The organism is Bacillus sp. FSL K6-3431 (assembly GCF_038002605.1).
GTDB lineage: Bacteria > Bacillota > Bacilli > Bacillales > Bacillaceae_C > Lederbergia.
On record NZ_JBBOCT010000001.1, the window covers coordinates 3,515,486 to 3,573,156 of the forward strand.

Here is a 57,671-nt window from a genome sequence, read left to right on the forward strand (position 1 = left end):
ACTCTTTTTGCTCAATATCGTACATTACTTCGATTTCCTTCGAAAATAATAATTCCTCTTTTTTTAGTAGCTCAGCAAGGGGAGATTGTTGCTTTGGATGTAGTAGCTCCTCATCCTGAGAGAGAACCTGTTTTAATCCATTCACGTAGTAATCTAGTGATCTAGCCCCGACTATTTTGACACCTTTATTATCTTGATTGACCATGATAATAGATGGAAAACCACGTACACCAAGACTTCTAGCAAGCGTAAAGTCTTCATTCAATAACTGATGACCTTTTTCAAGATGTGCTTCTTTAACAATATCTGCACCGTTGAGACCAAGTTGATTAATCACATCAATCATTTGCTGATCTTCCGCAATGTTTTTGTTAAAAGCAAAGAGAGATTCTCGAATCCGACGGAGGAATACCGTTGCTAATTTATCATCTTGCTTTTGAATGATTTTATAGACACGAGAAGGAGGGAAGGATGATTGGATCGGATTTTCGAACCAAACTGTTCCATCAATCGGCATGCGGGATTGTTCACCAACTTCTTGCCAATGGCCAGCAACATCGGCAGTTCCTGAAATACCATTACTTACATCGGCAAAACCATCCCAATTCTCCAATAATCCTCCCATGACTGTTTGAATATTGAAATGGTGACCATACTGCTCTTCGAACTTACGAAGCACAGGCTCAAGTGCCCAACAGTGTGAACAGATTGGGTCAGTAACATAATAAAGTGTAATGGTTTTCTTAGGTTTATTTAGGTCGATGAATTCCATTTCTCCATTTCCAGCTTCCCCGCAAATACCCGTCTCTAAGTCGCATATCATATTATTTTTCATTAATAGCCACTCCTTGTTTATTTATTTTGTAATTTGTTGATATTGCTGCGCCCATTCTTGAATGGGCTTAAGTGCCTGTGCAAGTGATTGCCCTTTTATTGTTAATTCATAAGAGATGATAACAGGGGATAATCCAATCACCTTTTTGTCAACCAAGCCGTGCTCACTAAGTTCAGATAACTTCATAGAGAGTGCCCTTGGTGTAATGTCTGTAAGATCTCTTTTGATATCAGAAAAGTGAGCTGTACTATCCTTGCAAAGGGATAAATAATGGATGATAAGCCCATTCCACTTTCTCCCGAGAATTTGAAAGGAGGACTCTAAATAGGGACAAATGTTAATATTAATCACCTCTTTGTATAATAATTATATCAGATATAAAAAGTATATCAAATAAGCGGATTATTTTTTGTTATTTCACGCTTTAGTTTATCTGTAATTAAATTGGGTAACATATATTAGAGACTTCTTAAGGAGGTAATTTTCAATGAATCCAACGTATGAGTCATGTTTAAAAGCTTGTCTGGATTGTCTAGAAGCTTGCAATCATTGCTATGATGCCTGTTTGAAGGAAGATAATGTTAAGATGATGGAACAATGTATTAGGATGGACAGAGATTGTGCAGATATGTGTGTATTTGCTGCCAGAGTAATGCAGACAAATAGCCCGTTCGTAAAAGAAATTTGCCAATTATGTTCTGATATTTGTGAGGCATGTGGTAATGAATGTAAGAAGCATGACCATGACCACTGTCAACGATGTGCTGATGCGTGCTTTATATGTGCAGAAGCATGTAGGAACATGGTGGCGTAAAAAGTACGGTCGAAATGAATGATATAATTCTCCGATGGACAATCCTATATGTAAAATAAAACTACTTGTTCTCCACTCATAAGGGAGCGGAAAACAAGTAGTTTTATTTATAATATGAACATTTATTCTAAATTAGCGTGTCTACCGTACATCTTCTTTGAATTTAATTCTTTCTTTTCCATGAACCTTAAAATAATGGAATCGTAGAAAAGTAAGAGACTTTGTTCAAAGAGGGTGCCCATTGGTTGGATAGACTTGGCCCCGGAGTTTTCCCCCGATTTTGTTTGAGCGGGGATTTCAATAATGATGTCCGCCAATTGTCCAATCAATGATGTGGGATTAATCGTTACAGCAACAATCATAGCGCCAATGCTTTTTGCTTTTTCTGCCATGGAAACAAGACTTTTCGTTTCACCAGAACCAGAACCGACGATGAAAATATCGTCTTGTTCTAGATTCGGTGTGACTGTCTCACCAACGACATATGGTTCTAGTCCAACATGCATCATACGCATAGCAAATGACTTCGCCATAAAACCTGAACGACCTGCTCCAGCGACAAATACCTTTTTCGCTTTCAAAATACCATCAACGAGCTGTTCCGCTTCGGAATCATTAATCAGTTCGGCTGTACGTTGGAGTTCTTTTAAAATTTCTTTTGTAAACTGAGTAGTCTTCATGGTTATACGGTAGCAGCCGCTTCTTTAATGAGCTGTTGTATTTCCGCCGCTGCGGCTTTTTTATCATCTTTGCTTGTAATGCCACCGCCAACAATAACTAAATCTGGCTGCGCTGTAAGCACTTCTGGCAAAGTTTCTAATTTAATCCCTCCGGCAATAGCCGTTTTCGCATTTTTGACAACGCTTTTAATTGCACGCAAGTCTTCAAGTGAGTCTTGACCAACAGCTTGTAAATCATAGCCAGTATGTACGCAAATATAATCAACACCTAGTGCATCCAATTCTTGAGCGCGACCTTTGATATCTTTCACTGCAATTAAATCTGCTAGGATTTCTTTTCCTTGTTTTTTCGCCTCTTCTACTGCACCTTTGATAGATTCGTCTTCTGCTGCACCAAGGATTGTAACGATATCAGCACCAGCTGCAGATGCTTTCATCACTTCATATCCTGCCGCATCCATAATTTTCACATCAGCAAGGACAGTTAAATGTGGAAATGCTTCTTTTAATTCCTTTACTGCTCTATGACCTTCACTATTAATAATAGGTGTGCCGATTTCGACAACATCGATATATGCTTGAACCTCATTCACTAATTCTATTGCCTCTGGAATATTTACTAGATCTAATGCTAATTGTAATTTCATAACTTAGTTAGCTCCCTTACTAGTTTTTTTAATACCTATATTCAGTCTAATGCTTCATATGTAATAAAGTAAGTACGCACATTAATCTCACATAGTGTGGAAAAGTATACTGTCTGAGGTGAAGGTAACTCGTTTCAGGAAGCCGAGATATTTAGGAATCAGAAGGCTTAAATCCTAAAGAAGAATCGAGATAAAAAACCATGCGCGATGTTTCAACGCATGGATTAGTGGTTTAGTTGGTAGATCCAGTGAATGTAGCCACATCATCAATTTTTTCTTCGGTAAAAGTTTTATAGTTTTTGCCCCAGCTATACATCGATTCAAGAATGGGCATTAATGTTTGTCCTTGTTCAGTCAATGAATATTCAACTTTTGGAGGCACAACAGGGTAAACCTCTCGGTGAATGATAAAATCCGATTCAAGTTCGCGCAATTGATTTACAAGCATTCTCTGAGTAATTCCCGGGATGAGTTTTTTTAATTCATTAAACCGTTTCGTGCCTTCTTTACCTAAATACCATAGAATAAGCATCTTCCATTTACCGCCTATAACAGCAAGTGTTAGCTCTTTTTCACAGTTGAACTCTTTAGCGCAAATACGACCCATTTTTTCTCCTCCTTGGGATATCAAAATATATTTTTTAGACAATAAATATATATAATAGAGCCTCTTATTTTAGTGTACTACACAATCGGTACTGGTTATTGATTAGGGAACTCTTTATTAGTATTATTCTATAAAAGTAAAACACCTTTTGTCGAATGGATCCATCCGACAGAAGGTGTTTTTAACTAAGTTGGTGAAGTTTGCTCGCTTGAGCTGTATAGAAGCGATATAGAACAAGAGCAATTAAGGATAAAATAATCCCCGAGATATAAGGTAGTCCAGCTGCGATTGAGAAGAGCCAGCCACCTAATGGCGGACCGATTATTCTTCCGAGCGAGTCGACGGAAGATAATAATCCAGTGGTACTACCATGTCCAGACGTCGAAGTTTTCGTTAATAATGCGGAAACGCTTGGACGAATAACGCCATTTCCAATTCCGAAGATCGTTAAAAAAATTGCAGCAGTTGTAAAGTTATTGACGAATAAGATAAGTCCGAAGCCGATAGCAGAAACGATAATTCCAATTTGAATGACAAATCCCTCACCAAACTTTTTGGTCATCCTCCCAACTAATCCACCTTGAACAAAGGCTCCAGCTAATCCCATAATCATAAAGATATAGCCAAGTTTAACTGTTCCTAATCCGGCCTTTTTAGCGGCATAATAAGCGAAAGTTGCTTCTAAGCCTGATAAGGATAAGGAAATAAATAATTGTAGCATGAATAAAACGGATAACGATCCACTCATTGCCTGCCATAATGATGTTTTTTTAGAATTTTGCTGACCTCTACTTTCTTGTGGCAAAGATTCCTTAAGAAAAAACCACACAAGGAAAAAAGTGAGAAGGGATGAGGCTCCAGCGATATAAAAAGGCGTGCTTAAACTTACTTTTGAAAATATCCCGCCAATAGCTGGACCAAATACAAAACCTAGCCCAACAGCCGCGCCTACAATCCCCATTCCTTTGCCGCGGTCTTCAGGGGTTGTAATATCAGCTACATAAGCCATCACCGTTGGCATATTAGCGGAAGATAAAAATCCGCCGATGATTCTAGCTGCAAATAGCATCCAAAGGGATGATGATGCTCCCATCAAGAAAAATGAAAGGGCAAGTCCAGAAATTCCAATCATAATCACCGGTTTTCGGCCAATTCGGTCAGAAACACGTCCCCACATGGGCGCGAATAAAAGCTGCATGAGCGAATAAACAGCCATGAGCATGCCTAATTGTGTTGGAGAAGCACCTATATTTTCAGCATAAAAGGGTAGTACTGGGATAATAATACCAAAACCAACCATGACGAAAAACATGACGGCAAATAAGATTGGTAAGGCTCTTTTTGTTTCTAACATAATGGTCACTCCATTTCTCGATGGTTACTTGCTTGCTAGTGTTTGAATTGTTTCAGTTAAGAAAGATAGCTCAGCTTCCAACATTTTTTGCTTATGACGAATCGCAATGTTAACGCCGTTACTATGATCATGAATAGGCAATTGCATTAATACATGGTATTTATCCTGTAATTCTTGATGCCTTTTATGTAAAGACTTAATTGTTTGATCTACTGGTAGATGGTCGAGAAACATCAAGCCAATGTCTCCTTCATAAAAAACAGTTTCGGCAGATGACAGGTTTTCAGATAATAAATCATAGAAATGTCCTATTCCATTCTCATTAATAGAATAAACTTTCCGTGGCGGGCGGTTGCCATCATATTCGATAGAAACGTCTATATAACCCTCCTTACTCAATTTATCGAGCAAAGAATAGGCTGTTGCTTTTTTCATATTCGTAATGAAAGTAAGGTTTCTTTCAATAAAGTCATGAATTTGATAACCGTGTTGGCTCTGTGTCATGAGTAATCCTAAAAGAAGTAAAGAACGATGCTCCATAGTAATCCTCCTTAAATGCTTTATTGAACTGAGATAATTATAATTATTAGATACATGAATAGTCAACTTCTAACTATGCCGAGATTATACTTCGAAGTCCTAGAAATAGTTTTCATAAAAAGTTGATTACTTATTTTTCTATCATATTTTACCGATAGAGTATCGCTACTTCAATCATATGAAGGGCGTAGCCTATGATAGTGGGGAATTTTGGTTTTGCAAGAGGCTTTGCCTTTAATATGATCAGTCTAATAAGTGATAAAGTTCGGTGTACGTGTGAAATTAGAAAGTATTTTAGAATACCGTACAAAAGTGATAGATGACGATGTATCCGAACGTCCAAAGAGATGTTCATCTCTCTGGGGAAGAAATATCACATTTCACTTATAAATTGAAATCATGATAACACAACCCAGAACAGAATTATTCTAAGCTCACTAATGTTTACAAAAGTAAAAGTTCTCTTCAATTCAAGAAAGAGTTCCCGAAAATCAGACAAAAACTTTAAAAAGGGTCTTTTTGGTCAAGAAGTTTTTGTTTGCTAACAACAGGAGGAAAGAGTTACGATTGGTAAGGTTATCAGAAAAAATGCTGTGAAGGTGGCTCATTTTCAAATCATATCTGATATGTGATTTATTAGCATTTGGGACTGGGGGAAGAGTAAGGACTGCCCTAGACAGGATCATTTTTATTTTTTAGCTTTTAATGTAATAAACAAATAAATCATCAAATAACTGGTTAAAAATAATAGAGCAATAACTAATGAGTATTTAAAGAACTTAGCTGTTGAATTTTCTCCCACGTAGATAAAATATAAAAAAGAAACCTATCACTGAAAGGATTTTTTGAGCTTCTATCAAAGTTATATCTCCTATTTTCCAATTTGTTTTTCCATGCCTTCGTCTGTTCCTTGTTAATGGAAATATATTTTACATAAGCTATGACTCCATTTTCTTCGCTGTCATATCCGGAATCAGAGATTAGATTTTTGCATGTTGTTAGGTTGTAATGCTCTATTACTTTAACGTGTGAAATAAGACAACCTGGGTCTCCGGCTCGATAAGGTGGTTTAAACCAAGAAAATATAGAAGACAAGGATAAACAAATTGAAGCGAATATAGGGAATAGGTAGAAAAAAGGGGGAATTATTGGTATTGTCGAAGTATAGACAAAAGAAAAACCAAAAAGTTTGGACGACTGGGAGCATTGATAAAAGAATAAGGAATTAATCTTTTGTATAGTTTTAATTTAACATAAAGAGGTTAATTCCTGCTACCAAAAGGGGGAGAAAAAGTAATGGGAATAAAAAACTACTAGATAAGATTTCAACACACATCATCAAAAGCCACGATTGAATAGCTATATGCTCAAAAACCGCAGTCCTGCTAAAGCTATCAGTGAAGTGGAATGGTCACAGTTCCGCAAAATACTTGAAATAAAAGCCGAATGGTTTGGGAAACAAGCTATAGCGGTGAATCCCCCACGTTCAACGAACGCGGAGAGTAAATGGGGGTAATTCAACTGTAAAGAGTTAAAAGGAAAGAAAAGTTCCATCGCAGAAAAAGTGTGAATTGAAATTCCTAAGCGTTATCCGTCAGAATAAATCCATCATGTGTTTCGTGCAAAAAGGGGAGTAAGGACTTGAATTTTGATCAACAGTTGTCGGTTATGATTAAAGATATATCTAATAAAAATAAAAAAGGATTGCCTTTTATTTTGGCATCCTGTGTGATTTGGACTTTAATTACTGTTGCAATGTTATTGCCTATTGAAGAATATAAGATTATCAATCTCATTATTCTTTGTTGCGCTTCATTGGTGATGCCGCTAGGCTATTTATTTACAAAAATGTTAAAATTGGAATTCTCTGTGAAGAATAATCCACTCTCTAAGGTCATCTTGATATTTACATTAAATCAAATGATATATTTATTAATTGTCATTTGGGCCTTCAATGGAGCGCCTGAAAAAATGGTTATGATATATGCAATTATATATGGTGCCCATCTTTTTCCATATCATTGGGTATATCAGTCACCTATATATAAATATATGGCGTTTATTATCCCTGTTATTTCTTTTGTTTTAGGATATATATTAAGTGGAACAACAATGTTTTTATTACCTGGATTTGTTTTACTTTGCGAAATCATATTTGCTGTAAAGTTATATGCGGAATTTAAAGAGAGAAACGAATAAATATTTCAAAATGACAGCCCCACCGAGCTATACCTGGTCACTGCGGAGGGGCCTATTTTTATTCTGTTCTTTAAGACCCCCACCTGATTCCCCGATATTTCAGCTTACTGAAACGGGTTCACTATTTTCTTTCTTCCTCGATTGTAGATACATATCTCCACAGCTCAAAAGCAAGTTCTCGCGCTTCTAGTTCATGGGATGTTTTTGAGAAAGCTTCCCTAAATGAACGAAGAATCGTTTCGATTAAGAAAATCTTTGGTTGTTCTACCTGTAATTCATCAATTAAAAATTGTAAATACTGTATACCTTTTGGATTTGCATTATCCTCTAGGGTTTGCTTAAAAGCTACAAGGTCTACAAGTAATTGTTGCTTCGTTTGTACGTCCACATCTACATTTTCAATGGATATGAAAAATGCACTATCCCCAAGCAATACATCTTTTGTACTAATCATATTAGCAATAATTACATCCATCTGGCGAAAGATGAAATGAACGAGTTTGGCAGTATCGATATCATTATCCTCTTTCGAACCTGCCTTCCATACATGCATCATATGCTGAATCATCCCAAGTGTCAGAACTGCGCAGTCAAAAGAGTAAGCCATAGCATCTTTCCCGTATATATCTATGAGTCTCCTAGAAAGCCATGAAAGTTCTATAAGGTGGTTTTTTTTGACGAAAGCCCTTAAATCGGAATCTCCTGAATGAAAAATTGTCTCAAAAAGTGGAATCAGATTCTGTTCGCGGTTTACTTGCATACGTACTAAAATTTGTTCAATGAGAACATCTTTGCTTGAGATATCCCCACCTATTAGCAATTCTTGGCGTCTAACAGTTGCTTCATTATGTGCATGCTCTAATATCGCAATTAGGCATTCGTTTTTCGACGAAAAGTAATTATAGAATGTCCCTTTTGAGATGCCAGACTCGTCTAAAATGTCCTGTACGGACGTAGTGGCAAACCCTTTATTCACAAAAATACGCTGCGCCGTTAATAAAACATGTTGTTTACGATCATTCATATAATCACCTTTATACTAGTAGTCTAATAATATTCTAACTCGTATAGCTTTAATTATCAATATAGTATTATTTTTTCGGACTATACTCTTGCATTATTTGGACTGTGGGTATAAAATGTGAAAAGTGATAAACTGACGGACTGTTTATATTTTATATTATATATATGAGTGGAGGAAAAATAGATGGATATAAAAGAAATGCATGAAAAACCGCCATATGGCATGATAGCAATTCTATTTATTGGTGCGTTTGTTGCATTGTTGAATAATACATTATTAAACGTGGCATTACCGACGATTATGACAGAATTTGACGTGAAAGCGTCTGTTGTTCAATGGCTTACTACCGGATATATGTTGGTCAACGGGATCTTAATCCCAGCGAGTGCATTTTTCATCCAAAAATTCACGAATCGAAAATTATTTTTAACTGCGATGATCTTATTCTCATCTGGTACTCTGCTTGCAATGGTTGCACCCGCGTTCGGGGTGCTCGTTGCTGCACGGATGATACAGGCATGTGGATCTGCGATTATGATGCCACTTTTAATGAATGTTATGCTCACTGCATTCCCAGTTGAGCGACGAGGAACAGCGATGGGAGTTTTTGGGCTTGTCATGATTACAGCACCAGCGATTGGTCCGACATTGTCAGGCTGGGTGGTTGAACATTACACATGGCGCACACTATTCGGCATTGTTCTCCCGTTCGCACTTTTGACCCTAGTTTTTGCATTCATTAAATTGCGTAACATTACACCGAATCGGGATATGAAGCTAGATTTCATTTCACTTATCCTGTCAAGTATTGGTTTTGGTGGTCTACTTTACGGTTTTAGTACAGCTGGGGATAAAGGCTGGGATGCGCCGATCGTTTATGGAACGATTACGATTGGTGCAATTTCGCTTATCATATTCATTTGGCGTCAGCTACGAATGGATGACCCATTGTTGGAATTCAAAATTTATAAATATCCAATGTTTGCTTTATCTTCTGGAATATCTGTCGTATTGTCGGTGGCGATGTTTTCCGCGATGATCCTTACGCCGCTCTATGTCCAGACAGTGCGAGGGATTTCGCCGTTCCATTCGGGCTTGCTTATGCTACCAGGGGCAATTGTGATGGGGCTAATGTCACCAATCACGGGGAAATTATTTGACAAGTATGGTGCGCGTATCTTAGCGGTCACCGGTCTAACAATTACTGTAATTACTACATTCTTATTGAGCAGACTTAGTATGGAGTCTGGTTATTATTACATTATGGTCATTTATACATTTCGAATGTTTGGGATTTCAATGGTAATGATGCCTGTTATGACGAATGGTTTGAACCAATTGCCGATGTCTGCAAATCCACATGGAACAGCGATAAATAATACATTGCAACAAGTATCTGGTGCAATTGGCTCAGCGCTTCTTTTAACGATTATGGATAAGCGAATCGCGAAGACAGGTGCCGATTTAGCTGCTGATGTTGCCGCATCCGGTCAAGCACCAACTAGCGCCGAGGGACTTGCAGCTATGAAGGTAGAATTGGCAAACAAAGCAATGCTCGATGGCATCAATTACGCATTTTTCGTATCGACTATCGTTGCAGTTGTGGCCTTGCTATTAACATTCTTTATAAAGCGCGTCACACCGCCAAAATATGAAAGTCCACTTACTGAAGAGGAACCAGCTTCCTAAAAATGAAAAAGCGATTCATCTCCCATTTGAATGAGGAATGAATCGCTTTTTCATTTTAATTAATTTCTTCCGTCAAAGTAATCAGTTCATCAACTAATTCGCCAATGTAAGCAATCGTATCTCGTAGTGGTTGTTCTGTGGTGATATCCACACCAGCCATCTTAGAGAGCTCGGCTGGGGATTTTGTTCCACCGGCCTTTAACACATTCATCCAGTCATCAACTGCAGGCTGACCTTCTGCTAAAATTCGTTTGGATACCTGTGTAGAAATCGTTAGGCCCGCACTGTAGGTGTAAGGATATAAGCCCATATAATAATGTGGTTGCCGCATCCATGTAAGTTCTGCACCCGGCGTTATTTCAACATCATCACCCCAGAATTCTTCTAAAACACTTCTTTTTATTTCGTTTAAAATCCCAGCATTCACACTTAATCCTTGATCAATGCGCTCATACACTTTTCTTTGATAAGCAGCTTCTAATAAATGCGTAACAAAGTTATGATAATACGTTCTTGCGACTATCGACGAAATGACCCAGCGTTTGAATTTTGGATCCTTTGAATTTTCTAAAAGGTGATTCGCCATCAGCATTTCGTTCATCGTAGAGGGTGCCTCGATGAAATATAAGGATGGACGGGAATTGAACACATTTTGTTCGCGATGCGTATTGTAAAAATGACCAGCATGTCCAAGTTCATGCGCTAATACAAATACTTCGTTCATTCGGCTTGACCAAGAAATCAATATATATGGGTGATTGCCATATGGACTTGAACAAAAAGCGCCTGTAGTTTTTCCTTTGTTTTGAACAAAATCGATCCAGCGCTCTTTAAAAGCACGATCCACCATTTCCAAGTAATCGGAACCGAGAATTCCGAGTGCATCATTCATGTATTTTTTTGACTCTTCTATCGTTATCTCTGGCTCATATGTTGGATCTAATGAAATTTTTAAATCAGCAAAAGTCATTTTATCTAAACCATGAACTTTTTGCAGCAATTTTGCATATTTGCGCATATGTGGTGCGAGCTCTTTCATAATTAAATCAATTTGTCTGTTATAAAGTGTGCGATCCACCTCTTGATTAAATAGTAAATAATCAAAAATAGTATCGTACCCACGGGTGTCGGATGTAGTTTTTTCGATTTGTAGCTGCATATCATATGTTTTTGCTGTTGTATGTTGATAATCCTTTAATTGATTTGAAAAAGCTTCAAAAGCAGCGCGTCTTATTTCCGTATTCGGTTCGCTTTCCCAATCGCCTTCAAAAGATACATAGCTTAATGGATAGCTTTTCCCATTCACTTCAAAGTCATCAAACGATAAATCGACCATTTTTGTCGTATTATAAAGATCATAAGGTCCATCAAAAGTAGAAGAAAAAGCAGCTAATGTTTTTTCAACTTCAGGATGTAATTGATACTGTTTTTTACGAATTACTTTTTCGAGATAGTTTTGATACTCAGTTGATTTTTCCATCGCTTTTTCTAATGTTTCTACTGGTAATTCAGATAGTTCACTATTGACGAATGATAAGGAACTAGAGATTTTTGCGGATACGGAGCCAAATCTACTTGCCCGCATTTGTGCTTCGTCATTTGTTTGATCTGTACTTAATGCCAAGTTTGCATAAGTTCCAATAGGAATCATTTTTTCATAAACAGATGCATAGCTTTCTAATGCTGCATTCACTGTATTGGCATCAATGATTTTTCCTTTGTATTGACCATGGAACATAGCTACCTCTTTTTCAAGCTCAGCTATTGCTACATTGTAATCTTCTTCAGAAGTAAATAAATCCTGTAAATTCCACGTTTCTTCCACTTTTACTTCTGACCTTGAAGGTAACCCTTTAATCATGAGTATCTCTCCTTGTATTCCAATTTACTGAATAATTACAATTATACCATTACTGCTTATGTCTCATCCATCTTTGATCTTTAATAAGTTTGGATGGGAGTATACTTTCACTATATCATTAGAAATAATTCTATAAAACCAGTGTAAAAGCAGGATATAGAAATTAAGAATCGAATTTAAATAAAGAAGATTAAAAAATGGAGGCGAAAGTATGATTTCAACTATTGAAGAATTTTTGATCAATTGGGGCCAAGAAAGTGAATCGACACAAAAAATAATGGATGCGTTGACAGATGAGTCACTTGCACAGGAAGTTTCTCCTCAGGATCGGACACTTGGCAGGATTGCATGGCATATCGTTGCATCGCTTGATGAAATGATAAGTCCTACAGGGCTCAAATTTGAGGGGACTGCACATGATGCTCCAGTTCCAAGTTCAGCTAGTGCAATTGCTGAAGCATATCGTTCATCAAACGCGGCGATGGTTGCGGCAATTCGTGAGCAATGGGATGATCAAGCTCTACAGGAAGAGAACAATATGTACGGTGAAATGTGGTCGGTCGCCACCACACTTGAAATTTTAACTGCGCATCAAACACATCACCGTGGTCAAATGACTGTGCTGATGCGTCAAGCCGGTCTAATTATTCCAGGAGTATATGGGCCATCTAGAGAAGAGTGGGCAGCATTTGGTGAGCAAGCTCCGGAATTATGATTGTGAAAAGTCCACTTTGCGAATAGAGTTTGTTCAAATATAAAAGCCAATTATGAAAATGTATAATTGGCTTTTATTATCCTCTTTGCAGACAAATCGCTATCATTGCACTCTCTCCGTCTTAAGTCGGAGATTGATTTCATTCCACGGTCTGTTTTACTCCCTGCGATATCAAACTAAGCTATAAGAAGTGACGATCTAAGGACACCACCCCTCCCGTATCTTACGAAAAACTCTCCAGTTTGCACGATATTTAACATCGGCGTTTGCGCATTAAGGGGAAAGTAACTATTTTAAATGAAAGCATTAATTAATAAGCGTTTAATTAGATGTAATTGCAGGATATAATTTATTTTTTTACAGTACCTTGTAATGAACGGTACTATATGATATATTATATTTCTATTAGGTAGTGTTCAATGAATAGTAGCGAGCAAACTTCGAAAGAATGAGGTGTGATTTAAAAGTGAATGTACAATTTAAAAAAGGTGTGTTAGAACTATGTGTTTTGGCATTGTTAGATAATCAAGATCGCTACGGATATGAACTTGTCCAGAAGATCTCTAACCAGATTGCCATTTCAGAAGGCTCCGTTTATCCATTATTAAGACGTTTAACGAAAGAAGGGTATTTTACAACTTATTTACAAGAATCTTCAGAGGGTCCTTCGCGTAAATATTACAAGTTAACGGAAACTGGAAGAGAGTATTTATACAAACTAGTCGAAGAGTGGAAAGATTTTTCAAAAGGAGTAGACCAATTAATCAAAGAAGGTGTGAATAATGAATAAATATCAATTTTTAAAAATATTGGATTCATCTTTAAATAAACTCTCTGCTGCTGACCGTTTAGATATTTTGCAAGACTTTGAGGAGCATTTCGCGATGGGGATGGAAGAGGGAAAAAGCGAAGAAGAAATTGCGGATTCGCTTGGATCACCGCAGCACATTGCAAAAGAATTGGTGGCCTCACATCATCTTGAAAAAGTAGAAGCAATTGCTACAGCAGGGAATATCTTGCGTGCCGTGTGGGCTGTTATTGGATTAGGATTCTTTAACTTAGTGATTGTGCTCGCTCCATTTCTCGCACTGATAGCAGTAGTTATTGCTGGCTGGACAGCGGCAGCTGGATTTATTGTATCTCCGCTGCTAGTACTAATAAGTGCAGTCATCTTCCAAGGGGCATTTGAGTTTTTTGATTTATTTGCTTCCCTTGCATTTGCTGGATTAGGATTATTTATTGCCATTGGAATGTTCTTTGCAACTCGTGTCCTAACCCAAGGATTTGTACGTTATTTACAATTCAATGTGAAACTCATAAAAGGTGGTTTGAAACATGATTAATATTAAAAATATATCTATTATTGCTTTGATTATTTTGCTTATTGGCATTGTAGGATCAATCTTTACATTTAAGTTTATGAGTAAAGCAGAACAAATTTCGGAAGAAAAAGTAATCGATGATGACCGGTTTACGAATATCAATATTATTACGGGTAACGCTAAGGTAGAGATTGTGCCTACAAAAGATTCGACAACGACAGTAGAACTTTCAGGGAAGGCCAAAAAGTATACATTTGAAGCGAATGTAGAAGGAAATACACTTGATATTATTTTAAAGGAAAAACAATGGAAACTTGTTCACTTTGACTTTTTTTCAACCTCATTATCTTTAAAAGTATTTGTCCCTGAAAAACAGTATGACGCGATCCAAATAGAAAATAATAATGGTCGTGTTCAGGCGGAAAATTTAGAAGCAAAAGAAATGGACGTAGAGACGGATAATGGACGAATTGAGCTAAAAAATATTGAAAGTTCTACAGTTAAAGCGGAAGCAAATAATGGGCGTATAGAATTAAAAAGTATAAAGGCTTTATCTGTTGCAGTTAAAGCTGATAATGGAAAAATCATTCTAGAAGATGTAGATGGTAAGCTTTCTGGTAGAACAAACAATGGAAGTATCTCATTAGTTACCAATAATTTAAAGCGCCAAATTGATTTTGCGACAGATAATGGATCTATTAAAATTGAAACGGATAAAGAGCCGGAAAATGCTACTATTGATGCAAAAGTGGATAATGGAAAAGTAAATATCTTTGGCAATTCTGATAAAAGTGCTATATTTGGTAACGGTGAACATACGATTAAATTAAAAACAAATAATGGTAGTATTACTGTAACGAAGTAATGAGTAATCATTATCTAAACACAGATAAATGTAGGATCAAATATCTGCATTTACTTGTGTTTTTTGTTGTTTAAAATATGTATCTAGTGCAATTTCTTTTTAGAAAACAAAATAGAAAGGAGTTTCTAGTGGAATGAAAGCATCATCAATATGCCTTCACTTTATTTATTGCTTTCATTAGTTCTCTTCTTGCATGCTGCTCATTTTGGTCGTTTTCATTTAATTCCCTATAATGACCTTCAATAATGATTAGTAATACATTGTATATGTTATAAAGGTGTAACAAACATTGCTCATTAGATGAAAATGAGTGACTTCTTCCATATCCGTTTTTAAATCCAATATTATCCTCAGCAAAGCCAAAGACAAAGTCCATCAGTGGATCACCAAAAAGTGATCTTTCGTAATCTGTGATACCATATATAATTCCAAACATCTCGTTTCGTCCCATTTTCTACTTTTCCATATACTTTATTTATGACGTCTATCCCAACATCTAAGACTTGAGTTAGTGTAAACCGAACAATAATGTATATTATATTATAAATGTACGTGTTTCTGGTTGACGACATTATTTTTAATTGATAAAATTATAATTATCAATTAAAAACCATACAATCTATCAAATATCAGTGGAGGTGTACGATGTCCTCAGTAGTAGTAGTTGGAACACAATGGGGCGATGAAGGGAAAGGGAAAATTACTGACTTTCTATCGCAGAATGGAGAAGTTGTTGCTCGTTATCAAGGTGGTAACAATGCGGGTCATACGATTAAATTTGATGATGAGGTGTAATCGAAGCAATCATTTATTTCTTCTTGGGTTAACTTTGTCCTGATTTCCTCATCTGCCTCCACAAGCTGTTTAAAATGTGTTTCTGTTTCCCACGCATGCATTGCTTTTGACTGTACAATGTCATAGGCAACTTCACGAGCCATACCTCTTTCAATTAATTTTAGTAAAACACGTTGCGAGAGTATAACGCCATGGTTTTTATCAATATTACGTTTCATGTTTTAGGGAATACCGTTAAATTTTTAACAATGTTTCCAAATCGATTAAGCATATAGTTCAATGCGATCGTTGCATCTGGTAAAATAATACGCTCTGCGGATGAATGAGAGATATCTCTTTCATGCAATAAGGATACATTTTCATAGGCTGTCATCATATAGCCACGGATAACACGTGCCATACCTGTCATGTTCTCAGAGCCAATTGGATTTCGTTTATGTGGCATGGCAGATGACCCTTTTTGCCCTTTTGCAAAACGTTCTTCCACTTCACGAGTTTCGGTAGCGAATTTTTCAATCGATGTAGCAATTAGCGCTAATGTTGAAACATATGCTGCATGGCGATCACGCTGCAATGTTTGTGTTGACACTGGAGCAGGCGTGAGGCCAAGCTTCTCACATACATAGTTTTCCACGAATGGGTCAATATTTGCATAGGTTCCAACCGCACCAGAGAGCTTTCCAAATTCGACATTTTCAGCAGCTAGCTCGAAACGCTCCAAATTACGTTTCATTTCTTCATACCATAATGCAAGCTTCAACCCGAAAGTAGTTGGCTCAGCATGAACACCATGTGTACGTCCCATTTGAACAGTATGTTTATGTTCAATTGCTTTATTTTTCAAAATTTCAATGAAGTTGTGCATGTCACGACGAATAATTTCATTTGCTTGTTTAATCTGGTAGGAAAGTGCTGTATCCACAACATCCGTGGAGGTTAATCCATAATGAACCCATTTTCGTTCCTCGCCGAGCGTTTCAGATACAGCACGAGTAAAGGCTACAACATCATGGCGTGTTTCCTGCTCAATTTCATAAATTCGATTGATATCAAAGGATGCATTTCCCCGAAGCATTTTCACATCTTCGGCAGGTATAACTCCTAGCTCACTCCATGCATCACATGCAAGGATTTCAATCTCAAGCCATGCCTTAAATTTATTTTCCTCCGTCCAGATGCTTCCCATTTCTTCTCTCGTATAACGTTCGATCATTGTTTTGCCTCCTCGAATCTCTCTCGTGCTGATTTTGCATAGGTAAAGATATCATCCGGCGTACGATGTACTGAAATTACATCCTTTTCGTACGGAATTTTGAGTTCATCAAGTACGTTACACGTATGCTGCAGTGTCTCCCAATCTGAAATACTTCCCATTATTACTCTGACTTGAGCCCGAAAACCTTGTACCATCTGACTCGGTGAATGCCGAGAGTCTATCCCAATATGAGGAGGGTCCTACTATGAGGGTGATAAAAGGGCAAACCTCATTTCAAATATATTTGATTATGTTGAAACAGGTAATATTTTCTTTGAACAAAATTGCGATCAGCAAGGTTTTGCCATTAGGCCATCTCTTAATAACTCAATCTATTATTATACTGATTTTCACGTCGCACTTGTAAAATTGCCGCTCTTTCAAATTCATTCAGATTATGAGCGTGATTTTATTTTTGCCGAAAATGATCAGAGTCTCTTAGCGTTTTTGGCGTATGTGTATGAACGGCAAAAGGAGATTATGAAAAATTGCGTTAGTGTATTTACGGATACAGAGGATGGAGTGGAAAGGACAAAAGAGCGGATTACACAGCAAGTAAGCAGGGATGATGTATTATTGGAGGATGGATTGAAGCGTGAGATTTATCGATCCATCGATGAATTTTTCAATGAAAGCCGGGGTTTCTTCAAGACGTATAATATTCCCTATAAGCGCGGGGTCCTGCTGTATGGACCACCGGGAAATGGGAAAACCACTTTAGTTAAGTCAATTGCTGGGAGTATTTCTGCTCCTGGTGCCTATTGGCAAATTACGGAATACACAACAAGTTACTCCATTAAAGAGGTATTTTCCATTGTAGCGAAAATGGCACCAATGGTTTTGGTGATTGAAGATATTGACTCCATGCCTGAATCCTCTCGTTCCGTCTTCTTAAATGCCTTAGATGGTGCAACATCAAAAGAAGGGATATTTCTAATAGGAACGACGAATTATCCTGAAAGAATCGATCCAGCTTTGATCAATCTTGCAGGTCGGTTTGATCGAGCCTATGAGATAAAGAGTCCGAATTTTGAATTGAGGCTACAATACCTGCTCAATAAAAAAATGGATCAATTCATGGATCAAGCGCGAGTAACTTATGTTGCAAAACAGACAGAGAAGTTTTCCATTGCGCAATTAAATGAGCTATACACCTCTGCAGCCCTTCAATGGCATTACGACCGTGAGACTGATATAGATAGCCTCATTCAAAATCTCAAAACAGCGAATGAAAAAGCTCGTTCACGGGAATGGCAAAAAGATGAATCCTCCAGATTAGGATTTGATGTATAAGGGATTATAATTCTTTTTTCTATCATTATAAATTGAGAAGGTTTCTCGTATTACCAATGACTGAGGGGATTTTATGGATATCGGAAAAGTTTATGACCCATAAATCCACCTCGGTTTTTTATCTTGTTATATTAGATTTTGATGACATTGAGTCGACCCTGATGTCCAAGCTGTTTATTTTTATTGTTATATTGTACGTGAAAGAAGTCTAAAAAATAGCTATATGGCTATATTGTAAGTTTTCACATATAGATAACATTAACGACATATATACAAAAAATGATATGCCGGCTACATTTATACATGTGATGTATGTATTACAAGGGGGGATGGGCTGATAGAAGTTTGAGTGTTTTATAATGTAAGTGCATTCATTTATTTTTAAAATGATGTGCTGACGTTAATCAATGGCTTGATTTGTTGCTATATGAAGAACATATCAGGTAAGAAAGGAGGATAAATTAGTGTCAGAAGAGTTGCCAACAGTAATTACCGAGAAGAAATTGAATCCATTAAAATCACGTAGAAATTCTTTAAAAAAAGTATTTACAAATAACTGGAGACTTTATGTTATGGTTCTTCCGGTTATTATTTATTTTATTGTTTTCCACTATATACCAATGTACGGGATACAGATAGCATTTAAAGACTTTATTGCTTCTAAAGGAATAACAGATAGCCCTTGGGTTGGTTTTAAACATTTTATAAGATTTTTCGATAGCTATTATTTTTGGCGATTAATTAAGAATACGTTAGGAATTGGCGTATATGAATTATTAATTGGATTTCCTATTCCAATTATTCTTGCATTGATGATCAATGAAGTAAGAATGAAATTCTTTAAAAGGACGGTTCAGACCGTCACATATGCACCACACTTTTTATCCACTGTTGTTTTAGTAGGAATTATTATTATATTTTTGTCGCCAGAAAACGGAATGATTAATCAGTTTATTCGGCTATTCGGCGGCAAAGAAATATCATTTATGACTGAACCTCAATGGTTTAAGAGTATTTATGTATTTTCAGGTATTTGGCAACAAATGGGATGGAGTTCTATTATTTACTTGGCCGCTCTAGCAGGAGTTGACCCGCAATTGCATGAATCAGCACGTGTGGATGGTGCTACTAGATTACAGCGTATATGGCATATTAATATCCCGGGAATTATGCCTACTATTGTAATTCTACTTATATTAACTACGGGGTCTATCGTTAGTGTTGGTTTTGAAAAGGTTTTCTTAATGCAAAATGAACTCAATTTAGAGAGTTCTGATGTGTTTGCGACTTATGTTTATCGAAGTGGTATTTTAGATGCCCAATTTAGTTTTGCTTCGGCTATTGGCCTATTTAGCAATATTATTAACTTTATTTTACTTGTGACAGTAAATTATATAGCTCGCAGAGTAGGTGATAGTAGCCTATGGTAATGAGCGGAGGTGAACTTTATGGAAAATCAAACATTCGGAGATAAAATGTTTGGCATTATTAACGGTTTAATTTTATTTTTATTACTAGTAATTATTTTATATCCCCTGATTTTTATAATAAGTGCATCAGTGAGTAATCCATTTATTGTTGCAAGGGGAGAATTATGGTTATTCCCTAAAGAATTTACGTTAATCGCTTATGAAAAGGTTTTCCAAAACAAAGATATAATACAAGGTTATTTAAATACATTGTTTTATACAAGTTTAGGTACTTTAATTAACTTATCTCTAACAACGTTAGGAGCTTACCCACTTTCAAGAAGAGATTTCTTCGGTAGAAATACCATTATGTTCTTTTTTGTTTTCACTATGTTCTTTAGCGGTGGATTAATTCCTACGTATCTAGTGATTAAAAACTTAGATATGCTCAATACATTTTGGGCCCTTGTTATTCCCAATGCGGTGGCAGTATTTAATTTAATTATTATGCGTACATTTTTTCAGCAAAGTATACCGCTAGAAGTAGAAGAGGCAGCTAAAATAGATGGTTGTACAGACTTTCAAATATTGTTCCGCATTGTTTTGCCATTATCGACACCAATAATAGCTGTGATGGTACTTTTCTATAGTGTTGGGCACTGGAATGCATATTTTGATGCACTTATTTATTTAACCGATCGAGAGAAGTTTCCTCTTCAATTAATCTTAAGGGAAATTCTTATTCAGAATTCTATGGATGATATGGCCGGAAGTGCCGAATCGATGGCCGATCAAATGATGTATGCTCAGTCCATAAAATATGCAGTAGTTATCGTGGCAAACTTGCCTGTATTATTGCTTTACCCGTTCTTACAAAAGTATTTTGTTCAAGGAATTATGATTGGAGCCGTTAAAGGTTAAGTACTTCAAATATTGGGGGTATGGAAATTGAGGAAATATTGGTTGTTTGCTTTGCTAATTGTTTTAAGTAGTATCTTAATCGCTTGTAACAACAAAGAGGTTAAAGGGGATGAGGGAGCCGAAAAAGGTAATTTAGAGAATAATTTTAATAAAGAAGCTATGCCCATTGTAAAGGAACCAATTGAAATTAAAATGTTCGCTCCTAAGCGATTTTCCGCACAAGATTTTAACGATATACTGCTTTGGAATGAATATGAAAAAATGACAAATGTGAAGGTGAAATGGGAAACGGTTGACCGAGATAATTTAGCAGAAAAGCGTAATATTATTCTAGCCGGTGGTGATTATCCGGATGCATTCTTTGGTAGTTCATTATCAGAGGTCGAATTAATTAATCATGGAGGACAAGGTGACTTTTTAGCGCTGAATGATTTGATAGATAAGTATGCACCAAATTTCAGAAAGTTGATGGACGAGTATCCAGAGATTGGAAAAGCAGTTACCATGCCTGATGGTAATATTTATTCATTTCCTATAGTTACAGATCCTGAATTTTTATCTATGACGATGGGTCCAATGCTATGGTACAAGCAAGACTGGCTTGATGAACTAGGCTTTGATATTCCTGAAACGACAGATGAACTCTATCAATTACTTATAGCAATAAAAGAGAATTATCCTGATGCATATCCTCTGGGGGGTGGACCAGGAATTGAAGCATATCTCATTCCTTTCTTTAAAGGTGCTTGGGGCCTTGGGAATAGAGGAAGTTCGCATCAATATGTAGATGTGGATCCTAAAACTTATGAGCTAAGATTTATTCCAACGGATTCAAACTTTAAGGAGATGTTGCAATACTTAAATAAAGTTTATAGTGAAGGATTAATTGATGAAGAATTTTTCACTGGTAGTGCTGATCAGGTCATTGCAAAAGGTTCCCAAGGGCTTTATGGTGTTCTGCCAGACTATAATCCAGAAGCTGTATATAGTAATTTAAAAGGATATGTGGGTGGGGAAGCGCTAGAAGGTCCTAATGGAGATCGACTTTACTCACATATAGGATCCCCGATAGGTGGAGTTGGACAATTCGTCATTACAAAAAACAACCCACATCCAGAAGCAACAGTACGCTGGGCCGATTATTTCTTCAGTGATGAAGGTAGTAAAATGTTCTTTATGGGCTTTAAGGATAAAACATATATTGAAACAGCGGATGGCTCTATAGAATATACGGATGAAATAAGAAACCATCCTGACGGTTTGACTCAAGACCAAGCGGTAGGTGAGTATCTGATATGGCCGGGTACAGGTTATTTGGGCTTAAGAAAACAAGAATATTTTAAAGGGGCTGAAGGTATGCCTAGTACTCTTGAAACGGCAGAAAAATTATCGCCTTATATTGTTAAGGAAATTTGGCCGCCATTTAATTACACTGTGGAAGAAATTGATGAAATGAATGTATTAAGAAATGATATAGAAACGTATATTGGTGAGATGCAGGCCAAGTTTATTACAGGAAGAACACCATTTGAAGATTGGGATAATTATGTAAAGACTTTTGATAAGATGGGTCTAGATAAATATATGAAAATATATAATGATGCTTATGAAAGATATTCCAGTAAATAACCATTTTAAGAAATATAAATAAAAGGGTTAAATCAATTGAATAGAAAACACAGGGCATTCCGACCACTAAAAATCCACTTCATTTTTCTTTTGGAATGCCCTTTGTTTGTAGACTAGATATGAGCCCTTTTTGGATAATTATAATTTATTCATTTGAGAATCTATTAAATCAATGTATATTCATGCCCGGAGGTGTTATAGTGATGGTCAATAAAGGTCAGACTAGCTGTAGTGAAAGTCCTTTGTTGGAGTTTTTTGTTATTAGTGATTATCAATTAAGTGTTAACAATGAAAAAGCACTTAGAAAGTTGAAATTAGCATTGAAAGATTTAAAGAAAATAAATCCACAACCAGATGCCCTTGTTGTAAATGGGGATATCACTGTTGATGGGAAGAATGAAAGTTATAAATTAGCAAAAGAAATTATGCAAGAATATTTTTATCCTGAGAATACAATGTTCACAATCGGAAATCATGAGTTTTTTAATAGTGATGGAAATGGTCCATCGATTGAAAGGTTTTTGAATTTTGCGCAACGAGATTTTGTATATGGGGAAAGAGTGGTAGGCGGCTATCCATTCATCTTATTGGGAAGTGAAAGCTGGGGGCCGATTGATTCTCCAATTAAAGATTCGGCTGTTTTAAGTGACTCTCAATTAATTTGGCTAGAGGAAACGATACAAAAATATAAAAGTGAGAATAAACCCATATTTGTGTTTTTGCATCAACCACTTCCTAATTCTGTTGCTGGAACCGATTTGCCATATTATCGAAATGGTGTTGTTCAAGATAGAGAAATAAATAAACTGCTGATTGAATACCCTAATGTAATATTATTTTCTGGACATAGTCACTGGGATTTACATTTACCTGGCCAGTTTGTTCAAAAGCCTTTTGGCATGGTAAACTCAGGGGCTATCTATGATACGTATGGTACGGATGGTAAGGGGCATGAAATTGTGATTGATCCAGAGGGAAGTCAGGGGTTATTAGTCCAAGTTTATCATGAAAAGGTAATAATCAAACCGAGGGATATTGCTAAACAGAGATGGATTAATCAAACCTTTGAGGTGAAACTGAAGTAATAGATTGTGTTCATTGCACGCACACTTCCTAATCGAAGATGTTGAGTGAGTGATCGCCTCAATGATCCTTATAGTAGGATGGAGGTCTTTCTTTCACACATATAAATTTTGAATCATTTATTCATAAAAATAATTTGTCAAAACCGGAGAGCTACAGTGGACTATACGTTAGGATAATGGAAAAAGGTGCAATTGCTGGCATCGTACAGTCAATCAAAATGGGAATGGATCCTTTTCTAGCGCTTTTTAATATTGGACTTTATCGGGTTACTGCATCAATATTACTGTCAACTTTGGGATTCTGGTTAGTGGAAGTGTTGTAGCATGAGAGTATAGGAACATGATATAAACGGGTAATTTCACAACAATATATGATGAGTTGCAGGTAGTCACAAACGTGTAATATAGATCATAATACGTTTGTGGCTTTGATGAATTTGTATATGCAAACAAACAGAATTAATGTACATACAGCGACATGCGATATTTATGATTAAGGAGCCGCGCTATACTGACATATTTAATTTTTTTATAATTCCGAATTCATTTGGCGATGAACTATTTGTATGATGGCAATAATTATGTATAAACAAACTATTGTATAAAGGATGAGTTTTAGAAAATAGGATTGGGTGATCGGTAATGGTAATGTTTGGAAAACAGAATTTATTTTACAAGTACTTATTATCATATTTTATTATTTTCCTAATCCCCTACTTAACAATTAGCATTATCTTCTATCAAATGTCAGTAAGTAGTTTGCAGAAAGAAATTACACAATCGAATTTGTCTAAATTGGAGCAAATTAAAGATTTAACTGATTCTCGCATGGAAGAACTGAAAAATATAGCTACTAGAATATCAAGCGACCACCGTTTAACATCATTTAAAGTAAGACAGTCATATTCAAATATAGAAGCCATACAAGAGCTGGGTAAATATCATGTAAATAGTGCTATAATTGATGGTTTATATTTATTTTATAATAATGCTGATTTTATATACTCTTCAAAAGGGTCGAGCAGTATCGATACAGTCACTACATACGACTATAAAATAATAGAAAAGGAAAGGGAAAAATTTGAAGAACTCCTGTACACCTCTTCCCTACCTATCGTTCATCCTTTAAATCTTATATCTAATAATGAAAATGAGGAAAGAAAAGTAATTGCGTTTTTTTATCCCCTTCCTATTAATAGTTCAAAACCGTATGGAAAAGTGCTTTTTTTCGTGAGGGAGGAAACGCTAACAAACATGATTCATCATATACTTTCCGATTTTGAAGGGAATATATTTGTTATTAATAGGGATAAGGAAATACTTTCGTCCATTCACGAAGGAAAAGAACTTAAATCAGAGATTGTGTATGATCTTTCTAACCAAGAATTTAACGTCGTAAATAAAAAAATTAATAATGAAAAATATTCTCTGGTAAAGGTTCATTCAGATCTTAGTGGCTGGACATTTATGACAGCTATGCCAACAGTGCAATTTTATAGTAAATTATCTTCATTAAAAAAGTTGATTATTACACTATTTTTAATCATCGCAATACTAGGTTTTTGCTTAGCCTATTTATTATCATTAAAACAATATCGACCAATTAAAAATCTAGCACGACATATGAAATCTAACGATGAAGCTGGGTTTGTTAAGGGGCAGCATAAAGATGAATTAGAGATAATTAGAGATTCAATTGATTTAATGGTTTACAATAGTCAGAAATTAGAGAGGCGTGTGATTGAACAAAAGCCATTTGTAAGAGCTCAAATTTTATTAGAAATGCTGAAAGGTAATACGAAAGATGGTATAAACGGTATCTCCAAAGAAGGATATCTTTTGTTTAATGGTACCCACTTTTTTGTCATGCTGATTTCCTATAATGAAAGTAGTAAAGGTCTTTCTTTTTATGAAAGAGAAGGATTGATAGGGTCCTTATCACATGTCGCATACAGCGGATGTGTTGGTTATGGATTTGAACTTTTCCGTGAAAATGTGATCGCATTAATAGTAAGTATAGATGAAGAAAGGTATTCACCTAATTATGAGCGAGAACACTTTATTTATCATGTGGAGGATTTGATCAGTCATATTGGTGATAACATATCAAAAATTGGTGTAGGAAATGTCCATCATGGTGTTAAGCATGTCAAGCGCTCATATATAGAAGCACTTGCTTCTATTGAATATAATTTGGTTAATAATAGTAGTAGTATCGTGTTTTTTGATGATATTACAATAAAAATGGAAAGACAAATTTGGTATCCGACGGAATATCAAGTTAAATTCACTCAGAGTTTAAAACAAGGCGATTTTCAATTAGCAAAAGAAAATTTAGATGCCATTTTCCAATATTTCCAAAATGAGAAAGTATCGATATCAATTGTAAAGTGCATGTGTTTCGACATTAGTAATACAGTGTTAAAGTATTTGGCTGAATTGGAAATGATTCATAAGGCTCAAAATATTAATGACATCGTTAATTTCCATAGTTTGGAACAGTTAAAAACAAGCCTTATAATATTGATTCAAATGGCATGTGAAGAGGTTGATAGTAGGAAAGAAAGCAATAATATTCAATTGAGAGATGAAATTCTGGACTATATTCAATCTGAATATAAATCAAATCATTTAACTCTAGATTTATTAGCTACCTCTTTTAATTTATCGACTTCATATATGAGTAGGTTTTTCAAAGAACAGGTGGGTTTCACTTTTACACAATATGTTTGGGAACTACGGTTGAAAGAATTTAAGCGATTATTAATAGTAACAGACCTTCCGATTCGAGAAATTGTGCAAGACATTGGATATGTGGATGTTGCAAATTTCACAAGGAAATTCAGAAAGGAGGAAGGTTTAACACCGGGACAATATAGGCAGAGTTTGAAATTGGGTGACGTGAATATGTAAGAATAAACTTTCTGTAGCTGCTATGAAAGAAAGGAAAGAAAGGGCCTGTCCCCCAGTGTAATAAAGCATCACCGTACTGGGGGGGCAGACACCTAATTTTTAGGAGGAAAGATAGAAGAAAGTGAGTCACCAGCCAAACTACGAAAATTTCGGTTGTTTTAATCCTCGGCTCTCTTGCAGCTCTTGGTCCACTATCTATAGATATGTATTTGCCAGGATTACCGGACTTAACAAATGAATTACAAACAAATTACAAACAAATACATCAGTTGCACAATTAAGCTTAACTGCTTGTTTAATCGGTCTTGCGCTCGGTCAACTGTTGGTAGGTTCATTAGTGATATGAGGGGATTCCATTTGGCTAATGAAGGTTAGGTTATTATCGTTTTCACTAGATAATGATACACATGATGATTAATCATGATTGTTTCCTTATAGGAAAAACCAAGTCGTTCATACAGTCTACGTGCCTTATCGTTCGTTTCTTCCACATTTAATGAAACAGTAGGATAACCCTGAACTTTCGCATAATTGGTCATTGATTGTAAAAGCTCGGTTCCAAACCCTCGCCCACCAAATTTTGGGTTCACACTTAGTGTATCCACATAGAAATCCGTTACATCCGCTTCCTGATTTAAAAATGGTTCTTTACCCGTACTCTTCCTTACATGTGTACGAATAGGCGCATCAAGATTCTGTGCATCTCTTCCATGATAGGCAATAATAATGCCTACTGGACCATGATCAACAGTCTTGACTAGGCAATTATGGTAGCTTAGGCGATTCCCCTCTTGATAAAAATATCGTTCCAACTGTTCAAGTACCTTTTCCTTATCGTGTTCCCCTGTCAATGCATTTGCTATATCATGGATTGCATTATATATGAGTACTGCTGCCTGTTTATAATCTTGTTTTTCTGCCTTTCTAATCATCATGTTGCACTCCTTTTTGTCAACTTGAATATTCACTGTTAATAGATTATCACTCATATGCTAAAAGAACCAGAAGGAGAATGGATGGAGTTTCAAGAAATAGTAGTTGAAAGATAATTTGAAAGAGTGTGCATTTTGAGTGTTAAGAGCGCTGTTATCGCTGAAATCAATGGTCCCAACTTTTTAGGAGATATACCAGTCAATGAGTTAACATTAAATTATAGAGTTAATGTATAAAAGGATGGTAAATTACTGATTGATTTTTTTGCTTGAAAATAATGTGAAAGGGGTGTACATTTTGAAGGTTAAATATCCTATTGATGATCACGTAATTATAAATAATCTTAATAATGAATACGGGATGCAAGTGGATAGTATTACTTTTTTGCCAGTTGGTGATTCAGCTTATTCCTATAAAGTGTATGATTATAATGGTGAGCGATATTTTCTGAAGTTATTTGATCATCTACATGATAGACAAAGGCAGAGTATTGAACGACTTGAATACTACTTACTATTAACTTGGAAAATGTATCATCAAGGAATTTTTAAAAATATTACCTATCCAATAAAAAATCAGAATAGTGAATATAAGACAACCTTCAATAATATCACTATCGTGTTGTTTAACTTCATTGAAGGGGAGACATTGGCAGAAGCATACCCTTTTTCAAAAGAGATTGTTAAAAAGGTTGTAAAATCAATGGCTGCCATTCATCAAATCATAGATTACATAGATCCTGCCCATCCTTTAATAGAGACCTTTGATATCTCCTTTCAATTTCAGCTTAAGAAGTGCATTACGCTGCTTGAAAATACCGTAACAACAGAAAACCATATAAAGTTAGTTTTACAAGAACGAGTTTTAGCAGAGAAAGAGCAAATACATTCCTTACTAAATCTCATTCGTGAACTTCAAAATGTTGTCGCAAAGGATAATAAAAACAATGTATTATGTCACGGTGATCTTTGGGGAGGAAATCTGATTTGTCATGAAAATGAACTGTATGTTATTGATTGGGAATCAGCCATTATGGCACCTCCCGAATATGATCTATTTAACTTTATAGGGAAGAGTTTCGAGATTTTCTTTGCTGCTTACCAAAAACAAATGGGCGAAACTGTAACGTTAAATGCAAATCTATTGAGGTTTTACTCCTATCGCCATCATCTTCGAAATCTAACTAATTGGTTAATGAATATTCTCTATCGAAACACTGAAGAAGCCCAGAACGAAAATGATTTAGACATGATTCTGAATCATTGTATGAATCGTTGGGATAGTATTGAGGAAAATGTTAGGGCTGTTCATTCTATAATGAAATGAAGAAAAGACAGTGGGAGAAGAGATATTAATAAGGGAAAACTTCCGCACTCACACTAGTTTGGATGGAGATTAATAAACATTATGTTCGGAGGTTATAAGGATGACAATGCCAACAAATGTAGTAGCAGTAGGTAGAATCGTAGAAGATGAACAAGGAAATATCCTTTCAGTAAGGAAGTGTGATGGAGCTTGGGTATACCCTGGAGGATAGGTGAAAAAGGACAAAAGAATAGGAAGTTAGATGAAAGCTTAGCAGAAATTAAAAATGGAAATGTACTTAATTATGCTGCTAAAGAAAAGTTTGAATTTTAATTTTTTTAGAATGGAGTTGCGTCTATGAAAAGATTAGTGATTATCACAGTTGGTAAAACACATAGCGGGAAAACGACATTTGCTAAAACGTTAGAACAGCAGTTACCGAACTCAATTGTCATTGACCAAGATAACCATGCTGCATTCATCAATACCTTCTACAAAATCTTATTACCAAATCAAGGACCCAATACGCTCAAGTACACTATCACTCAAACCATTGTTGATTATGCTGTTAACCAGACTGATAATCATCTCATTCTTTGCAATTCAAATCGCTCTCGCAAGGGTCGTTTAGACCTGCTTGAAAGTTTTCATAATAAAGGATTTATCACCATCCTTGTTAATTTTGATATTTCAGATCATATTCTTCGAGAGCGAGTTGGTAATAGCCAGCGTAGTAAAACTATACTTAGGAGTGCTTCTTCTTTTGAGGAAGTGCTTACTCGCCAACAGGCTGAGTCTCATAAAGGCGACTTGACAGCACCAACAGCGGACGAGGCAGATCATGTATTTGTAATCAAAAACACATATGAAGTTCCGTCAGTTACTCGAAGAATTGTCAATATTGCTCAGAGTTTATCGCAGATTAACGGGCAGTAAAACCCCGATTGGTTCAACTAACCATCAGTGGGGGATGAACAAAACCCCGACTGATGGAAGTTTCACTTTATGAGTAATGCGAAGTTTAGTCAATTTCCTAGTATTACAATTATTTACTTTATTGTATACTGTCGGAAATACTTTTAAATGGTTATAGGGGGTGATTTCAATGAAAATATTAGAAAATGAAATGGTTACATTAATACCGGTGGAATTGGAGCATATTGATGGAATCCATGCTGCTGCGCAAAACATTTGCATTTGGGATCATATGTCCGTTGACTTAAGATCTAAAGAAGCATGTATAAATTATGTTGAGAATGCCGTTAAGAAACGTGAGAATGGTACAGATTTCGCATTTGTAATTTTTCATAATGAAACAAAGCAAATTATTGGATGCACTTGGTTTTTAGACATTCACCCAGCCCATAAACGATTAGAAATTGGTTCAACATGGCTTAACCCAAATTTCTGGCGCACAACTGTTAATACAAACTCTAAATGGTTACTGTTACAATACTGCTTTGAAGAACTTAATTACAATCGTGTACAAATTAAAACAGGCCATCGTAATATACGTTCTCAAAAAGCTATCGAACGCATTGGTGGCGTAAAGGAAGGTATTTTGCGAAATCATATGATCCAACGAAATGGCGACATTCGTCACACTGTTATGTATAGTATTACGCAAGACGATTGGTCAAAAATAAAAATACTATTTCTGAGTCAACTATTATAAATAAAAGAAGGCACATCTATAAAAGCAATTTATATTAAAGGTTAAAAGTCGTACTTAATATCGATCGGTTGAAATCCCAAGTTCATAAAGAGAAGGGATTAATTTGACAGGAATAAAGCGGAAAAAAATAACGCATTTATTTATCGACGGGAGAATAATTATATGGAACAAAAGATACTTGAATTACTTAACGAAATATATCCAGTGGACATTAGTAAAGTTGAATCAGTAACAAGTGAAATGTATCGGTGTACCGCAGAACAAGGTAACTTCTTCGCTAGGATAACGAATTATAAAACATATGATGAACAGGTAGAAGAAGTTAATTACACAAACTTTTTATATAATGAAGGATTTGGTGTCTCGCCAACAATATCCTCTTTAAATGGTAAATTAGTGGAAAAGATAACACTTGATAGGGAAGTTTTAACTGTTTTATATAAAGCAGCTTACGGTGTGCACTTACCAAGAAGTCAATGGAATGCCAGTATATTAAAAGAATTGGGTCGGCAAATTGGTAGATTACATCGTTTATCAAAGAAATTTGAAAATATAGAGCCGATTAAATATATCAACGATTGGCATGTTAATGAAGAATATGATTTTCTTAAATACATCCCCAAAGAAGAAAGCACTATTAGAGAAATTGCACATGAGGTATTATCTACAATAAAAAACATGCCAAAAAGTCAAACAACTTATGGTTTGCTACACGGTGATTTATGGTTAGAAAATATACTGGTAGATAGCGATTCGAAATTAACAATGGTTGACTTTCAAGATTGTGAGAGACATTTTTATATATTTGATTTAGCTGTTCCCATCTATAGTGCGGTGGAATATTCTTTTGTAGGGAATGGCAACATAGTTGACTATGGACGTTCTATTACAAAGGCAGTAATCGATGGATATAAGGAGGAAAATGATATATCTCCGGATATGTTAGATAAACTCCCTTTATTTATTAAATTAAAGGAAATATTTGAATACAGCTTAATGCATATGTACTGGAATAAAGAAAATTTAACTGAAGAACAAATACGAATAATGAACCATTTTAGAATAAGGATTGAACATAATCATTCCATTTTTAATGCTTAACAAATTGTTTTGTTAAATGAACGGATGTATTCTTGAAGAATGTGAAGTGCTATTTTTTAAAAAGAGGAAAGAATCTCACATGAAGGTCTACTATTTCAGTAAGAAATTGCAACCCTGTACGGAAGCGGCCAATGCAATTATAAAATTTGGATTTGAACAAATGAAGTTAATTTGAATTCAAGTATGTAAAAGGTACCTATCATAATTTAAAGCTATTTTCTATTTGAAAGAAGAGTCATAACGAGCATGGGGATATCCCACGCTTTGTTCTTTTCTCTAGGTTTCTCCCCTAAGGACAAATTGAGAATCCCTTATCACTTTTATTGGTCCCATCAACTCAGTGTGAATGGAAATATAATATAAAAATAAGCTTTTTGTTGGCTGTGTTAAAGGTCATTGGTGATTTTTTAATACGGGTTGATCGGAAGGCGAAGGCCTGGAGCGTAAATCAACAACCTAGTTGTACATACCTAAAGTGAGTGCCTGACCCCCAGTCTCAGTATAGTATCAACGTAGTGAGGACAGGCACCTATTTCAAATGTTGTTTTTCAGTGGATGGGTAGAGAGGGGAAAAGTGGAAATAACCTATTCTCCTTCTCTTTGTGGGAATATAGCGGTTAAATCAATTGTAAGATCTTCCAATACATAAACTGGAATAGAATCTTCCCTGTTATATACATCGTGAAGTTCTAATGAATGGCTTTCGAGTATGTAAACTTCAACAATCTGATTAGCAGTGTCAATAATCCAATATTCTTATTATGAACCATTAGATAAAAGCTCATACACAAAAGGATTATGATCACTTTATTCAGTTGGTTGCAAGGGAAGTAGAAAATTCATTAAATCTGTATTTAAGGTTTTAATTAAGAACCATTTTAGAGGCGTTTTCCGATAGATAAGACTAGAAACGCTTCTTGTATGTGCTTGACAGCGCCATTAGCCTTACAGAAGATCAATCTTTTATCGCAAAGAGCTTCCCAATCTTTTCGGAGGAGACTTTATGACGGTAGATAAAGCGATTGAAGAAATAACGAGGAAATTTGAAGATATATATGGAGTCACCGGAGTAGTTTTAGGTGGATCAAGAGCAAAGGGCAATCATAGACCAACATCTGAAGTTGATATTGGTATTTACTATGATGAAGGAGCAGGTTTTGATGTATAGGAGATTGGAAAGATAGCTACTGAACTTGATGACGAGCACAGAACCGATTTAGATACATAAAGAGAGGACAAGAGGGGGGATAGGTATGCTTCGAGAACTTGTTTCTGAAACGGAGAAATTATCTCAATTGTAAGGTGTCAGAGCCTGTTACATGAAATCTTAATGTGGCTCTGACATTTTTTTAAGCCAATTGTTGTTCAGCAAATTCGCGATATAACGAATGCGACTCCGTCAATTCTTGATGGGTTCCAATACCTGTTACTTGTCCTTTTTCGATGAAAACAATTTTGTCGGCATCAACGATCGTTGATAAGCGATGGGCAATCACGAATGTTGTGCGCCCTTCCATTAACCGTGTTAATGCTTGTTGGACGACACTTTCTGATTGACTGTCTAAACTTGCGGTTGCTTCGTCCATCATCAGAATTTTAGGATCACGTAGAAAAGCACGTGCGATCGCAATTCGCTGTCTTTGACCACCTGATAGTTTCACACCACGTTCACCAACTTCTGTATCCAAACCATTCGCAAATGATTGAATGAATTCATCGGCATATGCCATTTTGGCTACTTCCCAAAGGCGTTCATCAGATACCCCTACTAAATTATCTAAGCCATAACATAAGTTCTCGCGAATTGTTCCGGCCATCATTGCGCTTTCCTGTGATACATAACCAATTTGACTGCGCCATGAGACAAGGGATAAGTCGTTAATAGGTGTGTGACCGATTTGTATTTCTCCAGCTGTTGGTTCGTAAAATCGCTCAAGCAATCCGAACATAGTCGTTTTACCACCGCCACTTGGTCCAGCAAAAGCTATCATTTCACCTGGCTGTGCATTAAATGAAACCTCCTTAAGCACGGGCTCATCCTCACTATAAGCAAATGACACATTCAAGACATGAATAGGTTCATTAGTAATATCTAAATCTAAACCAGCTTGCCCTGATTCTAACGGTAATTCTAAAATATCAATAATCCGTTCTGTTGCTCCTTTTGCCTTTTGTAATTGTGTAAAAAACATTGCAAATGACGTGATCGGCATAATAATTTGGAAAAGATAGAGTAAAAAGGCAACGAGTGACCCCGTTGACATTGTTCCATTTGCAACTCGCATGCCACCATAACCAATAATCATCACGATTACAACCATAATAACGAGGTACATAATCGGGGCGATTAACGCATAGATTCGAGCCTCTCTTAATCCGAATCCCAGTAATTTTCCAATTCCAGATAAGCCTTTTGCTTCTTCATTTTCCTCCGCGTTTGATGCTTTCATTAAACGGATCTCGGCAAGTGTCTGTTGAATATGTCCTGTAAATACTGCTGTTTCATCCTGTAAACCGCGAGAAATTTTTTGCATTTTACTGCCGAGTGGAATCATAACTGCTACCGTAATTGGAACGGAAATTAACATAAGTAGCGTCATTTTCCAATCCATAATGAGTAAAATAGTAATCGAGCCGATAATCGAGATAATTCCAGTAATGAATTGTGGAAAATGATCAGAAATCAATTCTCTTACCACACTTGTATCATTAACGACCCGACTCACTGATTGACCACTTGAGGTTTTATCAAAATAGCTGACAGGTAAACGGATGAGCTTCATCCACATGTTTTCGCGTAACCTAGCGACTATTTTTTGACCAACAGAACTTAATAAATAAATAGATATTCCACTAATCACCGCCTGGAGGATAAACGCAACTCCAATACTAATAATGAGCGGTACACTTAATGATGCGACTGAAAAACCATTTACCAACTCTTTCGTTAGTAACGGTACAACTAGGCCTGCAAGAGTTGTAAGCACACTTGCTGTTAAACCAATAAATAACGCGACCTTGGGAATTTTCGTTGATAAAATAAGAGAGAAAAAGGGCTTTAGACTGCCATTTGGTTTGTTCATAGTGTAATGCTCCCATCGATAGAAAAATTTACTTGCTTATTTCACTTCTTGGTTTTACTACTCGCCAATATTGCCGTGTTTCCTCGTCGCGAACAACGAAGCCCAGTTTATCTATCTCGTGAAGCAAATCTTTGGTGTCATCTACTTCTTTTTTCTGCAAAGCAATTTCGCGTGCTTTCATTAGTGCGTTGGCTGCGGGTGGGAGGTCTGGAGTGTCCAATACCCAGCGACGGTACTGATCTTTATAAGGGTCACCCTCTTGTGACCAAGAATAATCATGCTTTATAAATGCATTGGCGAAAAGTTTAGGTGATTCATCTAGCTTTTCTCGTGAAAGCTCATGTCCTGATATTCCTAGATAACCAGTTGTTTCCCATCAAGGAAAATAATATCAATATCTTTCCGTGGAATAGTCTTCGAATGACCATCTTTGTCCAATTGAACCTTTTCATCAGTGATCGTTGCAATGAGGCTCTCCTTTATAGCTATATAGGCGACCGACACGCCAGCGGACAAGCCAAGAAGCGTCGTGATAATTCTCAGCCAAGACCCATTAAAAGAATGGATGAGTTTAATGGGTCCCTGAAACGGCACCCAAGGGAGAGTTAAAGCCCAAGCGGCGGAAGTAACCAAGTGTAATGCCGATTACTGAAAATCCTCCGTACAAAATAATTCCTGTTTTTGTTGAAAAACAAGCAACGGTGTGATGTTGGCACTTCGTTTACCTACCTTATGTATGATTGATGTCAATAACACTTTTTACAGCTTCTATCCATATATCTTTATAATTCAATTCGAATCCCATTAACATGAAATTGCTAATACTATCGACTAATAATGCTAACATATGGGCTTTTGCCTCGGTCTTTTCTTTGGATATGACGCCCAACTCCGTACCCTTTTTTAAGAGAGTAGAAAAGCCGTTCAAGAAATCCTCTTGCATAGCAATTAATCTCTGTGAGTATTTTTCGTTTCTACCTACGGTCAAAATAAATTCATTAAGCACACGCAAGATAGTTTGCTCTTCATCTAGTTCAGGCAGCATGCGTAGCCCATCTGCGAGGAGTGTTTCTGCAAAGTTATATTTCGTGTATTCATCTAAGGAAAAGTAATTTGAAAAATAATAGTCAGCAAAAATTTCATCAAAAAGAAAGTCCATCAATGCCTCTTTAGAAGGAAAGTAATAATATATTGCTGCCTTCGTAATACCAACTTCCTTCGCAATCATTGACAGGCTTGTCTTCTCAATCCCATGTGTTGCAAATAATCTATAAGTTGCATCAATAATGCTTTGAGAGGTGTTATTTTTCGATATCATTATGAAACTCCTTTTACTTACTTGACGGTCGGTAAGTGAATTATACTTTTTAATTAATTGTTGTGCAAGGTTGTCTAGCAGAATTATTTTTTTATAGATTAAATGTAGTAAGAAGTGATTCTATGACTAGTGCCAGCTTCTAATTGCCTTTAGTATGCTGTCCTCGTTTCGACTACATAAGTCGAAAACGAGGGACTATACAATGTAGGTTATTTCGATGTTCCATTATGCATATACAGCGATGAGCAAGGGAGCGTGCCCTATTCTTCTAATGTACGAGAATAAATAGATTTGTAATGTATATCTATTAATCAATTCTAATTTTGTAGAATATTGTCGAAAAAGATTCCGCGATATATTGCATTTTGCTAATAAGCATAGTAATATAAAGTTTACCGATATATTGCATATATCGTAGATTAAAGTCAGAATTTTTTGATTCGAAAAATAAAACTTCACATCTTAAGGAGCAAAACTTATGAAGAACAAACTATCATTTTCATCTTATTCCGTCATTGGAGTTATGTTGTTTGCATTATTTTTCGGTGCCGGTAATCTGATTTTTCCAGCAACACTCGGTCAAAGTGCTGGGACGAGTATATTACCTGCAGTAGTAGGCTTTTTAATCACAGGAATTGGATTGCCGTTTCTTGGAATCTTAGCAATAGGTTTTTCAGGTAGTCGCAATCTCCAGGAACTTGCAAGTCGAATTCACCCAGTATATGCAGTTATTTTTACTGCCCTGCTTTATTTAACAATTGGACCATTTTTTGCGACACCACGGACAGGGGCTGTTGCTTATGATATTGGAATTGCTCCCTTTGTAAGTGATGGCTATGCGCAGATTGGATTGTTCATTTTTACCTTGTTATTTTTCGTTATTACAATGTTACTTTCATTAAATCCGGCGAAGCTTGTTGATCGAGTGGGCAAGATTTTATCACCAGGTATTATTATTTTGCTGCTGGTATTACTAGTAATGGTCATTGTAAAACCGATGGGGTCGATTGAATCTCCACAAGGTGATTATGTAAGTGGGGCATTCATGAAAGGATTTACAGAAGGTTATAACACTATGGACGCACTTGCTTCCCTTGTTTTTGGGATTATTGTCATCAATGCTATCCGTGCGATGGGTGTAACATCGACACGTGGTGTGCTAGCAGCAACAGTAAAATCAGGGTTTGTTGCGACTGCATTACTCGGCATTATTTATGTAGGTATTGCGTATTTGGGTGCAACAAGTACACAGATGTTTGGTCTTTTCGAAACAGGCGGGCCTGTTCTTGGCAGCGCGACGTCATATTATTTCGGAACCTTTGGAACAATCATGTTGTCCATAATTATTATATTGGCCTGCTTGACGACTAGTATTGGATTGATCTCAGCTTGCGGCGAATACTTTCACACATTATTACCAAGAGTAAGTTATAAAATGTTTGTTGGATTCTTTTCGCTATTATCATTTACTATTGCAAACTTTGGGTTATCGAATATTATTAATTATTCGATTCCAGTCTTAATGTTCCTTTATCCGCTTGCAATCGTCTTAATGTTTTTGACGTTCTTATCACCGTTGTTTAATCATTCTCGTATTGTATATGTTGCCGCTACTATCGTAACATTCATGATTAGTGTTATTGACGGACTTAAGAAATTCTGTGATTTATTAAAAATCCCATATTTCGAATGGATGTCACCAATCATTTCACTTTATAAAGAGACATTGCCCCTTTATAGTGAAGGGCTCGGTTGGTTAGTCCCTGTCTTGATTGTTATCCTAATTACAGGAGCAATTGGACGTATCAAAAATTTATCCACCTCACATGCATAATGGAAACCGGTCTTCTCCATGGGAGAGAGACCGGTTTTTAGGTAAATGAAATAGAATGCACTTTTCGGAATTGTAATGATGTAATCAGGTCGGGTAGAATCCCTACCTAATTCCCCGATGTTTCAGCTTGCTAATACGAGTTCATTATTTAGATTCTAATGAATGGAATTCGTCAATCGCACGTAGCCAATTTTCACGCATGATCGCTGAAACGTTTGTGGCATCTCGTTTTATCAGCAATTTGATAATTTTATTATGCTCTTCTATTGATTCCTCTGTTAAAACAACCGAGTTGTGGAAAAATAATCGTCTCACATGTGTCTGTAGAAAGGCAATAGGAGCTAGTATATAAGGATTATTAGCGGTATCAACAATGATTTGATGAAACTCTTCATCGGTTTTTAGTGCGGAAAAGTAGTTTTCCGAACGAACTGCTTTGGCAAATCTCCCATTTACATCTTCTAGCAATGAAATGACTTCATCTGTTATATAAGGAATAGCTAGCTCTGCCGATAGCGCCTGTAAAGCTGCTAAAGGCGGAAGAAGATCTGTAATAGATTCCTTTTTCACTTCCGTCACTTGAGTTGCCTTACCTGGATACATTTTTACGAAGCCTTGCATTTCAAGGAGTTGTAATGATTCTCGGACCGGTGTTCTACTAACACCTAATGCTTTTGCAAGTTCGGTATCATTCAATTTTTCCCCCGGTTGCAAAGTTCCATCTATAATCCATTGTTGAATTTGATTGAACGCACTTTCCTTTGCGGTAGTGCGGATAGGTTTCGAATGATTAATAGGTATCGGCAATAGATTCACCCCATGCAAATTTTGTATAAAGTATCTAAATAGTGCTTGTTCAAAAAGTGCCAAATTTGAAACAAGAAGTTCAAACCGAGCAACGAAGAAATTTACCGTTGAACATATGATTGCTTTTTGAACATCCTTTAACAAAGAGTATACAGGATAATCGATTACAATCATATATACAATATATCAGTCGGAAAAATGACGTACGTAAATGTAATATTGTATTGTATGAAGTTGATACAACAGCGATTATTATAAGCTATACTTATCCTTGTAAAATCATATTGATAGCTAGCGCAGGTTTCATTATTATGAGAAGATCAACTTGAATAAGGAAGGAGTAGATCATATGAAGAATAATTATATTGATGTGAAACCTGAAGTTGTTGCCTATCTTGAACGAATTGGATACAGTGGTCCACTTGACGTAAGCCTAAATACACTTTCTAAGCTTCAGGAGTGTCATCTTCATACAGTACCTTACGAGAACTTCGATATTTTAAAACGGATTCCATTGTCGCTAAAAGTCCCAGATTTATTTGATAAAATTGTTGTCCGGCACCGCGGGGGTTATTGTTTTGAATTGAATGCACTATTTAGCTGGCTATTACGAGAACTAGGCTATCCGGTTATCGATTATTTTTCCCGGTTTTGGCGTGATGAGCCGAACACGCCGCCTAAACGTCGACACCATGTGTTGCAAGTGGAGGCAGAGGGGGAGTTGTATTTATGTGATGTCGGTGTAGGTGGTATTGTACCGCGTAAACCAATTCAGATGGTTGAGAACCTGGTACATGAACAAGGTGATGAATACTATCAATTGGAACGTGATGCTTATTACGGCTGGATGCTATATGAAAAAAAGCGAGGTCAATGGAGTAAAATATACTCATTCACCGAGGAGCCTCAGCTACCAAAAGATTATATTATGGCTTCTTATTGGTGTGAGAATGCACCAGAATCGATATTCATAAATGAAGCCATGGTCGCGATTCGTACAGCAGAGGGACGCAATTCGATTGCAGGTAAGGAGTTTCGTATTTTTACAGCGGATGGTGTGCAGGCTTTTACACCACAGACGCAAGAGGAATACGATGAAGCGTTAAAAACATATTTTGGGATCGTAATTAGATAAAGGTGTCTGACCCTTATGATGTTAGCGCTTTACTAATCTGAGGGCTAGCATTTTTTTCAGAAGAAGTAATTTGCTGGAGGGATGGAAGTGGAGATAACATCTAATTGGCTAACAATGAATGACCAAGTAGAAATACATGTAAAAAAATGGGTATCAAAAGATGTTCATCCACAAGCAATTCTGCAACTTTCTCATGGTATGGCAGAGCATATTGAACGATATGATGAATTTGCACAGTATTTAGTCCAAAAGGGAGTATTTGTGTTCGGTAATGATCATAGAGGCCATGGAAAAACAGCTGAAAAGGCAGGATTATATGGATTTTTTGCGGAAGAAGATGGATTTGAATTTGTTGTTAATGATCTTTACCATGTAAACCAATGGATTCAAAAGGAATTTCCCGATATCCCAATATATTTAATGGGCCATAGTATGGGCTCCTTTTTAGCGAGACGATATATACAAAAATATTCCGCTTCTATTAAAGGCGTTATTATATCGGGAACAGCTGGCAGCCCTGGGGTAGCGGGCAAGCTTGGTAAACAAATAGCAAAACGTGAAATACGAAAAAAAGGAGCAAAGACACCAAGTCCTTTACTTGATCGCCTTTCGTTTGGATCATTTAATAAAGGCATGGCCAATTCAAGAACAAAGTTTGACTGGCTCACTAGCGATCATCATGAGGTGGAAAAATATATCAATGATCCACTTTGCGGCTTCCTTTGTAGTGCTGGATACTTTTATGATCTTTTTACAGGCTTGGAAAAAATCCATAATAATGAATTGATTCAACATATACCGAATCAATTACCTATGTTTATTTTTAGCGGTGATAAAGATCCTGTTGGTGGGATGGGCAAAGGTGTGCAGAAGGTGATTAAGCAATATGAACAAAATGGCTTACAAAACATTGAATCTAAGTTTTTTCATAATGGTAGACATGAGATGCTGAATGAAACGAATAAGGAAGATGTCTATCAAGAGGTCTACCAGTGGTTAAAGAAGCGACTAAAAAACGATTGATGATCATTTCACAGATTAACCAGTAAGTATTAATCAAATGTTTGATTAATAGCGCAGAGGGGAGAAATGTACTGAAAGCAAAAGATTCATGATATATTCCCTTTTGCTAAGTGACGTAAAAAGATGAATTAGTTCAAGAAGATTTGCGTTCGGATGACTTTAAAAATTTTACCTTTTTTGAAAAAACATCTAGACATAATATAAAGTATGCGATACAATCCAATTAATCTCATAAAACACAGTTGAATACTGAGGTATGGAAACTGTATATGGTTAATTGCTGATCAGACAAATGAAGGCTCTAGGTAATCCACATTTTAACATGTAGATTACTCAGAGCCTTTTTGTGTATTATCCTAATTAAAAATTAAAATTGGAGGGGAGAAAAGATGACAAAAGTATAAATGGAGTTCACCGAAAAGATCGGAAAAACATCGGAGGAAATTATCATTCATAGATCAATCGTAATTGACGTAGATTTATCGACTTATTTTACATTAGGAATATAAGGGAAAGGGGATCAAAAGTATGTATATAAAGAAAAGGCAAGCAAGGATCTTATTGGTCTTTACAGCGATAGCAGTAATTCTAACCGGTTGCGGTAATTCAGAGAAGAGTGGGCAGCAAACTGCTAATAAAAAGAAGGTTGAACTTTTAAACGTATCATACGACCCAACGCGTGAACTATATGAAGAATTTAATGAGAAATTTGCAGCGCAATGGAAGGAAGAAACTGGTGTTGATGTGACCATCCAGCAGTCTCATGGTGGGTCGGGAAAACAAGGTCGTGCAGTTATCGATGGTTTAGAAGCAGATGTTGTCACACTCGCACTTGCTTATGATATTGATGAAGTGGCCGCCTCTCGCGATTTAATTGCGGAGGACTGGCAAACAAGACTGGTGGATAATTCAACTCCGTACACATCAACGATTGTCTTCCTTGTCCGCAAGGGAAATCCAAAGGAAATTAAAGATTGGGATGACTTAATTAAAAAAGATATATCTGTTATTACACCAAATCCCAAAACATCTGGCGGTGCACGTTGGAATTATTTAGCTGCGTGGGCCTATGCGGATAAGCAATTTAATAAAGATGAAAAGAAAGTGAAAGAGTTTGTACGTAATCTATATAAAAATGTAGAAGTTCTTGATTCGGGTGCCCGTGGTTCAACGACGACATTTGTGGAACGAGGCATTGGTGATATATTGCTAGCTTGGGAAAATGAAGCATTCTTAACATTAAATGAGTTAGGAAAAGACGAATTCGAAATTGTCGTTCCATCACTTAGTATTTTAGCTGAGCCACCTGTAGCAGTAGTCGATAAAATTGTGAAGAAAAAAGGGACAGAGAAAGTTGCGCAGGCGTATCTTGAATATCTGTATACAGAACAAGGTCAAGAAATAGCTGCGAAGAACTATTATCGCCCACGAAGTGAAGAAGTGTTGAAAAAATACGCCGATCAATTCCCGAAGATTAATCTTGTCACAGTTGACGACGATTTCGGTGGCTGGAAAAAGGCACAGGAAACACATTTTAATGACGGTGGCACATTCGATGAAATTTATCAGCCATAGAATGCTTCATAAAGAAATGAATCAGCTGTTTTGCTCATACGGCTTGTAGTCAAGCAATGTTTATTTGAAGAAGTGAAGGAGATGTCATGGCGAAAAAATCGAGATTTAAAAAACATAGTATTTTACCGGGTTTCGGGTTATCACTTGGTTTCACGATGTTGTATCTCAGTTTGCTTGTATTATTGCCGCTGTCGTTGATTTTTATAAATACGGCATCGATGGGCTGGTTGGGTTTTTGGGAAACCGTGACAGAGGCGCGCGTTGTTGCTTCATACAAACTAAGTTTTGGTGCCGCTTTTGTAGCTGCCGGTATTAATGTAATATTCGGTGTGCTTATTTCGTGGGTACTTGTTCGATATTCATTTCCGGGGAAGCGGATCATTGACGGTTTGGTAGATTTGCCGTTTGCGCTTCCTACGGCTGTAGCCGGCATTGCATTAACAACATTATTTACGGAAAATGGATGGATTGGTCAGTTTCTATCATTTAAAGTAGCGTTTACTCCACTCGGTATAACGATTGCGTTAACGTTCATCGGCTTGCCATTCGTAGTGCGGATGGTACAACCGATTCTTCAAAATCTTGATCAGGAAATGGAAGAAGCATCTGCAATCTTAGGTGCGAATCGCATTCAAACGTTTGTTAGGGTAATTATTCCGGAAATTTTGCCTGCTATGCTAACTGGTTTTGCTCTTGCATTTGCGCGTGCGATCGGTGAATACGGCTCTGTCGTTTTTATTGCTGGCAACATGCCAATGAAAACGGAAATAACACCACTTATTATTATGACAAAGCTTGAACAATATGATTACGCTGGTGCGACAGCGATTGGAGCAGTCATGTTAATCATTTCATTCGTCATACTCTTGTTCATCAATGGCATGCAGTGGTGGATGAATCGAAGGTATGCTCATACTTAATAATGAAGGAGGAATTTCATGGCAAAGCAGCGTAGCGGAAAAATAGCCGGTAAGCGTACAGCAGAAGAACCAATCTGGATTCGAATGCTACTGATCGCACTCGCACTCGGTTTTTTATTTTTATTTCTTGTTTTGCCGCTTCTTGCAATTTTTATAAAAGCATTCGAACAAGGTGTGGGTGTCTATCTTGCTTCAATTACAGATCCAGATGCATTATCAGCAATCAAATTAACCTTGCTCGTCGTCTTGATTACAGTTCCACTTAACGCAATTTTCGGTATTACCGCTGCGTGGGCGATTACAAAATTTGATTTTAAAGGTAAAAGCCTTTTAATTACGCTCATTGATTTACCGTTTGCGATTTCACCAGTGATTGCAGGCCTTGTGTTCGTTTTACTATTTAGTGCACATGGTTTGTTCGGTGAATTTCTATTTGCAAATGACATTAAAATTATTTTTGCCGTACCGGGCATTGTAATCGCCACATTGTTTGTCACATTTCCATTTGTCGCACGTGAGTTGATCCCACTAATGCTGGCGCAAGGATCTGCGGAAGAAGAGGCATCATTAACACTAGGGGCAGGAGGGTTCAAAACCTTCTTTCTCATTACCTTGCCAAATATTAAATGGGGATTATTATATGGTGTTATTCTTTGTAATGCGCGAGCGATTGGTGAATTCGGTGCTGTTTCAATTGTGTCAGGACATATTCGCGGTCTCACGAATACGATGCCTCTTCACATAGAAATTTTATATAATGAATATCAATTCTCAGCGGCGTTTGCTGTCGCATCACTCATGTCCATCTTGGCGATCATCACGCTCGTTTTGAAAAATTTTATTGAGTGGAAATCGAGTCAGCAAGGATAGAACAGGAGGTATTTACTTGGGTATTCAAATAAAAGAAGTGTCAAAAACATTCGGTTCGTTTAATGCGCTGAATGATATTACGATTGATATTAAAACGGGGGAACTAGTGGCACTACTTGGCCCATCTGGATCAGGAAAGACGTCGTTGCTTCGCATTATCGCTGGGCTAGAGGAAGCAGATAAAGGTGTCATATTATTCGGTAATGAAGACATGACTCAAATTCACACGACTGAGCGCAAAGTTGGTTTCGTTTTTCAGCATTATGCACTGTTTAAACATATGACGGTGTTTGATAATATTGCGTACGGGTTGAAAGTACGTCCCAAAAAAGAGCGTCCATCTAAAAAAGATATTGTGATAAAGGTAAATGAATTAATCGGACTAGTGAAGCTAGATGCTTTTTCCGATCGTTATCCATTCCAGCTCTCAGGAGGGCAGAGGCAGCGTGTCGCACTGGCGCGAGCACTTGCAGTTGAACCGAAAGTACTTTTGTTAGATGAACCGTTTGGTGCACTTGATGCAAAGGTTCGGAAAGATTTGCGGCGCTGGCTACGAAGACTGCATGATGATTTTCACATTACGAGTATTTTTGTGACACATGATCAGGAGGAAGCGCTGGATGTGGCGGATCGTATCGTTGTTATGAATGAAGGAAAGATCGAACAAATTGGCAGCCCTGAAGAAGTATACGATCATCCAAACAGCCCTTTTGTGTATGATTTCTTAGGGAATGTAAACTTATTTCATGGGCGTTTGCAAAATGGAAAGCTGCATTATGGGAATATTCAAATGGATGTGCCCGGATTTGAAAATGCGAAGAACAAGCAAGCTGTTGGATATGTCCGTCCACATGATGTGACGATTGAGCGAGAAGGCACAGATGCAGAAGCGATTCAAGCGAAAATTGTCCATATTCATGTGGTAGGGCGAACAGTTCAAGTTGAGTTGAAACGAGAAGACAATGATCATTTTTTGGAAGCAGAGATAACGAAAGAGCGATATCGGGAGCTGAATTTGAGCATGGGTGACCATGTTTTTATTAAACCAAACCAGCTCCGTGTTTTCATTCCGGAAGACTACTCGATATAAAATGCTGATCAGTTAACTGAAGGCTGCTTGTCTTTTAAAAGACAAGTGGCTTTTTGTCTTATCTCGTTAAACTGAAAATCAAGTAAACAATCGATCGATTTAAGGGTTGTCCTATCAGGTTTATCCGAACGTGCGCAAACCTGGTCTTCTGTACTATCTGGTGGACAGAAAAAAAGAGTGGTACTTGCTAGAACACTTATCCATGAACCTCAACTGCTTTTATTCGATGAACCATTAGGGGCTTTAGATGCTTTAACAAGGCTTGAAATGCATGAATTAATTGAAGAACTCTATGGAGAGAAAAGCAATTAATCGCAATTCTTGTCACACACGATGTGTGGGAAGCGGTTGCTTTAGCAAATAGAGTGCTTCTAATGAAGATGGGTGAAATTACGATGGTTCTTTCTATTCATTTACCTTACCCACGACAAAGAGATCATCCTCTATTCGCTAAATTAGATTCAAATATTGAATAGAATAAAGGGGAATAAGAGCAAGTCCGTGATCCGGTTTTACACACATAAATCTGCAAGCAAGGATGCTTAGTATTAAGTGTAAGGAATTGTTTAGTAAGAAGATTACAATAGTAGTAATCTTTTTTTTTGAACATTTATTAATAGACTCCTAGAATTAAGAAGGTAATCGGCAATATACTAAACGCTATGTTAACAATGAAATGACAAACGATTAGTGGAAACAATCTTTTTTGTTTGTAATAGATAAATCCGCTGCCAATTCCCCAAAGAAAAAATGCTGATGCATAAACAATTGCGCTTTGCCAACTAACGGCTAACATCATATGTTGCAAAGCGAAGCCAATAGATGGGATCACAATACCAACCCAAACCTTTTTATAACGCTTGATAAATAATGGCTGTGCATATCCCCGATACATTAATTCCTCAATTGGTGCATTTAAAAAAGGGAAAATCAGGGATACGCATGCTGCTGACCATGTAAGCCAACGTGGGCGTGCAAAATTGATATCTTCTAAGTCGCCAGCAAAAATGGTTTGGAAATGTTGAAATAAATCCGTTCCATACATGATAAACATTGTCCCCATAACAGCAATAACAAATGGAATATATAAAACAAATAGCCATAAGAAACCGAATAAAACATCTTTACCAAATTGATCAGAGCGAAAGCCGAGTAATTCTTTTAGTGTACGACCTTCTTTTTTGAGCATGTAATGCAAGAGAAAAAAGCAAAGAATATTTACGACAGTAAAGTATATAGCCGAGAAATCTGGTAAGAAGGGAAAGTGAAAGTCTAAACCGAATAATTTAAATATTAAAAAGAAAATGAATAATGTAATGATCAACATAGGAAAACGGATAAATGATACAAGCCATGCATTATTCAGCATTGGATCCCCCATTTTTACAATGACGTTACTTTTTCGTTTATTTATTTTATTCATTCGGATCAGTAATAGACATGATATATGTTTGATGGTCGATTAACCTGTGTATAGTATAAATACTGTAGAATTGAAAAACAATAGGTTTGTCTTTTTAACTACGACAAAGATAGCTTTCTTCTTTATTGAATGCAGTGGATATGTACTTTAACATTGATTAGTAAACATTAAATCATGAAAGGGAGAGAGCATATGGCTCAATCTAATATAAAGGTAGCTGTACAAAAGTTCGGTAACTTTCTAAGTTCGATGGTTATGCCGAATATTTCAGCTTTCATAGCGTGGGGGTTAATTACGGCACTATTTATTCCTACTGGTTTTATTCCGAGTGAAAACCTTGCCAAAATGGTGGATCCAATGGTTACCTATTTACTACCACTCCTTATAGGATTTACTGGCGGTAAGATTATATATGACCAGCGCGGAGGCGTAGTAGGTGCGATTGCAACAATGGGAGTCATTGTAGGATCAGATATTCCAATGTTCCTTGGAGCGATGATGATGGGACCGCTCGGAGGATATGTGATTAAAAAGTTTGATCAGCTGATTGAAGGAAAAGTTAAAGCTGGTTTTGAAATGCTTGTGAATAACTTCTCGGCAGGAATACTTGGTGGTTTGCTAACTATCCTATCCTTTTTAGGGGTAGGCCCAGCCGTTGATGTATTTTCGGGCTGGCTTATGTCCGGTGTTGATTGGCTAGTTGGACTAGGGCTATTGCCTTTGACAAGTATTTTAATCGAACCTGGAAAAATACTGTTTTTAAATAATGCAATCAATCATGGAATCCTTACGCCAATAGGATTAGAGCAGGTAAAACAGACTGGTCAATCCGTTCTGTTAATGCTTGAAGCAAATCCAGGTCCTGGTCTTGGTGTCTTGCTTGCTTTTAGTATTTTTGGAAAAGGAACTGCTAAAAGATCGGCACCAGGAGCTGCGATTATTCAATTTTTGGGAGGAATTCATGAAATTTACTTCCCTTATATACTTATGCGTCCGATGTTGTTCTTTGCGGTTATCCTAGGTGGGGTTAGTGGTGTATTTACACTCGTTCTTTTAGGCGGAGGTTTATTTGCTCCCGCTTCCCCGGGAAGTATCCTAGCCATTGCTGCGGTAACTCCGCATCAGCCAAGCGCATTTATTGCTAACTTTGCAGGTATACTTGTAGCTGCAGCTGTTTCTTTTGTCGTTTCAGCTTTCGTTTTAAAAACAGGAAAGCAAGAAGGGGAAGATATTGAAGAGGCAGCAAGAAAAATGCAAGAAATGAAAGGGAAGAAAAGCTCTGTAGCAGGTGCATTCACTGCAAATGCAGGAGATATGCCTGCTGATGTAAATAAAATTTATTTTGCTTGTGATGCCGGAATGGGATCAAGTGCGATGGGAGCTTCTCTTCTTCGGAAAAAAGTGAAAGAAGCGGGGTTGAACATTGCTGTAACAAATACAGCGATCAGTAATCTTCCTTCCGACGCTCAAATAGTGATTACCCAGGATGAATTAACACCGAGAGCGCAAAATAAGGTACCGAAAGCTTATCATGTATCGGTGGATAATTTCTTGTCCAGTCCTGAATACGATAAATTAATCGATCAGTTACAAAATCCGGCCAATGAAGAACTTGATGAAATAGTTGAAGATGCTGAAGAAAATGTATCCAATGCAAATAATGATGATTTACTTCTTGAGGAAAATGTATTTATAAATCAGGCATTTGACAATAAGGAGGATGCCATTCGGTTCGCAGGTAGAGCTTTAGTTAAAGCGGGATACGTGGAAGAAAGCTATATTGAAGCAATGATTGCTCGTGATGAAATGACATCTACTTATATGGGGAATGATGTGGCAATTCCACATGGTACCGAGGAAGCGAAGCAGGCTGTCCTTAAATCAGGGTTTACCGTTTTACAGGTTCCTAACGGAGTTGATTTTGATGGTCATAAAGTCCGTTTGATTTTCGGTATTGCAGGAAAAGATGGTACACATCTTGAGATATTATCCGGAATAGCAGTAACATGCTCAGATATGGATAATATTGAAAAGATGGTCGAAGCAAAAACAGCCCGTGAAATCATGGATATGATAAACATCGAAAATAAATAGTTGTTTTAATGAATAGAAAAGCGTATTTTATTGCTTTTCTATTCATTGTTTTCTACAGTTCTACGCCGTTTAAGAGGTTATAATACCACCAAATATCTGCACGACGTAGGTCACACAGATATTGCCATACTTTGTGACGTTCATAACCAGTGTTTCTTTTCTTTAAACTTAGCAGTTGGTCAGGGGGCTTTGCTTTTTTATACCTCAGTTGAAATGAGATGATGGTTTGTACGTTACCACGAGGGAAAAGGATATTATTGAATTAATTATCAAAACATCTGGAAAGCATACAGCTTATTCGATTGCGACATATTTACGTGTTAGCGCCCGAACAATCCAACGCGATTTAAAATCTATAGAGAAGATCCTCCAATCCTTTGATTTGCACTTGGTACGCAATATGGATAAGGGATTATTAATTGAAGGCAAAAATGAGCATATATTCCGCCTTATTCAGCATTTAGTGGGCATGGAGACAATTGATCAAACGCCTCAGGAAAGAAAACTGCTCTTGCTTTTAGCATTATTACAAGAAGAATTCTATACAATTCAAGTTTTAGCGATGGATCTTGGAGTAAGTATTACAACCTTGACCACTTATTTGGATGAATTGACAGACTGGTTAATGAATTTTAATGTGCGTATTACGAGAAAAAGAGGAGTAGGGATTGAACTTATTGGAACAGAACCTAACAAAAGAAAAGCCCTAGCTCAATATTTCTTGTTTCATTTTAATGAAGAACTCATTGAAAGTTTATTTATATTAGAAAGCGGAAAAAACTCACAAGAAGTGATTTTGCATTATTTTCTTCCTGAGTATCTTCTTACAATCGATAAATTGCTAGATGCTGCAATTAATAATTTACAACCGCGGCTTGCAGATAGTGATTATATTGGATTAATTGTACATATTTGTATTACGATGCAAAGGACGGAAACGGGCTTTCTTTTGGAAGAAGAAATAGAAGAAGAAACAATGGATTTGACTCATGAATACAGCCAGATCATGAAAATAGGTATGGAGTTGGAGAAAACGAATTCCATATCCTTAAGTAAGGGCGATATGATCTATTTGGCTATTATTCTGAAGGGTTCCAAGCTTCAAGCAGTAGAAGGACTTCCATATGATAAAATCGTGCTTAGTCAGATGATAAAAAACTTAATTCGAAATGTATCTACTCAGCTTCATGTGGATTTAACAAAGGATTTTTCTTTGTATCAAGGACTACTAGCTCACATGGAGCCATCGATTTTTCGTGTCAAACAGAAAATAGCTTTATTTAACCCTTTAAAAGAGGAAATTATCAGGAAATACCCACTTTTATTTCTAGCTGTTAAAAACTATGTAGAGAAGGAATTCAAAGAAATGGCTGATTTTCCCGATGATGAGATAGCCTTCATCGTTCTACATTTTGGATCAGCGTTAGTGATGCAGGAAGAGCAACTATCTATACAGGCACTAGTTCTATGTCCGACAGGTATAGGCACATCTAAGATGTTGGCAAGTCGCATAAAAAAGGAAATTATTGAAATAGATACTGTAGAGATTAAATCGATTAAAGAAGTTCGGCAGAATGGGAACGTGAAAAGTTATGATGTCATTATCTCCACTGTTAGACTTCCATTTATAAATATGGACTATATTTTGGTTTCACCGCTTTTAAATGAAGAAAATATTTTAGCCATCAAAAGTTATTTAAAGAATAACATAGGAAACTTAACGAAAAACAAGCAATATATAAAGCCTGAACAGCAAGGAGCTTCCACATCAAACCAGGAAAAAGGATCATTGACAAAAGCTTTAAAAGAGTTGGGGGAAATACATAATAGTATCGATGCTGTTATGAGTAATTTTCACGTTTATCGGTTGCCACATAAAGGGTATGAGGCGACGATGGAAGAAATGGTCAGGTTGGCGGAAAAGGATAAACTTTTAACAGATGTGAAAGGTGTAATCGAAGCATTAAAAGAACGGGAAAGAAAAGGTGGGCTTGGCATCCCAAATACAGGATTGGCTCTTTTCCATTGCAGGCATGAAAAAGTAACAGAGCTGATTTTCCAAATTGGTTACTTGGATAAGCCTTGCACAGTAAAAGGTATGGACGGAAATAACATGTATATGAAGAGCTTACTATTGATGCTCGCACCTGAGGAATTAAGCGTAAGGGAGCAGGAAATAGTAAGCTTGATAAGTACAAGCTTAATTGAAAGTAATGAAGCGATGCTGATTTTTTCTTCAGCAGATGAGGAAGCAATTCGTACAAAATTAGAGAACACTTTTCTAGACTATCTTCATACTAATTTAATAAAGGACTGATACGAATGAAACAAGCAGTACACTTTGGCGCAGGAAATATAGGTAGAGGGTTTATTGGCGCACTTTTTTCACAATCTGGATATCACGTGACATTTATTGATATTGCTGAACAAATCATTCAGCAATTAAATGTAGAAAAACAGTATCAGGTTAAATTAGCAACAGATCTGCAAGAAACGATGACGATAGAGAATGTATCGGGATTAAATAATTTAACACAGGAAAAAGAAGTTATTGAGGCGATTCAAGATGCTACCTACCTTACTACTGCGATTGGACCTAATATCTTGCCGCGTATTGCTCCGTTAATAGCGAAAGGATTGGCTAAAAGAGTAAAGGAAAGCGATGAAAAGTTATATGTGATTGCTTGCGAAAACCAAATATCAGCGACAGATCTTTTAAAAGGTTATATATTGGAGCATTTAGACGAAGAAACAAAAGCTATATTAGACGAAAAAGTTTATTTCTTTAATTCTGCGGTGGACCGGATTGTGCCTATCCAAAATAATCAAGGTTCATTAGATGTACTTGTAGAACCATATTATGAATGGGTTGTAGAAACAACGGAGAGTATCCCACCAATTGAAGGGATGAAAATTGTTTCAGCCCTGGCACCGTTCATTGAAAGAAAGCTTTTTACAGTGAATACGGGACATGCTTATATTGCTTATTTTGGTTATCTTGAAAAAAAATCAACGATAGATGAAGCATTGGCGGATGGAAAAATTCTCGAGCAAGTTCAGGCAACACTTAATGAGACAGGTAATTATTTAGTGAAACAATATGGCTTGGACTCAGATGAACATCAACAATATATTCATAAAATTATTGAGCGTTTTAAAAATGCCTATTTGAATGATGGCGTTACTAGAGTTGGCCGTTCACCCATACGCAAGCTTGGTCCAAATGATCGTTTGGTACGTCCAGCAGTTGAAGCGAGTAAAGCGGGACTATCTTATACACATCTTGCGAAGGCGATTGCATCAGCCTTACAATTTGATTTTAAAGACGATGAAGAAGCTGTAAAGTTACAAACAATGATCAAGGAAAATGGCGTATCTTATGTGCTTAAAGAAGTAAGTGGACTAGATGAAAACAGTGAAATTACTGAAGAGGTTATCAGCCAGTACAATGTAATGAAGAAATAATTTTATCGCAGATTAACGGGCAGTAAAACCCCCACTTTTAGGATTCAAGTTTAAGCAATGAAGAGTAAGTGGGGATCGACTGCCCGTAAAGGCCCGATTGGTTCAGGCCAACAGGATGTTGGTCACTCAGGCGTTGCCGCAGGACGCGGCGACCTTAGCCTGAGTTCCCTAACAATCAGTAGGGGATGATAGAAAACCCCCACTGATTGAAGTTTCACTTTATATTGCAAAAGAGTAAAGTCAATGTGGCTTCACTTTAAAAAGAACCATTAGGCAGATTAAAATGCTTAATGGTTCTTTTTAAGATATAAATATAAAAAATGATTGCGCACTTAAATTGAATTTGTTATTATATCGTTATACGATATATCGCCACTCGATATATCCTTATACGATATATCGAGTGGCGATATATGTGAAGTAGGTGAAGGAATGACAAAACGAGCAGTGGATTTTTTACCATTGTCGCAAGCCACATATTATATTTTATTATCGTTAAGAGATATACGCCATGGATATGCCATTATGCAAGATGTAGAAGAAATTAGCCATGGGGATGTAACGATGGGTCCGGGAACGTTATATGGAGCCCTTAGCAAACTTGAAAAGCAAAACATCATTTTAAAGGCAGAAGTTAGTCAGGAAGACCGCCGCAAATATTATCGATTGACATCTCTAGGTAAGGAAGTGCTTCGGCTTGAATATAAGCGGCTTGAATCACTCGTCGAAAATGCACGGGGTATAGTAGAAGAAATGGAAGGTGAATTAGATGACCATAAAAAAGTTTAAACTATTTCTCGCTTCAAGCATCGAAAAAGAAGAAAAGTGGTTGACGGAAATGTCCCGAAAAGGTCTTCATTTAAAACAATATCGTTTGTTTACGTATTATTTTGATGAGTACCCAGATGAATCTTATATTTATCAAATCGATTTTCGTGAAGCAGATGATGATTACTTCCAGTTGTATCAAGATGCTGGCTGGCAATATGTAGACAGTTCTATCAATCGATTTCATTACTTTTGTACGAAAGCTGACAAGGAGGGGAGTAAAAAGATTTACTCTGATAGTGAATCAGTGAAGGTAACACTACAACGAATGATGGCATTTTATATTGCAATCTTTTTCGCTATGATCACATCACAAATAGGACTTATTGTGACGTGGAAAGGGTGGACAATTCAAGTGATTGTAGCCGTGTTCATCGCAGTTGTTATCATACTTTATTTGTATATGCTCTATACTCTTAAAAGGAAAATCAATTTTTATTATAAGTAGCCATGAGATAAAAAGTAGTTAGGAAAAAACATAACTTGTCGTACAGTGAATCTTTTTCTCTATTCAAGCGTATAATTTGGTACAAGTAAAGCTTAGAGGATGGTTGAAAATGACAGAATATACTATAAAGGTACATGATGAGTTGCAAACTTGGAAAAGGAAAATGATCAAGCGCTCAAGTCTAATCAATCGAATTTCAAAGACAGCACAAACAAAAGTGAATGGGTTGATTCCAGAAAAGTTTCATAAAATAATGACAGATAGTATTAAAAACATGGTAAAGGCAACCCTAGTTGGGTCAAACTTGACGACTAATAAGCAGAAGCCAGAAGGGATAAGTCTTTATGAACGGGATGAACTTTTGAAGGAAAAGTTATCAACTTATCGAAAAACAGCCGTGATTGAAGGCGCTGGAACTGGCGCAGGCGGTATTTTGCTTGGAATTGCCGACTTTCCGTTACTTTTATCTATTAAAATGAAGTTTTTATTTGAAGCCGCTGCCGTTTATGGCTTTGATACGAGCGATTATGAGGAGCGCTTGTTCATTCTTCATGTGTTTCAACTTGCTTTTTCAAGTGATGAAAAACGAAAAGAAACGTTTCATATCATTGAAGACTGGGAAGAACAAAAGAAGCTATTGGTCGATATGGATTGGCGAGTGTTTCAACAGGAATATCGCGATTATATTGATTTAGTGAAAATGTTTCAATTAATTCCGGGCATTGGAGCAGTTGTTGGCGCGTACGCAAACTATAATCTTCTCGACCAGCTTGGGGAAACAGCGATGAACGCATATCGATTAAGAATAATAGATCTTTAGGTGTCTGAGCCCCACTACGTTAAAGCTATAGCGTAATGGGGTTAGACACCTTTTTAAATGTGTATAGGTTTATGTGAGTTTATATAGCATATAGTTTCAATCTCGATTATAATGAGGAGTCGACTTTAATATTTTACGAGAGAAAGAAGGTTGTGCATTTGTCACGAGATCAACGTAAAAAAATGATTATCTTAATGATAAATATGTTTATTGCCATAGGAAGTTTTGGCATTATCATTCCTATATTGCCAGCATATTTGAAGTCTATTGGCGAGGGCGGTACGGCAGCGGGATTAATGATTGCCATCTTTGCTGGGGCACAGTTGCTTGTATCACCGATTGCCGGTAAGTGGACAGATCAATATGGACGCCGAAAAATGATTATTTCGGGACTTAGTGGTTTGGCTTTATCGATGTTTGTTTTTTACTTTTCTGATTCGCTGATCGTGCTTTATATATCACGTGTCATTGGTGGAATTGGTGCAGCATTGTTAGTACCCGCTATTTTTGCATATGTAGCTGATATTACAACAATGGACCAGCGAGCAAAAGGAAATAGTTATATTTCAGCGGCTATGTCTTTAGGTATTGTAATTGGACCAGGTATCGGAGGGTTCTTAGCAGACTTTGGTTTGAAAGTACCCCTACTTGTATCCGCTATCGTAGGAGTCGTTGCGGTTATCTTTTCGACCTTTGTTCTAAAGGAAAGTATGGGAACGGATAGTTATGTACCTGAAGACGATTCAGAGCCTATGCTTAAAAAGCTTGGACAATCTTTTACCAAACCATACTTTATTCCACTCGTTATTATTCTTGTAATGAGTTTCGGTTTGATGGCATATGAATCTGTGCTAGGTTTATTTGTTGATAATCAGTTTGGAGCCACACCAAAAGATATTGCCATTATGGTTACAGCAACTGGAATTGTGAGTGTCATCGTCCAATTGTTTGCTGTGGATCGTCTCGTGAGTCGTTTTGGAGAAGCGGCAGTGTTAAATATATTTCTTGGTGTCGCAGCAGGTGGATTTTTATTATCATTATTTGCCCCAACCTACGAAGTATTCTTTGTCGTCACAACGATTATTTTTCTTTCCACATCGATTTTGAGACCAGTTTTGACGACACTTATATCAAAACTTGCAGGAAATGAGCAAGGGTTTGCGATGGGAATGAATAATGCGTATATGAGTATTGGAAACATTCTTGGTCCGCTACTTGCTGGACTACTATACGACGTTCATATCACCTACCCATTTGTCCTTGGTCTGATTGTTCTTGTAATTACGCTGCTTGTGTCGATGAAATGGAAAAGCAAAAGCAAAGGTAATCTTTTAGAGGCGGCAAAATAAAAACATTAAGGTGTCTGACCCCTGTTGCAGTGAAGCGTTACTGTAATGGGGGGCAGACACCTTTTTTTAATAAGGTATTGACTCTGACGTAACGTGATACCTTATAGTGATAAGTGAAGGGAGACAAGACGAAGTGAAAGTTAAAGAAGTAGCTAACTTAGTTGGAATTAGTGTGCGCACACTACATCATTATGATGAAATCGGGTTATTAATCCCGCAAGAGACAACTGAATCGGGATATCGTATTTACTCCGAAGATAATCTTGAGACACTCCAGCAAATTTTGTTTTTTAAAGAACTTGGCTTCCCTTTAAAGAAAATCAAAGAAGTAATTAATAGTCCTTCGTTCGACCGACAAGAGGCGTTAGATTTGCATCGAAAAATGCTACTAGATAAACGTAACCGACTGGATCAAATGATCGCGACGATTGAAAAAACGATGAAATATTCGAAAGGAGAAATAGAAATGTCTAATAAGGAAAAGTTTGAAGGATTTGACTTTAGCCAAAATCCATATGAACAAGAAGCACGTGAACGATGGGGAGATAAAGCTGTAGATAAAGCGAATGCAAAAGTAGAATCCATGACTAAGGATAAAAAGAAGGATTTTGAGGAAACATTTAATGCCATATATAGAAAGCTAGCCGATATCCGTCACATTGCTCCAGAATCAGAAGAAGCACAGACAGGAATCAAAGAGTGGTTTGAATTTTTGAATAAAATGGGTGATTATTCACTTAATGCATTCAAAGGTTTAGGCCAAATGTATATCGATGATGAACGTTTTACAAAAAACATCGACCAATTTGGTGAAGGCTTAGCAAAATTCATGTGTGATGCTATGGCAGTTTTTGCAGATACAAATAAAAAGTAGTATTAGCTTTTACCCGAGGCGTAATTGAGCATAGCAGAATTTGCAATAACATCAGGATCATCTGAATGGCTTAGCGAACACTTGGTGTGAGGGAATAATATGTAGCATGCTAGTATGAAACGAATGAAAAGAGCAGTGAAAAAGCTGATAAAGCCTTTTTACTGCTTTTTTTCTTATGAGATTATTATAAATAGGAAAAGGGTTAATGCAAGAAGCTCGTCATTTTTAGTGAATATGTAGCAGAAAAATGATGGCTATATATTGCTTTGATAGGGAGTATAAAAAGTTTCATTATTATACTGTCACGTAGAGTAAAGTGAAATTAAAATCAGAAAGGATGCTTCTAAATTTAATTTATAAAGTACAAATAGAAGCGGTAACTAGCTATTTGATCACGTTTTATAAAAAAAGTATTTTACTTTGACACATAGAGTAATATAGGGTATTATTACTCTATCATATAGAGCAGTTAGAGGTGAGGAGGAGCATGACTATTAGAGGTGACATTATTCGTGGGCATTTAGATTCGATTATATTGCGGTTAATTTATGAAAAAGATCAGTATGGTTATGAAATATCGAAGGAAATCAGTTTGAGAACGAATGACCGTTTCCAGATTAAAGAAGCAACATTATATGCCGTATTTCAACGGTTGGAAAGAAAAGAATTAATCGAGTCTTATGTTGGCAGTGTTTCCCGTGGAGGAAGAAGGAAGTATTACAGAATTACAACTTTAGGAAAAGCCTTTTTAAAAGAAAGTGTTCAAGAATGGCAAGAAATCAAGGAAATTATTGATGTGTTTATGGAGGGATTATAATTGCAAACAATTAAACGTCATGTAGATGAATTATTTAAGGATGTTCCGGAGAGCGAACAAAAAGAAATTATTAAACAAGAAATCATCGAAAACCTTGAAGAAAAAACATTTGATTTAATGGAGCAGGGCAAAGAAGAGGAAGATGCGATTAATAAAACGCTGATCGAATTTGGAGACATTGAGGATATAAAAAAAGAGCTCGGAGTAAAACAACCCGTAAAAAGGAATATGTCCAAAATAAATTTAGGATTTTCACTCTGGGGTAGTATTCTTATTATTGCGCTATTTCTGTTCATTAACTTTTACTATACACCAAATACCATTTGGTTCGTGTATCCAACCTTTGCAGTTATCTGGTGGCCGTTAACAATGTTTTATCATTGGTTACGTTCAAAATAAGGAGGGATACAAATGGATAGACATAAAATTGGG

The 57,671-nt window shown here is 36.7% G+C and carries 54 protein-coding genes and 5 pseudogenes (2 of these 59 running past the window's edge); 40 read left to right on the plus strand and 19 right to left on the minus strand.

Going from position 1 to position 57,671, the window contains the following annotated elements; all coding sequences use genetic code 11:
* Both MHB53_RS17115 and MHB53_RS17120 read right to left on the minus strand, forming a co-directional pair.
* Nucleotides 1-835, minus strand: partial view of a DsbA family protein gene (locus tag MHB53_RS17115; RefSeq protein WP_340920589.1) — the 5' portion only. 86 nt of this gene lie to the left of the window's left edge; the window shows 835 of its 921 coding nt (coding positions 1-835); the start codon lies at nucleotides 833-835; the stop codon falls past the left edge of the window.
* Nucleotides 836-856: 21 nt separating this feature from the next.
* Nucleotides 857-1,177, minus strand: coding sequence for a winged helix-turn-helix transcriptional regulator (locus MHB53_RS17120; RefSeq protein WP_340924788.1), 321 nt, complete (start codon nucleotides 1,175-1,177; stop codon nucleotides 857-859).
* Nucleotides 1,178-1,322: 145 nt separating this feature from the next.
* Between MHB53_RS17120 and MHB53_RS17125 the strand changes: the two genes are divergently transcribed.
* A complete protein-coding gene (locus tag MHB53_RS17125) occupies nucleotides 1,323-1,649 on the plus strand; it encodes a four-helix bundle copper-binding protein (protein WP_340920591.1) in 327 nt (108 codons plus the stop codon).
* 122 nt (nucleotides 1,650-1,771) lie between these two features.
* Here the strand turns inward: MHB53_RS17125 and hxlB are convergent, their stop codons facing one another.
* From hxlB to MHB53_RS17150, 5 genes are all read right to left on the minus strand, one after another.
* Complete coding sequence (hxlB, locus tag MHB53_RS17130) at nucleotides 1,772-2,329, minus strand: 6-phospho-3-hexuloisomerase (RefSeq protein ID WP_340920595.1); 558 nt, start codon at nucleotides 2,327-2,329, stop codon at nucleotides 1,772-1,774.
* Nucleotides 2,330-2,331: 2 nt separating this feature from the next.
* Nucleotides 2,332-2,976 carry a 3-hexulose-6-phosphate synthase gene (hxlA, locus tag MHB53_RS17135; protein WP_340920597.1) on the minus strand — a complete coding sequence of 215 codons (645 nt, stop codon included), beginning with the start codon at nucleotides 2,974-2,976 and terminating at the stop codon, nucleotides 2,332-2,334.
* Nucleotides 2,977-3,208: 232 nt separating this feature from the next.
* Nucleotides 3,209-3,583 carry a winged helix-turn-helix transcriptional regulator gene (locus tag MHB53_RS17140; RefSeq protein ID WP_340920600.1) on the minus strand — a complete coding sequence of 125 codons (375 nt, stop codon included), beginning with the start codon at nucleotides 3,581-3,583 and terminating at the stop codon, nucleotides 3,209-3,211.
* Nucleotides 3,584-3,764: 181 nt separating this feature from the next.
* Nucleotides 3,765-4,937, minus strand: coding sequence for an MFS transporter (locus MHB53_RS17145; protein ID WP_340920602.1), 1,173 nt, complete (start codon nucleotides 4,935-4,937; stop codon nucleotides 3,765-3,767).
* Between the two features lie 24 nt (nucleotides 4,938-4,961).
* On the minus strand, nucleotides 4,962-5,477 hold the full coding sequence (locus MHB53_RS17150) for a PadR family transcriptional regulator (protein ID WP_340920605.1): 516 nt from the start codon (nucleotides 5,475-5,477) through the stop codon (nucleotides 4,962-4,964).
* 1,292 nt (nucleotides 5,478-6,769) lie between these two features.
* Between MHB53_RS17150 and MHB53_RS17155 the strand changes: the two are divergent.
* Nucleotides 6,770-6,954, plus strand: a pseudogene (locus MHB53_RS17155) (IS200/IS605 family element RNA-guided endonuclease TnpB); the annotation flags it as partial.
* A 164-nt stretch (nucleotides 6,955-7,118) separates the two neighbouring features.
* Entirely contained in the window at nucleotides 7,119-7,676 is a 558-nt protein-coding gene (locus MHB53_RS17160; protein ID WP_340920608.1) for a DUF7010 family protein, read from the plus strand.
* A 121-nt stretch (nucleotides 7,677-7,797) separates the two neighbouring features.
* Here MHB53_RS17160 and MHB53_RS17165 read toward each other — a convergent pair whose 3' ends face one another.
* Entirely contained in the window at nucleotides 7,798-8,700 is a 903-nt protein-coding gene (locus tag MHB53_RS17165) for a TetR/AcrR family transcriptional regulator (protein WP_340920611.1), read from the minus strand.
* Between the two features lie 183 nt (nucleotides 8,701-8,883).
* Between MHB53_RS17165 and MHB53_RS17170 the strand changes: the two genes are divergently transcribed.
* Entirely contained in the window at nucleotides 8,884-10,389 is a 1,506-nt protein-coding gene (locus MHB53_RS17170; RefSeq protein WP_340920613.1) for a DHA2 family efflux MFS transporter permease subunit, read from the plus strand.
* A 55-nt stretch (nucleotides 10,390-10,444) separates the two neighbouring features.
* On the opposite strand, the gene pepF is transcribed toward MHB53_RS17170, so the two are convergent.
* The gene (gene pepF, locus MHB53_RS17175) at nucleotides 10,445-12,250 is read right to left on the minus strand and encodes an oligoendopeptidase F (RefSeq protein WP_340920615.1); all 1,806 of its coding nucleotides are present in this window, start codon (nucleotides 12,248-12,250) and stop codon (nucleotides 10,445-10,447) included.
* 211 nt (nucleotides 12,251-12,461) lie between these two features.
* Here pepF and MHB53_RS17180 point away from each other — a divergent pair, with 211 nt between their 5' ends.
* From MHB53_RS17180 to MHB53_RS17195, 4 genes are all read left to right on the plus strand, one after another.
* Nucleotides 12,462-12,965: a DinB family protein gene (locus MHB53_RS17180; RefSeq protein ID WP_340920618.1), complete on the plus strand. Its 504-nt coding sequence runs from the start codon at nucleotides 12,462-12,464 to the stop codon at nucleotides 12,963-12,965.
* Nucleotides 12,966-13,431: 466 nt separating this feature from the next.
* Nucleotides 13,432-13,755, plus strand: coding sequence for a PadR family transcriptional regulator (locus MHB53_RS17185; protein WP_340920620.1), 324 nt, complete (start codon nucleotides 13,432-13,434; stop codon nucleotides 13,753-13,755).
* Entirely contained in the window at nucleotides 13,748-14,308 is a 561-nt protein-coding gene (locus tag MHB53_RS17190) for an HAAS signaling domain-containing protein (protein ID WP_340920623.1), read from the plus strand. The genes MHB53_RS17185 and MHB53_RS17190 overlap by 8 nt, the downstream gene beginning before the upstream one ends.
* Entirely contained in the window at nucleotides 14,301-15,152 is an 852-nt protein-coding gene (locus MHB53_RS17195) for a DUF4097 family beta strand repeat-containing protein (protein ID WP_340920627.1), read from the plus strand. The genes MHB53_RS17190 and MHB53_RS17195 overlap by 8 nt, the downstream gene beginning before the upstream one ends.
* A gap of 145 nt (nucleotides 15,153-15,297) precedes the next feature.
* On the opposite strand, the gene MHB53_RS17200 is transcribed toward MHB53_RS17195, so the two are convergent.
* Entirely contained in the window at nucleotides 15,298-15,588 is a 291-nt protein-coding gene (locus MHB53_RS17200; protein ID WP_340920629.1) for a hypothetical protein, read from the minus strand.
* A 209-nt stretch (nucleotides 15,589-15,797) separates the two neighbouring features.
* On the opposite strand from MHB53_RS17200, the pseudogene MHB53_RS17205 reads away from it, so the two are divergent.
* Nucleotides 15,798-15,935: pseudogene (locus MHB53_RS17205) on the plus strand (adenylosuccinate synthetase); the annotation flags it as partial.
* On the opposite strand, the pseudogene purB reads toward MHB53_RS17205, so the two are convergent.
* Both purB and MHB53_RS17215 read right to left on the minus strand, forming a co-directional pair.
* A pseudogene (purB, locus tag MHB53_RS17210) lies at nucleotides 15,917-17,160 on the minus strand (adenylosuccinate lyase). The pseudogenes MHB53_RS17205 and purB sit on opposite strands and share 19 nt — an antisense overlap.
* 17 nt (nucleotides 17,161-17,177) lie before the next feature.
* A pseudogene (locus MHB53_RS17215) lies at nucleotides 17,178-17,357 on the minus strand (AIR carboxylase family protein); the annotation flags it as partial.
* A gap of 325 nt (nucleotides 17,358-17,682) precedes the next feature.
* Between MHB53_RS17215 and MHB53_RS17220 the strand changes: the two are divergent.
* The 7 genes and pseudogenes from MHB53_RS17220 to MHB53_RS17250 all read left to right on the plus strand — a co-directional run.
* A complete protein-coding gene (locus MHB53_RS17220) occupies nucleotides 17,683-18,495 on the plus strand; it encodes an ATP-binding protein (protein ID WP_340920631.1) in 813 nt (270 codons plus the stop codon).
* 572 nt (nucleotides 18,496-19,067) lie between these two features.
* Nucleotides 19,068-19,925, plus strand: coding sequence for an ABC transporter permease (locus MHB53_RS17225; protein WP_340924791.1), 858 nt, complete (start codon nucleotides 19,068-19,070; stop codon nucleotides 19,923-19,925).
* 18 nt (nucleotides 19,926-19,943) lie between these two features.
* The gene (locus MHB53_RS17230; protein ID WP_340920633.1) at nucleotides 19,944-20,825 is read left to right on the plus strand and encodes a carbohydrate ABC transporter permease; all 882 of its coding nucleotides are present in this window, start codon (nucleotides 19,944-19,946) and stop codon (nucleotides 20,823-20,825) included.
* Between the two features lie 27 nt (nucleotides 20,826-20,852).
* Nucleotides 20,853-22,454, plus strand: coding sequence for an extracellular solute-binding protein (locus MHB53_RS17235; protein ID WP_340920635.1), 1,602 nt, complete (start codon nucleotides 20,853-20,855; stop codon nucleotides 22,452-22,454).
* A gap of 203 nt (nucleotides 22,455-22,657) precedes the next feature.
* Nucleotides 22,658-23,539 carry a metallophosphoesterase family protein gene (locus tag MHB53_RS17240; RefSeq protein ID WP_340924793.1) on the plus strand — a complete coding sequence of 294 codons (882 nt, stop codon included), beginning with the start codon at nucleotides 22,658-22,660 and terminating at the stop codon, nucleotides 23,537-23,539.
* A gap of 642 nt (nucleotides 23,540-24,181) precedes the next feature.
* Complete coding sequence (locus MHB53_RS17245; protein ID WP_340920637.1) at nucleotides 24,182-26,452, plus strand: helix-turn-helix domain-containing protein; 2,271 nt, start codon at nucleotides 24,182-24,184, stop codon at nucleotides 26,450-26,452.
* 203 nt (nucleotides 26,453-26,655) lie between these two features.
* Nucleotides 26,656-26,789 (plus strand): annotated as a pseudogene (locus MHB53_RS17250) (MFS transporter); the annotation flags it as partial.
* Nucleotides 26,790-26,823: 34 nt separating this feature from the next.
* On the opposite strand, the gene MHB53_RS17255 reads toward MHB53_RS17250, so the two are convergent.
* Nucleotides 26,824-27,387: a GNAT family N-acetyltransferase gene (locus tag MHB53_RS17255; RefSeq protein ID WP_340920640.1), complete on the minus strand. Its 564-nt coding sequence runs from the start codon at nucleotides 27,385-27,387 to the stop codon at nucleotides 26,824-26,826.
* A 295-nt stretch (nucleotides 27,388-27,682) separates the two neighbouring features.
* Here MHB53_RS17255 and MHB53_RS17260 point away from each other — a divergent pair, with 295 nt between their 5' ends.
* From MHB53_RS17260 to MHB53_RS17280, 5 genes are all read left to right on the plus strand, one after another.
* A complete protein-coding gene (locus MHB53_RS17260; RefSeq protein ID WP_340920643.1) occupies nucleotides 27,683-28,711 on the plus strand; it encodes a phosphotransferase in 1,029 nt (342 codons plus the stop codon).
* A 336-nt stretch (nucleotides 28,712-29,047) separates the two neighbouring features.
* On the plus strand, nucleotides 29,048-29,626 hold the full coding sequence (locus MHB53_RS17265) for an ATP-binding protein (RefSeq protein WP_340920646.1): 579 nt from the start codon (nucleotides 29,048-29,050) through the stop codon (nucleotides 29,624-29,626).
* A gap of 169 nt (nucleotides 29,627-29,795) precedes the next feature.
* Nucleotides 29,796-30,365 (plus strand): GNAT family N-acetyltransferase, encoded by a 570-nt coding sequence (locus MHB53_RS17270; protein ID WP_340920648.1) that lies wholly within the window; start codon nucleotides 29,796-29,798, stop codon nucleotides 30,363-30,365.
* A 162-nt stretch (nucleotides 30,366-30,527) separates the two neighbouring features.
* The gene (locus MHB53_RS17275) at nucleotides 30,528-31,466 is read left to right on the plus strand and encodes a phosphotransferase enzyme family protein (protein ID WP_340920650.1); all 939 of its coding nucleotides are present in this window, start codon (nucleotides 30,528-30,530) and stop codon (nucleotides 31,464-31,466) included.
* Between the two features lie 1,003 nt (nucleotides 31,467-32,469).
* Nucleotides 32,470-32,634, plus strand: a complete 165-nt coding sequence (locus MHB53_RS17280) for a nucleotidyltransferase domain-containing protein (RefSeq protein WP_340920652.1) — start codon at nucleotides 32,470-32,472, stop codon at nucleotides 32,632-32,634.
* 181 nt (nucleotides 32,635-32,815) lie between these two features.
* Here MHB53_RS17280 and MHB53_RS17285 read toward each other — a convergent pair whose 3' ends face one another.
* The 4 genes from MHB53_RS17285 to MHB53_RS17295 form a co-directional block, all read right to left on the minus strand.
* Complete coding sequence (locus MHB53_RS17285; RefSeq protein WP_340920655.1) at nucleotides 32,816-34,549, minus strand: ABC transporter ATP-binding protein; 1,734 nt, start codon at nucleotides 34,547-34,549, stop codon at nucleotides 32,816-32,818.
* 28 nt (nucleotides 34,550-34,577) lie between these two features.
* The gene (locus MHB53_RS17290) at nucleotides 34,578-34,769 is read right to left on the minus strand and encodes a CysS/YqeB C-terminal domain-containing protein (RefSeq protein ID WP_445661442.1); all 192 of its coding nucleotides are present in this window, start codon (nucleotides 34,767-34,769) and stop codon (nucleotides 34,578-34,580) included.
* 134 nt (nucleotides 34,770-34,903) lie between these two features.
* Nucleotides 34,904-35,143: a YqeB family protein gene (locus MHB53_RS26435; protein ID WP_445661443.1), complete on the minus strand. Its 240-nt coding sequence runs from the start codon at nucleotides 35,141-35,143 to the stop codon at nucleotides 34,904-34,906.
* 136 nt (nucleotides 35,144-35,279) lie between these two features.
* Complete coding sequence (locus MHB53_RS17295; RefSeq protein WP_340924796.1) at nucleotides 35,280-35,864, minus strand: TetR/AcrR family transcriptional regulator; 585 nt, start codon at nucleotides 35,862-35,864, stop codon at nucleotides 35,280-35,282.
* 481 nt (nucleotides 35,865-36,345) lie between these two features.
* Here MHB53_RS17295 and brnQ point away from each other — a divergent pair, with 481 nt between their 5' ends.
* Entirely contained in the window at nucleotides 36,346-37,701 is a 1,356-nt protein-coding gene (gene brnQ / locus MHB53_RS17300) for a branched-chain amino acid transport system II carrier protein (protein ID WP_340920659.1), read from the plus strand.
* A 144-nt stretch (nucleotides 37,702-37,845) separates the two neighbouring features.
* Here brnQ and MHB53_RS17305 read toward each other — a convergent pair whose 3' ends face one another.
* Complete coding sequence (locus MHB53_RS17305; RefSeq protein WP_340920661.1) at nucleotides 37,846-38,508, minus strand: GntR family transcriptional regulator; 663 nt, start codon at nucleotides 38,506-38,508, stop codon at nucleotides 37,846-37,848.
* A 349-nt stretch (nucleotides 38,509-38,857) separates the two neighbouring features.
* Between MHB53_RS17305 and MHB53_RS17310 the strand changes: the two genes are divergently transcribed.
* The 7 genes from MHB53_RS17310 to MHB53_RS26440 all read left to right on the plus strand — a co-directional run bounded on the left by MHB53_RS17310 (nucleotide 38,858) and on the right by MHB53_RS26440 (nucleotide 45,433).
* On the plus strand, nucleotides 38,858-39,643 hold the full coding sequence (locus MHB53_RS17310) for an arylamine N-acetyltransferase family protein (protein WP_340920664.1): 786 nt from the start codon (nucleotides 38,858-38,860) through the stop codon (nucleotides 39,641-39,643).
* Between the two features lie 87 nt (nucleotides 39,644-39,730).
* Nucleotides 39,731-40,666, plus strand: a complete 936-nt coding sequence (locus MHB53_RS17315; RefSeq protein WP_340920667.1) for an alpha/beta hydrolase — start codon at nucleotides 39,731-39,733, stop codon at nucleotides 40,664-40,666.
* A gap of 528 nt (nucleotides 40,667-41,194) precedes the next feature.
* Nucleotides 41,195-42,241, plus strand: coding sequence for a sulfate ABC transporter substrate-binding protein (locus MHB53_RS17320; RefSeq protein ID WP_340920669.1), 1,047 nt, complete (start codon nucleotides 41,195-41,197; stop codon nucleotides 42,239-42,241).
* 86 nt (nucleotides 42,242-42,327) lie between these two features.
* Entirely contained in the window at nucleotides 42,328-43,161 is an 834-nt protein-coding gene (cysT, locus tag MHB53_RS17325; protein ID WP_340920673.1) for a sulfate ABC transporter permease subunit CysT, read from the plus strand.
* Nucleotides 43,162-43,179: 18 nt separating this feature from the next.
* Nucleotides 43,180-44,031: a sulfate ABC transporter permease subunit CysW gene (gene cysW / locus MHB53_RS17330; RefSeq protein ID WP_340920676.1), complete on the plus strand. Its 852-nt coding sequence runs from the start codon at nucleotides 43,180-43,182 to the stop codon at nucleotides 44,029-44,031.
* A 16-nt stretch (nucleotides 44,032-44,047) separates the two neighbouring features.
* The gene (locus MHB53_RS17335; RefSeq protein WP_340920678.1) at nucleotides 44,048-45,121 is read left to right on the plus strand and encodes a sulfate/molybdate ABC transporter ATP-binding protein; all 1,074 of its coding nucleotides are present in this window, start codon (nucleotides 44,048-44,050) and stop codon (nucleotides 45,119-45,121) included.
* 177 nt (nucleotides 45,122-45,298) lie between these two features.
* On the plus strand, nucleotides 45,299-45,433 hold the full coding sequence (locus MHB53_RS26440; RefSeq protein WP_445661445.1) for a hypothetical protein: 135 nt from the start codon (nucleotides 45,299-45,301) through the stop codon (nucleotides 45,431-45,433).
* A gap of 301 nt (nucleotides 45,434-45,734) precedes the next feature.
* Here the strand turns inward: MHB53_RS26440 and MHB53_RS17345 are convergent, their stop codons facing one another.
* On the minus strand, nucleotides 45,735-46,490 hold the full coding sequence (locus tag MHB53_RS17345) for a CPBP family intramembrane glutamic endopeptidase (protein ID WP_340920681.1): 756 nt from the start codon (nucleotides 46,488-46,490) through the stop codon (nucleotides 45,735-45,737).
* A gap of 246 nt (nucleotides 46,491-46,736) precedes the next feature.
* Here MHB53_RS17345 and MHB53_RS17350 point away from each other — a divergent pair, with 246 nt between their 5' ends.
* The 11 genes from MHB53_RS17350 to MHB53_RS17400 all read left to right on the plus strand — a co-directional run.
* Complete coding sequence (locus MHB53_RS17350) at nucleotides 46,737-48,638, plus strand: PTS mannitol transporter subunit IICBA (protein ID WP_340920682.1); 1,902 nt, start codon at nucleotides 46,737-46,739, stop codon at nucleotides 48,636-48,638.
* A gap of 226 nt (nucleotides 48,639-48,864) precedes the next feature.
* On the plus strand, nucleotides 48,865-50,955 hold the full coding sequence (locus MHB53_RS17355; protein WP_340920685.1) for a BglG family transcription antiterminator: 2,091 nt from the start codon (nucleotides 48,865-48,867) through the stop codon (nucleotides 50,953-50,955).
* Nucleotides 50,956-50,960: 5 nt separating this feature from the next.
* Nucleotides 50,961-52,103: a mannitol-1-phosphate 5-dehydrogenase gene (locus tag MHB53_RS17360; RefSeq protein ID WP_340920687.1), complete on the plus strand. Its 1,143-nt coding sequence runs from the start codon at nucleotides 50,961-50,963 to the stop codon at nucleotides 52,101-52,103.
* A gap of 432 nt (nucleotides 52,104-52,535) precedes the next feature.
* The gene (locus MHB53_RS17365) at nucleotides 52,536-52,892 is read left to right on the plus strand and encodes a PadR family transcriptional regulator (protein WP_340920689.1); all 357 of its coding nucleotides are present in this window, start codon (nucleotides 52,536-52,538) and stop codon (nucleotides 52,890-52,892) included.
* Nucleotides 52,873-53,379 carry a DUF2812 domain-containing protein gene (locus tag MHB53_RS17370; protein ID WP_340920692.1) on the plus strand — a complete coding sequence of 169 codons (507 nt, stop codon included), beginning with the start codon at nucleotides 52,873-52,875 and terminating at the stop codon, nucleotides 53,377-53,379. Before MHB53_RS17365 ends, MHB53_RS17370 begins: the two co-directional genes overlap by 20 nt.
* A gap of 109 nt (nucleotides 53,380-53,488) precedes the next feature.
* On the plus strand, nucleotides 53,489-54,199 hold the full coding sequence (locus MHB53_RS17375) for an EcsC family protein (protein ID WP_340920695.1): 711 nt from the start codon (nucleotides 53,489-53,491) through the stop codon (nucleotides 54,197-54,199).
* 158 nt (nucleotides 54,200-54,357) lie between these two features.
* Entirely contained in the window at nucleotides 54,358-55,548 is a 1,191-nt protein-coding gene (locus tag MHB53_RS17380; protein ID WP_340920698.1) for an MFS transporter, read from the plus strand.
* A 133-nt stretch (nucleotides 55,549-55,681) separates the two neighbouring features.
* Entirely contained in the window at nucleotides 55,682-56,422 is a 741-nt protein-coding gene (locus MHB53_RS17385; protein ID WP_340920700.1) for a MerR family transcriptional regulator, read from the plus strand.
* Between the two features lie 487 nt (nucleotides 56,423-56,909).
* Nucleotides 56,910-57,239 (plus strand): PadR family transcriptional regulator, encoded by a 330-nt coding sequence (locus MHB53_RS17390; protein WP_340920703.1) that lies wholly within the window; start codon nucleotides 56,910-56,912, stop codon nucleotides 57,237-57,239.
* Nucleotides 57,240-57,638: a permease prefix domain 1-containing protein gene (locus MHB53_RS17395; RefSeq protein ID WP_340920705.1), complete on the plus strand. Its 399-nt coding sequence runs from the start codon at nucleotides 57,240-57,242 to the stop codon at nucleotides 57,636-57,638. It abuts the gene before it with no gap.
* 12 nt (nucleotides 57,639-57,650) lie between these two features.
* On the plus strand, nucleotides 57,651-57,671 hold the beginning of the coding sequence (locus MHB53_RS17400; protein WP_340920708.1) for a hypothetical protein. Its footprint extends 762 nt past the window's final position; the window shows 21 of its 783 coding nt (coding positions 1-21); it begins with the start codon at nucleotides 57,651-57,653; the stop codon falls past the right edge of the window.

Coding starts and splice junctions, on each gene's coding strand:
- MHB53_RS17255 (WP_340920640.1), bottom strand. CDS start 27,387: ATGATGATTAGAAAGGCAGAAAAACAAGATTATAAACAGGCAGCAGTA.
- cysT (WP_340920673.1), top strand. CDS start 42,328: ATGGCGAAAAAATCGAGATTTAAAAAACATAGTATTTTACCGGGTTTC.
- MHB53_RS17375 (WP_340920695.1), top strand. CDS start 53,489: ATGACAGAATATACTATAAAGGTACATGATGAGTTGCAAACTTGGAAA.
- MHB53_RS17230 (WP_340920633.1), top strand. CDS start 19,944: ATGGAAAATCAAACATTCGGAGATAAAATGTTTGGCATTATTAACGGT.
- MHB53_RS17370 (WP_340920692.1), top strand. CDS start 52,873: ATGACCATAAAAAAGTTTAAACTATTTCTCGCTTCAAGCATCGAAAAA.
- MHB53_RS17140 (WP_340920600.1), bottom strand. CDS start 3,583: ATGGGTCGTATTTGCGCTAAAGAGTTCAACTGTGAAAAAGAGCTAACA.
- MHB53_RS17150 (WP_340920605.1), bottom strand. CDS start 5,477: ATGGAGCATCGTTCTTTACTTCTTTTAGGATTACTCATGACACAGAGC.
- MHB53_RS17310 (WP_340920664.1), top strand. CDS start 38,858: ATGAAGAATAATTATATTGATGTGAAACCTGAAGTTGTTGCCTATCTT.
- MHB53_RS17245 (WP_340920637.1), top strand. CDS start 24,182: ATGGTAATGTTTGGAAAACAGAATTTATTTTACAAGTACTTATTATCA.
- MHB53_RS17125 (WP_340920591.1), top strand. CDS start 1,323: ATGAATCCAACGTATGAGTCATGTTTAAAAGCTTGTCTGGATTGTCTA.
- MHB53_RS17195 (WP_340920627.1), top strand. CDS start 14,301: ATGATTAATATTAAAAATATATCTATTATTGCTTTGATTATTTTGCTT.
- MHB53_RS17365 (WP_340920689.1), top strand. CDS start 52,536: ATGACAAAACGAGCAGTGGATTTTTTACCATTGTCGCAAGCCACATAT.
- hxlA (WP_340920597.1), bottom strand. CDS start 2,976: ATGAAATTACAATTAGCATTAGATCTAGTAAATATTCCAGAGGCAATA.
- MHB53_RS17345 (WP_340920681.1), bottom strand. CDS start 46,490: ATGCTGAATAATGCATGGCTTGTATCATTTATCCGTTTTCCTATGTTG.
- MHB53_RS17220 (WP_340920631.1), top strand. CDS start 17,683: ATGAAAAATTGCGTTAGTGTATTTACGGATACAGAGGATGGAGTGGAA.
- MHB53_RS17170 (WP_340920613.1), top strand. CDS start 8,884: ATGGATATAAAAGAAATGCATGAAAAACCGCCATATGGCATGATAGCA.
- MHB53_RS17145 (WP_340920602.1), bottom strand. CDS start 4,937: ATGTTAGAAACAAAAAGAGCCTTACCAATCTTATTTGCCGTCATGTTT.
- MHB53_RS17240 (WP_340924793.1), top strand. CDS start 22,658: ATGGTCAATAAAGGTCAGACTAGCTGTAGTGAAAGTCCTTTGTTGGAG.
- pepF (WP_340920615.1), bottom strand. CDS start 12,250: ATGATTAAAGGGTTACCTTCAAGGTCAGAAGTAAAAGTGGAAGAAACG.
- MHB53_RS17275 (WP_340920650.1), top strand. CDS start 30,528: ATGGAACAAAAGATACTTGAATTACTTAACGAAATATATCCAGTGGAC.
- MHB53_RS17360 (WP_340920687.1), top strand. CDS start 50,961: ATGAAACAAGCAGTACACTTTGGCGCAGGAAATATAGGTAGAGGGTTT.
- MHB53_RS17390 (WP_340920703.1), top strand. CDS start 56,910: ATGACTATTAGAGGTGACATTATTCGTGGGCATTTAGATTCGATTATA.
- MHB53_RS17180 (WP_340920618.1), top strand. CDS start 12,462: ATGATTTCAACTATTGAAGAATTTTTGATCAATTGGGGCCAAGAAAGT.
- MHB53_RS17190 (WP_340920623.1), top strand. CDS start 13,748: ATGAATAAATATCAATTTTTAAAAATATTGGATTCATCTTTAAATAAA.
- hxlB (WP_340920595.1), bottom strand. CDS start 2,329: ATGAAGACTACTCAGTTTACAAAAGAAATTTTAAAAGAACTCCAACGT.
- brnQ (WP_340920659.1), top strand. CDS start 36,346: ATGAAGAACAAACTATCATTTTCATCTTATTCCGTCATTGGAGTTATG.
- MHB53_RS17280 (WP_340920652.1), top strand. CDS start 32,470: ATGACGGTAGATAAAGCGATTGAAGAAATAACGAGGAAATTTGAAGAT.
- MHB53_RS17225 (WP_340924791.1), top strand. CDS start 19,068: ATGGTTCTTCCGGTTATTATTTATTTTATTGTTTTCCACTATATACCA.
- MHB53_RS17200 (WP_340920629.1), bottom strand. CDS start 15,588: ATGTTTGGAATTATATATGGTATCACAGATTACGAAAGATCACTTTTT.
- MHB53_RS17165 (WP_340920611.1), bottom strand. CDS start 8,700: ATGAATGATCGTAAACAACATGTTTTATTAACGGCGCAGCGTATTTTT.
- MHB53_RS17350 (WP_340920682.1), top strand. CDS start 46,737: ATGGCTCAATCTAATATAAAGGTAGCTGTACAAAAGTTCGGTAACTTT.
- cysW (WP_340920676.1), top strand. CDS start 43,180: ATGGCAAAGCAGCGTAGCGGAAAAATAGCCGGTAAGCGTACAGCAGAA.
- MHB53_RS17285 (WP_340920655.1), bottom strand. CDS start 34,549: ATGAACAAACCAAATGGCAGTCTAAAGCCCTTTTTCTCTCTTATTTTA.
- MHB53_RS17320 (WP_340920669.1), top strand. CDS start 41,195: ATGTATATAAAGAAAAGGCAAGCAAGGATCTTATTGGTCTTTACAGCG.
- MHB53_RS17270 (WP_340920648.1), top strand. CDS start 29,796: ATGAAAATATTAGAAAATGAAATGGTTACATTAATACCGGTGGAATTG.
- MHB53_RS17265 (WP_340920646.1), top strand. CDS start 29,048: ATGAAAAGATTAGTGATTATCACAGTTGGTAAAACACATAGCGGGAAA.